Raw genomic sequence first — 57,671 nt, 5'->3', positions numbered from 1 at the left:
AGCAAGGAATAATAAGATTTATAACAACACCTTCGGATGGAGTGGAAATTACTGCGCCAACCGAGAGACCTTTATAAGCTCATCTTTGCACCATGATTAGTATAATTGAGTCTGAAATTGCACAATTGGAATACGCAATAATAAGACTGTATTGTGCAAACTAACGGGGCTAAGGAGGTGAACGCTAATGTCATTGGATCAACGAAGTAATGCCATATTGGCCTATTTAGTCCAGGCGGATTCCAATGTGCCGATCAAAGAACTTACGGAAAAATTCAAGATTTCGCGGAGGACGGTCTACTACGATATTGAAAAAATTAATTCGTGGCTTAAAGACCAGAAGCTTCCTGAAGTGAACTATGTAAGGTCTGTCGGCTTCCATTTGGAAGAGGAAGCGAGAAGTCAAATTCCAGAACTGATTGGTACATCTGCTGGTGTCTGGCACTATGAATATTCCCCCGATGAGCGTAAGGCTCTGATCGCGATTTATTTGATGGCCAGGGAGGCACCTATTTTTCTAGAGGATTTAATGGGAAAAACAAGGGTCAGCAGAAACACCACGCTGGAAGATGTTAAAGGCTTAAAGAACGAGCTATCCAGGTTTGGACTTGAGCTTAAGTCGGATCGAAAGTCCGGATACCTGATCCTTGGAGATGAAGATGATAAACGAAAGGCAATCGTGTTTTATCTTCAGCAGGTTTTATCGGATCAGAAACTGCAGACGATTATTAATCAAATTCCATTGCTTATCAACCAAAACCGTGAGGAATTGAACCTTTTTGATTTTGAAAAATTGAAAGCGGTTCACGGAATATTGGTAGAAACGGAAAAGGAACTGAATGTCGTTTTTACGGATGATTTCATGCAGAATCTTTCTTTAAGGCTCCTTTTATTCGGAAGAAGGCTCGCGCAGGGCAAGAGGATTGAAATTGATCCTGTTGAAAAAGAAGTTCTTAAGGAAGCAAGTGAGTTCGAAGCGGCAAAGGAAATAGGCGCCAAGCTTTCCAGGTTGTTTGGAGTTCATTTTCCGGAGGATGAAATATTTTATCTGACCAAGCATTTGCTAAGCTCAAGAGTCCAGTTTTCCGAAGCCAGGGATGAGAATATCTCACCTATGCTTGAACAGGTTGCTGATTCCATGGTTACAGATTTTCAAAAATATGCCTGTGTATTTTTTGAAGATATCAATGAAATCAAAAAGAATCTCCTTCTTCATATAAAACCTGCCTACTACCGGCTGAAATATGGGCTGGAGGACCAAAGTGATTCCGCTGAATTGATCAAGGACAAGTATCAGGTTATTTTTCAACTGACAAAAAAAGTTGTCCACCATCTTGAGGAGGCAGCGGGAAACTCGGCCAACGACAACGAAGTAGCACTGATTGCCACTCATTTTGGCGGCTGGATGAGAAGGGTTGACGCTAAGCCTCCAGAACGAAAAACTGCGTTGCTGGTTTGCACGAAGGGGCTAGGCACTTCCAAATTGCTGCAGCATCAGCTGGAAGGGCTGTTCTCTACTGTTGATATTTATGGAAGCGTTTCACTTCGGGAATATGAAAAAAACCTGATTGACGCCGACTTTATCATCTCGACCATTCCGCTTGAAAAAAGCGATAAGCCGGTTTTTGTCGTATCTCCGATTTTATCGGATGCTGAAAAAGAGGGACTTTTAAAAAAGGTTAATGCGTTGGTTGATGACTCGGCTCCACACCAAAAAAGGGCTTCAGCCGAGATCCTGCTTGACTTGATTGGCCAATATGCCGACATTCATAACCGAGATGCGCTTGAAAGGGAGCTGAAACGGTTTTTGTCTGCTCCCGTCCAGAAAGTGGCAACGGCAGAAAAGCCTTCTCTTGCTGACATTCTTCCTGTTGAAAACATTTTGATAAGGGAAGGGGCAAGCGATTGGAAGCACGCTATAAAGCTGGCTGCCGAGCCACTTTTGAATAAAGGATCTATCACCCGTGATTATATTAAAGCCATGATTGATTCGCTGATTAAAATGGGTCCTTATATCGTGATCGCGCCAAAATTCGCGATCCCGCATGCACGCCCGGAAGATGGAGTGAATAAGCTTGGCATGAGCCTTTTAAAACTGGACAGCAGTGTCGATTTTTCCGATAAAGGAACTCACCCGGTCAATCTTATACTCGTTCTTGCAGCTACCGATGGAGAATCCCATTTAAAGGCACTCGGTGAGCTGACGGACCTATTGGGAAATCAGGCAAATATAGAAGAAATAATAGCTTCAGAATCACCAAAAAATATTTTTGAATTACTAACAGCTCATAAGGTCTAGTTTTAAAATCAACAACTAAAATTGTAACAGAAAGGGTTTTCATCATGAAGTTTTTAGAATCCAGTCTGGTTGCCCTTGATGTGGAAGCGGCGACTCCCGATGAAGCAATCCGGGCGGCGGGAAGCCTTCTGGTGCGGGAGGGTGCCGTTGAGGAAAGATATGTCGATGCAATGATTGAATCGTACCACAATAATGGGCCATATTTTGTACTCGCTCCCAAAATTGCCCTGCCACATGCAAGGCCGGAGGATGGAGTAAGTGAAGCATCTGTTTCGTTTGTCCGCCTGAAGAATCCAGTAGTTTTCGGCAATGCAGCAAATGATCCTGTAACCTTTGTATTTGCCCTTGGTGCTTCAACAAGCGATCAGCACCTGCAAATTTTGCAAAAGCTAATGCTCCTTCTTGGAGACCAAAGCAATGTGGGAAAACTGCAACAAGCAACAAACTATAAAGATATTAAAACACTAATCGGGGGGAAAGAATAATGAAAATTTTATGTGTATGCGGACTTGGACAAGGAACGAGCCTTATTTTGCGAATGAATGTTGAAACTGTTCTGAGGGACCTTGGAATCACTGCGGACGTTGAAAATACGGATGTATCAACTGCTTCCAGCATGTCGCCGGATTATATCGTGACAAGCAATGAGCTTGCTCAGACACTTGAAGGAACTAGCTCGAAAGTGATTATCGTAAACAACTATTTCGACATGAACGAAATTAAAACGGCTTTACAGGAAAACTTGCAATAAAAAATTCTTTTAGGGGGAAAAAAGAATGGAAATAATCAAATGGGTTGCCACCAACGTCTTTGGAACACCTGCAATTCTGCTTGGTTTCATCGTCCTGCTCGGGCTTTTGCTGCAAAAGAAAAACTCAAGCCAGGTCATAAGCGGCACGTTTAAAGCTATTATTGGATTCCTGATTATCGGTGCTGGCGCAGGTGTTATTGTAAACGCTCTTATGGTTTTTGAACCAATGTGGAAAGAAGTGTTTAACCTTCAGGGAGAGTCGCTTGGCAAATTCATGGGCCAGGAAGGCTTCAATGCCAAATACGGAAGTGCGGTTACTTTAGCTATGACACTCGGCTTCCTGATCAACGTTCTTCTGGCGCGTTTTACTAAATTTAAGTTCATCTATCTTACAGGCCACATGATGTTCTGGACCACAACTATTTTTGCCGGGATTGTCGTTCATGCGGTCGGCGATGTTTCTTTTGTCAAACTGGTCATTTTCCTTGCTGTCATCATGGGTCTATACTGGACCATTCAGCCGGCCTTGACGCAGCCGTTCATGCGTAAAATTACTGGGAATGACAATATCGCACTCGGCCATACATCTGCATCTGTCGCACTTCTTGCAGCACTTGTCGGTAAAATTGCAGGCAACAAAGAAAACGATTCAGAAAAAATCAAGCTGCCAAAGGGACTTGAATTCCTTCGCGATTCAAATGTTATTACAGCATTGACAATGGGGCTGCTTTTCCTGGTTGGCGCAATCATTCTTTCAACAAAGGATACCCAGGGCGCAGCTGATCTTATGGCCAAAGCTGGGGAACAGAACTTCATCATTTACTCAATCATCCAGTCCTTCACTTTTGCCGGCGGTATTGCCATCGTGCTCCTGGGTGTAAGGATGTTCATTGGAGAAATCGTACCTGCATTTAACGGTATTGCAACAAAGCTTGTTCCTGGTGCCAAGCCAGCGCTTGATTGCCCTATCGTATTCCCATTTGCTCCAAACGCTGTTATTCTTGGCTTCCTTGGAGCCTTTGCCGGGGCTCTTATCTGGCTGCTGGTTCTTGGAAGCACTGTAAGCTACGTTTTTGTTCCAACTATGATCGTCCTCTTTTTCCACGGTGCGACTGCCGGGGTATTCGGAAACGCAACTGGCGGTGTGCGCGGCGCATTGCTTGGAGGATTCATCACTTCAACAGTTGTAGCCTGGGGACAATTCATCATGGTAAAAATGCTGATCTCAAGCACAGTGCCAGATACTGCAATGTGGGCAGCGGACTCAGACATGTTCATCCTGGGACCGATCGTCCGCTTCTTGGCTCAGCTTTTCTTTTAAAACTTGATTTAATTGAGGGTAAAGGGCATCAATAATGCCCTTTACCTATTCCATTAGGGAGGGAATCAACATGAGCTTCATACGTACGTTACGGGGGGATATTGCCCCAACCGACCTGGGCTTCACTTACTCTCACGAACACATTGTCTGCCGCCCCGCTTTTTGGCAGGAGAAGGGAGAAGGCGATCTTCTTCTTGATGATAAGGAAAAATCCAAAAAAGATGTTGAGGATTTTAAAAACCATGGCGGGAAATCAATTGTGGATGCCACGGCGATCGACTATGGCCGCGACGTTCAGGCAGTAAAGGAAATTTCCGAAGAACTCGATATCCATATCGTCGGGACCGCCGGTTTCAACAAAAGCTTTTTATGGGATGCAAAAATCAAAGACGAGCTAAAGCCAATCATCGGTGATTATAAAACTTATTATGAGTGGATTGACCGTGCCACCATCAACCAACTGACTGATGTAGTCATCAGGGAAGTTGAAGAAGGCTTGGAGGGCACTCCTTTCAAAGCGGGCCAGGTGAAATTTGGGACAGGTTATAAACGCATCACGCCGCTCGAGGAAAAAACTCTGCGTGCCGTTGCCCGTGCCCACCATGAAACAAAAGCACCCCTTCATTCTCACACAGAAGCTGGGACGATGGGTCTAGAGCAAATCGAACTTTTAAAATCGGAAGGCGTCGACTTGAATTTCATGAGTTTTGGTCATATGGACCGAAATCCTGATCCATATTACCACGAGAAGATCGCTTCAACAGGTGCCTACCTCAGTTTTGACGGCATTGCCAAAATCAAATATGCGCCCGAAAGCACACGCATCTCCTCCATCCTTGACCTTGTCAAAAAAGGCTATGAAAACCAAATCCTTGTCAGCGGTGATACAGCCCGTAAAACCTATTACAAACACTATGATTACGGTCTTGGGCTTGAATATATCATCGCAAAATGGGTACCGCGGTTCATTGACGATGCAAATCGGCAGGGGTTTGATGGAGAGGCTCTAATCCATAAGTTCTTTGTTGAGAATCCGGCTCGATGCTTTACTTTTAAAAAATAGGCTAGGTTAAACATGCGGTTGATTTCTGATTCAGGCATTTGCTTCCCTAGGGCGGTTGAGCCGCCTAATCGGCTTCTGCGGGGTCACATCTTACCCTGCTGCTTGTGCAAGAATCAAATGCCCAATCAATTGTATAACCAGTATCCTTAACACAGCTAAAAACAAAAGCCAGACAAGCGTTTTCAAAGCTATAAAGGCGGCTGGCGAACTTACAATCCAGCCGTCTTTTTATTCCAGCAGAATTGGGAGGGAACAGCATTGATTTTTCAAAACGAAAACTCCTTTGAAGTGAAAGAAAAAATCGAGAAAAGCCAGATTGTGATTTTGCCGATTGGGGCAGTGGAGGCGCATGGCCCCCACCTGCCATTGGGAACAGATAACTTTTTGGCTGAGCGGCTATCCGAAAGGGTTGCCAAAAAGACAGGGGCGTTTGTCCTGCCTACATTGCCTTATGGGCAGGTATGGAGCCTGAAGAACTTTCCCGGAAGCATCAATATCAGCAATGAATCGCTGATCAACTTTCTGTTCGATATCGGAACCAGTCTGTACGAGCAGGGTTTCAAGCTGTTCGTCATGATTAACGGCCATCTTGGCAATGCTGTCGCCATGAAGGAAGCGGCCCGCAAATTATATAGTGAATATCCGGATCTTCGTGTTTTGTATTTATTTTATCCGGGAGTGAAGCAAATCACTGAAGAAGTTCGAGATGGTAAGTCAGCCCATTCCACTTACTTTCATGCCTGCGAAATCGAAACTTCCTATATGTTGTATTTGGCACCTGAGTACGTCGATATGTCACGAGCCATCACCGATATTCCGACCATCCCGCCAAGTGCAGATATCACGCCGACACCTTGGGAGGAATTCACCAAGACAGCAGTACTTGGTGATGCGAAGGCAGCGACAGCGGAAAAAGGCGAGAAAATCATCGAAGTAGCTATCGAAAATATGATCAAGCTGATTGAGGGTGCAAAAAATGGACTTAAGTAAACTAAAAAAAATAGACGACTTTCTTTTATTTAATTTTTTGGCAAAAGACAAGGAAAATGCAGCAGAAATTGTGGAAGCTGGAGAAGGCTATGTAGTTCCTGGAATTGTGGCTTCTGATTTTGAGAAAATCGAGGACGGGATTGCAAAAGTAAATGAGCTGAAGGAAGCTGCCCCGGTTGTTTCAGTAGGGCTTGGCGACAACGGCAATCCGGCGAATTGGGATAAGGTCCTTGCGATTGCTGCTGGCTCCTGCCCAGGCCATATCAACCAGCCATTTGATAAATCCAGCTATTCAAGAGGATATTTAAAGGCTCTTGGGCAGGACCAGACCGTTAACGCCCTTGTTTCTCCAAGCGGCAAGCCCGGAACAGTCAAGCTTGCTACTGGACTTGAAATGACTGTTGAAGACTTGCTGGACCTTGCATCGGCAATGCAGATTGAATCCATCAAGTTTATGCCGTTAAAAGGAATCCAGCATCTGGATGAACTGGTTTATCTGTGTAAGGCAGCTGCAGAGAAGGGAATCACTGCAATCGAGCCTGCCGGGGGAATCACTGCCGATAATATCAAGGAAATCGTCAATGCGGTCAAGGATACGGGCATCCCGGTATTTATGCCGCATATTTTCGGGTCGACAATTGACAAAGAAACCGGCAGGACCATTCCGGAGGAAGTCATCAGGATACTAGACCGGGTAAGGGGGGAGTTTTAGTGCTTAATAATTATTTCGAAAAGATCCATTTACTGCTTGAAGAAGTTATGGAATCTGAGCAAGATGCGATGGAGAAGGCAGCAGGGAAAGTCGCCGAAGCTATTATGAACGGCGGTATCATCCAGTTGTTCGGCTGCGGGCATTCCCATATCTTGACCGAGGAAGTTTTTTACCGTGCTGGCGGTCTTGTGCCAATCAGGCCTATCCTGGTTGAACCATTGATGCTTCATGAAGGTGCGTTGAGATCATCCCGGCTTGAACGTCAAAACGGTTATGCTGAAGGATTTATGAAGGAACAGGATATTCGTCAGGAAGATGTCGTGTTTGTATTGTCCACGTCAGGCCGCAATCCGGTACCGGTTGACGTCGCACAAGGGGCGAAAGAAAATGGAGCCTTTACAATTGGCCTGACATCACTGGAATACTCCCAAAGCCAGCCATCCCGCCATACAAGCGGCAAGCACTTGTTCAATTCTGTTGATCTAGTGATCAATAACCACTCAGTGCCAGGGGACGCCATCCTTGCCCATGAGAAAGTAAAAGTACCCTTTGCCCCCACTTCAACAGTCATTGGGGCGGCGATTCTTAACGCCATCCTTGCAGAATCAATCAAAATCATGGCTGACAAAGGCTTCGAACCTCCAATCTTCCTGAGCGGAAACATCGACGGAGCTGATGCACACAACACTAGCCTGGTAGAAAAATATCAAAAAAGGATTCCATTATTATCTTAGAAAGCATAGGCGCGGTGCTCTTGTCTTATACAAGAGACAAAATAAAAAGGTGAGAAGCGTGAAGGGGATAGATTTACGCTTTTTTCCTTATTGTTTATATTAAAGGATTGAAAAAAATAAAATCGTTGTTTCATAATACAGGTAAATAGAGCGTTTTACATATAAAAACCAGTGGAGGGCCACTGGTCAAAATGGTGAAAAAATTTGGGATATCGGAACGGGTCTCAAGTACAGTTTCGGATCCTAAAATCAGTAGCTTCAGTTTTTAAAATCTCGCAAAAGAATCCAGCTTAATATGCCGCTGGATTTCTTTTGTTAAGCAGGGAGATGTGTGAAAATGAATATTGTTATTTTGAAATATTAAATTTACAAATAAAAAAACCATACACTATCACTTGTGTAAATTATTAATATATATTTCATTCTGTTAATGATTCAGTATTCCATAGTTAGAATTAATCCATCAACTGTCCACCATTTACTTCAATAGTTTCACCACATATGTAGCTGGCAAAGTCCGAGGCGAGGAACAAGGCAGTACCCACAATTTCTGCAGGCAATCCTTCTCTCCCCATTGGGATGCCTTTTAAAAAGCCTTCACGAATCTCCGCTGGAGTAAACTTATCCTGGAAAGGGGTATTGATTACACCTGGGCTTATGGCATTCACTCTGATTCCTGCAGGGAGAAATTCTTTTGCCATACCTTTAGTAAGTGTCAAAACAGCTCCTTTTGCAGAGGAATAATGAAGAGCACCGGGGCCTCCGCCATTCCTGGCCGCGATGGAGGTAATATTAATAATGCTGCCCCCGCCATTCTGCTTCATAATTGGATAAGCCTCTTTAGAGCAGAGAAAAACAGATTTTACGTTAAGGTTGTAAGTCTGATCCCAAACTTCTTCCTGAAGTTCTGCAAATGGCATCCTTTTTACCAGGGCTCCTGCGTTATTAATGAGAATGTCTATTTTCCCGAACTCCTCTATCGCAGCCTCAAAAAGGGTTTTTACATCACTGGAAGAGGTAACGTCTGCTTTAATAGCAATGGCGGTTCCCCCAACTTCTTGTATTTCTTGAACAAGATGATCAGCACTAGCTTTGCTGTTTAAATAATTTATGACTACCATCGCACCCGAGGCAGCAAAACCTTTGGCAAACTCCGCTCCTATGCCTGTACTTGCCCCAGTGATTAAAACAACTTTATTATCGTAATTGATTTCCACTGAATAATCCTCCTAATACTATTCTTGAATAATTTTATCTTCCCATCCAGCCTCCATCTACAGTGACTACCGAGCCGGTCATATAATCGGATGCCTTCGAAGCAAGGAAAATAGAAATCCCTGTAAAATCGTCCGGCTGTCCCCACCGGTTTGCCGGGATTCGACTGAGGATAGCTTGGCTCCGGTCAGAATCTTCTCTTAATGCCGATGTGTTGTCTGTTGCTATGTATCCGGGTGCTATGGCATTAACCTGAATGCCGTACTGCGCCCATTCATTCGATAGGGCTTTTACTAACTGTGTAATCGCCCCTTTGCTCGCTGCATAGGAAGGAACATTGATTCCTCCTTGAAAGCTCAGTAATGAAGCAATAAAAATAATTTTTCCGGATTCCTGCTTGACCATCATTTTGCCGATTTCACGGCTTAAGATAAACTGTGAATCCAAATTAATATCCATTACACGATCCCAATAATCATCGGGGTGGCTTAATGCAGGCTCTCTAAGAATAGTACCTGCATTATTAACAAGAATATCAATTCTATCGAATTTAGCTTTAATATCCGAGATGAAATTGTATAAGTCACTCCTCTTAGAAAAGTCACAAGAAAAAGCGTGAAATTTCCTTCCTCTTTGTACTACCTCATTTTCGACACTGCTTCCAGATGATTCTAGTGTACTGCTTACGCCAATAATGTCAGCACCTGCTTCTGCCAGGGCAATAGCGATTGCCTTTCCTATACCTCTTTTGCAGCCAGTAACAAGAGCTGTTTTTCCTTGTAAAGAAAACAAATCATGAATGCTCAACTTTTTCTCCTTTCCGGTATCCTTTAATCCATATGGTAATCTTACCCACCACTTTAAAGCTAGATTATTAAATTAGTCAAATATAAAAAATATAAATATAAAAATAAATTTTCTGCAAATTATTTCTTTCGGTAGTATTGACACCGCTTTCATCAGTTACTATACTTAAACCATATTAAGGAATGCTGTTCCGTAATACGGAACAACCTCGAGGGGGGAGGTTAGTTGATTCAGTCTGTCAGCAGGGCGTTACACATTTTAGAAATCCTGAAAGATTATCCAAAAGGATTAGGTGTAACTGAATTAGCTCAAAAACTGGATGTAGCCAAAAGTACAGTCCATAGATTGTTAATGTCGCTTGAAGAGTATGATTATGTACAAAAGTTAGGTAAAGATAGTGTTTATCGGCTTGGTTTGAAATTCATCGAAATGAATGAGGTAGTGGTCGAAAATCTAAATATTGTGGAGGTTGCACGGCCGCTAATAGAGGGATTAAGCAAAAGCACAGGTGAGATTGTGCATTTGGTTATGCTAGACAACAACGAGATTATATACATCGATAAAGTCGAAAATAATTCCGCAATCAGGATTTATTCCCAGGTTGGAAGAAGAGGACCGCTGCATTGTACGGGTGTAGGCAAGAGTATTCTTGCTTTTTTAAGTGAACAAGAGGTCGATCGTTTGTTATCGGGCTATACAATGAAAAGATTCACTGAAAATACACTGACAACCATTGAGGAGTTAAAAACCGAACTAAAGTCAATCAGGGAAAATCAATTTTCTTATGATAACGAAGAACATGAAAAAGGGATTCGCTGTGTTGCAGCCCCAATTTTTGACCACAGGCAAAGGCCACAATTTGCGATTAGTGTTACTGGTCCGCTAACTAGAATGTCAGATGAACAACTGGAAGAAATCATTCCGAAGATGAAAGAAACAGCAGCAGAAATTTCCCGTCGGATGGGATATGTCCACTCATAAAATAGGGGGTAAATAATAATGAAAAAGTTTAAGTTTAGTTTTGTCCTTTTATCAATCATGCTCATATTGGCTGCTTGTGGTAACAACAAGGAAACTGGGGGAGATGGCAAGGAGGAAGCAGCGGATTTCCCTAAAAAAGCAGTTGAAATCATTGTCCCATATGCAGCAGGTGGAGGAACTGATACAGTGGCCCGTTCGTTTGCAGATATGGCGAAAAAGGAACTTGGAGAATCTGTAGCAGTTGTTAACAAAGAAGGTGGCGGCGGTGCAGTCGGCATGCAAAATGGTATCAATGCCAAGGCTGATGGGCATACAGTAACAATGGTTACTGTGGAGTTGCTGACATTGCCGCATTCCGGACTGGCTCAATTCTCATATAAAGATATTAAACCAGTAGCTTTATTGAATGAAGACCCTGCTGCAATCACAGTTCCTGCTGATGCACCTTACAATACGATCGAAGAATTCATTGAAGCAGCTAAAAAGGAAAAACTAAAAGTTGGGAACTCAGGAACAGGTGCAATCTGGCATCTGGCAGCTGCGGCTTTTGAAAAGGAAACTGGGGTTGAATTTAATCACGTACCATTTGAAGGTGCAGCTCCTGCGATCACAGCATTACTTGGCGGGCATGTGGATGCAGTTTCTGTCAGCCCGGCTGAGGTAAGCTCGCAAGTGAAGTCTGGCAAACTTAAGGTACTGGCCGTAATGGCAGAAGAAAAGGTTGCTTCGCTTCCAGAGGTCCCAACTTTAAAAGAGAAAGGAATCGACCTTTCCATTGGTACTTGGCGCGGTCTTGCTGTTCCAAAAGATACACCTGCGGAAGTTGTAAAGGTTCTTGAAGAAGCTTTTGGAAAAACAGCACAAAGCGACGAGTTTAAAGCTCAGCTTGAAAAAATGAATCTTGGATACCGTTATGAAAACAGTGAGGGTTTTTCGAAAATGCTTGAAGAAAAAGATCAATTATTTGGTGATTTAATCCCTTCATTGAAACTAAACTAAAAGCTTAATAACTACTAAACTCAAAAGGCTAGCATTGTCTAGCCTTTTGTAACATTGAGTGGAGGTATTACAATGATTGTGGCGAATCGTGTGATTGGCATAGGCCTCTTGTTATTGTCCGTTTATGCTTGGCTTGCTGCAAATACTTTTCCTGCGTCAATGGGACAGGGACCAGGTCCTGACTTTTTCCCGAAAATGTCGGCAGTCATACTGGGTATTTTAGCAATTATGCTTGTCTTTAAAAAAGAGGAGACCGAAGGGAAAGTCTATGCGTTTCATGGTAGATCTTCCGTTCGATCTTTTATATTAGCTTTCATCGCAATCATCTTATATGTAATTCTGATTGAATTTATCGGATTCGGGGTTTCAACTGTTTTAGTATCCCTGGCCTGGATGTGGCTAATGGGCGTTCGTAAGTGGACTACTCTGATTGGGGCGTCGTTAATTATTAGTGCAGGAATCAGTATCATTTTTGAATACCTGCTCGGTGTGCCGATACCTCATGGCATTCTTTATTAAAGGGGGCATGGAAAATGGATTTGCTCTTTCAGGGTATGGTAAATGTCTTTCAGCCTGAAGTTATTGCGCTTGTGATAGCAGGAGTTATAGTTGGGATCATTATAGGGGCACTGCCCGGTCTGACAGCAACAATGGGTGTAGCTTTGTTTTTGCCATTCACATTTGGTATGGAACCAACAACAGGAGTTCTTTTGCTGATAGGTGTTTATTTCGGATCTATTTATGGCGGTTCAATCTCTGCGATTCTATTGAATACTCCTGGGACCCCTGCTTCCGCTGCAACGGCAATTGATGGTTTTCAATTGACTAAGCAAGGAAAAGCGGGGAAGGCACTTGGAATTTCTGCCATTGCTTCAGGTGTAGGAGGATTAATAAGTGTGCTTATGCTTGTGTTAATTGCACCGCAGCTAGCAGAAGTGGCTCTCAATTTCAGCGCCCCTGAAATGTTTGGCCTTGCACTGTTTGGTTTGAGTATCATCTCCAGTATTTCAGGTGGTTCGGTGTTAAAGGGTCTAATCGCTGGAGTTTTCGGTCTTTTAATATCAACTATTGGAATGGACCCAATGACAAGTTTTCCTCGCTTTACATATGACCAGCTTTCTCTTTTGAATGGATTATCTTTTATTCCTGTCATGATTGGATTATTTGCTGTTTCGGAAGCACTTGTCATTATGGAAGAACAGCTTGCTGGTGAGAAGGGAATCGGAAAAGTTATTGCCAGTTATGTTCTCCCTAAATGGAATGAACTTAAAACATTATGGGTTTCCATATTCCGTTCAGGGCTGATTGGAACATTTATCGGAATTATCCCGGGAGCAGGCGCAGATATTGCTGCCTTCGTTTCCTATAATGAAGCTAAACGATTTGCGAAAAAAGAAGAAAAAGAAACTTTTGGAAAAGGGAATAAAAAAGCCATTGCTTCAGCTGAAGCAGCAAATAACGGAGTTACAGGCGGAGCGATGGTTCCATTGTTAACATTGGGAATTCCCGGTGATGCAGTAACAGCCATTCTCCTCGGTGCACTTGTGGTTCAAGGAGTACAGCCAGGACCGCAGCTGTTTGAAACAAGCGGTGAACTGGTATACACGCTGTTTGCAGGCATGATTGTGGCCAATATTCTTATGGTTGCTTTTGGACTAAGCGGGATTCGACTTTTTACAAAGATTTTGATGGTGCCAAAGAATATTCTTGGGCCAATCATTTTGGTTCTTTCTACAGTAGGAGCTTATGCGATAAGTAATAACTTTTTTGATGTTTATACGATGTTAGGTGCAGGAATCATCGGATATTTTATGAAGAAATACGGTTTCCCGGCTTCTCCTATCGTTTTAGCGCTTATTCTTGGTCCGATGGCCGAAAGTGAATTAAGAAGGTCGTTGGTTATGTCAGAAGGAAGTTACAGTATCTTCTTTGAACGTCCGATTGCGCTGGTTTTCATTATCATCTCAATCCTTTCCTTAGTCTTGCCGTTAGTATGGAGCAGATTAAAGAAAAATAAAACAGCTGCTCAATAGTCGGGAAATTCAGCAGGTTGGAGGTTAATCATTATGTTTCCTGAACTTGTAACAATAGGAGAAACGATGGCAATATTTGAAGCCAATTTGGACGGACCGCTTCGATATGTCCAGAATTTCAGCAAAAGATTCGGCGGAGCTGAATCGAATGTTGCCATAGGAGTAGCCAGACTAGGACATTCTGCAGGGTGGATCAGCCAGGTGGGGAACGACGAACTTGGCAAGTATCTTGTTTCATCAATCCGCGGTGAAGGAGTGGATACATCTCGGGTTGTCACCACTACCAAGGCAGCAACAGGTCTATATATAAAAGAAAGAATCCGTGAAGGATCTACCCAGGTATATTATTATCGAAGCGGATCCGCAGCCAGTCTTCTCACAGCTGAAGATATTGACTGGGATTATGTGAAAAACGCTAGAATTCTTCATCTGACCGGAATCACACCATTTTTAAGCAATAACTGTATGGAACTGGTTTTTGAAGCAATTCGGGTCGCGAAAAATAATAATGTGATGGTTTCCTTTGACCCAAACCTCAGATTCAAGTTGATGGAAGGGAAACCGAATGCTAGAGAAATCGTAATGGACATAGCCAGGGAATCAGATATTTTTATGCCTGGATTGGATGAAGCCGAGTTTTTAATGGGAACAAGGGATTATGACAAGATAGCTCAGCATCTTCAAAATACAGGCGTTTCTCAAATTGCAATTAAAAATGGAGAAATAGGGACGTATTATGTTTCAAAGTCTGAGGGATCTGGTTTTTCTCCGAGTATAAAAGTAGACAGAGTGATTGATCCAATTGGAGCCGGGGACGGGTTTGCGGCAGGCTTGCTTTCGGGAATCCTTGAAGGAAAGTCCCTTAAGGAATCAGTAGAACTGGGTGCAACAATAGGTGCAATGGTTGTTACTGTAAGAGGAGATATCGAAGGACTTCCAGACCGTGAAGCAATCGCTGGATTCAGGAAGAATAATAGGGACGTTTTACGTTAGGAGGTAAACCATGAAACAGGAACTGCTAAATAGAATACTAGAATCGGGTATTGTTGCGGTTGTCAGGCGTGTACCCGAAGATAAAGTCATGCATGCCATTTCAGCTCTGGTAGAAGGCGGAGTTACAGGCATCGAGATGACAATGGACTCTCCAAATGTTCTTGAAGTGATTAAAATGGCAAAGAAAGAATTCAATGGCCGGGCAGTAATAGGAGCAGGAACTGTTTTGGACGCGCAGTCTGCCCTCATGGCTATCCACGCAGGAGCCGAATTTCTGTTTGCTCCAACATTGAATGAAGAGACAATAAAAGTAGCGAACCGATATGGGAAAATTGCTATTCCAGGAGTTTTTACCCCGACTGAAATGCTTCAGGCTTATGAATGGGGAGCGGATATTGTGAAGATCTTTCCGGCCAGCACGCTTGGACCATCATTTATTAAAGACGTAAGAGGACCACTTGGGCATATAATGATGATGCCGACAGGTGGAATCGACCTGAACAATATTTCTGATTATATTAAAGCAGGAGCCGTTGCTGCAGGGGTAGGAGGCTCTTTGTTGAAAAAGGAATATATCGAAAAAGAACAATGGAATGAACTCACCCAACATGCTGGCAAGTTTGTTGAAATTGTAAAAGCTACAAGAAATGGATAGGTATTAGGAAGCATGGGGACGGTTCTCATGCTTCCTTTTTTATTTTGAAGCATGGGGACGGTTCTCATGCTTCTGGGGACATCGGTTTTACTTCTTCTTAGAAATGTGGTCACCATTTTAAAAAGGAAGCTGCCCTGCCGTCCCCCTCCGCTTAAATTAAAGAGAGGGAGCAGAAGAACCGTCCCTCTGCTCCTACCTCTGCTCCTAAACATTACAATGAATAGTCCGATATGACTAGTGTGCTGAAAATTATGTAAATAAAGGAGGATATTGGGTTGTTTAGAAAAATTGCATTTGGATTTTTGTTAACTGCTTTCATATTAGCAGGTACGATTACACAAGAGGTTTGGGCAGAAGGTGTCAAGTTGGACTCTGATGATGTAAGTTTGAAAATGAACGAATATGAGTTTGGCAAATACACTACTGGTACCGTCCAAGGCGTTTGGGAACCAGGTGAAACGGTTGACCGCTTCATCTTTAATGCTGGAGAAAATGGTCTTTATGGGGGTTTAAGTTTTGACTTAAAACGTTCATGGGCAAGGACATTGGATGATGTTAGACTTGAGAACACCCTTTTTGCAGAACTAAAAAGTGGCTCATATATTAAAATCTTTTTTGATCCAGGCGATGATGAAAATACAACAGTAAGTGGCGGACCAATACTATCCAGGAATGATGAAGTTCGAAAGCATGGCGGAGTAGGGCAGTTAACGGGAAAATTCATATTCGAGACCAAAAGAATAACTAATTTAGAAAAGGAATATACTTACGAACTTACATTCACTTTTTCAGAGCGTGCCAATGTGATCAGGTACGGAGGGAAGGATCGTTATGAAGTAGAGAAAAATTTAAATTCAGAACTATCTAATCAGAGCTTAGATACTATACTAATTTCAAGTGGCCTTAAATACTCTGATACTCTAGTAGGAGCTACCTTGAATAAGAAGAAAAATGCCACCATTCTTCTAGTGAACGACAATGATACTATTCTTGGGGCGAAAATAGAAGAGGCAAAGCGTTTGTTGAAGCCATCCGGCAAGGTATACATACTAGGTGGGCCAGCTACCGTATCCACAAAGATTGAATCAGCGTTTAAAAAGCATTTTTCAGTAGAACGTATTGGAGGAAAGGATCGTCTCGAAGTGGCTTTGAATGTAGCAGAGATGGCAAATCCGCAGCCTACTGAACTATTTTTGGTGTATGGTTTAGTATTCAGTGATGCCTTAAGTGTTTCACCTGTTGCAACCGAACGGCAGGCTCCAATTTTGCCTCAATGGGGTGACAAACTGAAATCAGAAATTAAAGATTATGTAAAAAAGCACTCCAGCATTAAAAAGGTATACATCGTAAGTGGGACAGGGGTAGTCCCAGTTTCAATCGAGAGTGAATTAAAATCGATAGGTATTAGTGAAGTAGAAAGAATTGCTGGGAAAGACCGATTTGATACTTCTTTGGCTATTGCACAAAAGTTTTATCCCAACCCTTTAAGTGTATCAATTGCAAATGGACTGGTCTTTGCTGACGCCTTATCCGGTTCAAGAAATTCATGGGAAAATAATAGTCCCATGGTGCTAGTTAAGAGAGAGGGTGTCCCTTTCAATACACTTCAATATATTTTAAATCTAAGAAGACTTTGGTTTTTAGGCGGGCCAGCCACACTATCAGATGATATTAAAGTACTCCTGACTGGTGAAGATAGATTGGAGACTATTAAGTTTTAGTAAGCAAGGGGACGGTTCTCATGCTTCCGGAGAAATGTGGTCAGCATTTTTAAAAAAGAAGCTGCCCCGCCGTCCCTCCACTTAAAATTAAGAGAGGGAGCAGAAGAACCGTCCCTCTGCTCCTACTCTTAAAATAGTGAAACTTCTAATAAAATGGGATATGATTAATATAACTTCTAAATCACCTGTTACCTGCTTATCACCTCAATATTTCCTTCTTGCCTTTATACCATCCAAGCTAAATTACCAAGATAAAAGAGTACCCCCACTTTGACTAAAATGTAGAAAATCCGCTCATCTAATCAATCCAATCGTTATCCAACTACTTTTTGAAGCAAGGGGACGGTTCTCTTGCTTCTTGGTGCACCAGTTTTATCTCTTAGGGGAAATGTGGTCTGCGTTTTGTAAAAGTAAGTTGCCCAGCCGTGCCCCAATTAAAATTAGGAGAGGGAGCAGAAGAACCGTCCCTCTGCTCTCGAAGGGAGCGATAGATGGAATGCCACGGAAAGCAAGAGTGAAAAGTGTGAATGGAATTTATCATGTAATCCTCCGAGGGGCGAATCGACAGGTGATTTTCCATGATGATCAGGATAGTATGAGGTTTCTTGATATTTTAAAGAAATATAAAGGTAAGACAGGACTGAAGGTCTATGCCTGGTGTTTGATGAGCAACCATTTACATCTTCTTTTGAAAGAGGGGGACGAAAGCCTGTCTGTCTCTATGAAGCGAATAGCGGTAAGCTATGTCTCATATTACAATTGGAAGTACCAGACAACAGGTCACTTATTTCAAGATCGGTTCAAGAGTGAAAATGTTGAGACCCGTCTATACTTTCTTAACGTTCTAAGGTACATTCATCAGAATCCCGTTAAGGCAGGAATTACTCGTCGTGCCGAGGAGTGGGCTTGGAGCAGTTATGCTGGATACTATGAACAAGAGTACTATCCTGGAGGGTTGCTGGACCGTAAGAAGGTACTCGAATTGTTTAATGAAGATAAAGAAATTGCAGTTTTAAAACTCAAGGAGTTTAATGAAAAAGAAAGTGATGATTCCTGCATGGAAGATGAGAACTATAATCGAAGGAGAATTCCAGACGATGAAGCCAGAGCGAAGATCGAGCAGACGCTCGGTGGAATTGTAATTGCCCAGGTGAAAAGTATGCAAAAATCAGAAAGGGAAGAAGTACTAAGAAAGGTCAAAACAATCGAAGGCCTATCACAAAGACAGGCAGCGAGAATTTTAGGTATATCTGCTAGTTTAATTTTCAAAGCGTAAAATTAGGAGTGCAAGAAAACCTGACAGCTAATCTAAAGAATTAAATCTTTAGATTAGCTGTTTTTGTTTACAGGATAATAAAAATGAACAAAGGAATTTACCAAATGGGCAGCAGGGGTTACTGGTTATCTGCTAGTTTGTTTTTGGAAGGATTGGAAGCATTAGAACCGTCCCCATGCTTCAAATTTATTGTTATTTTAAAAAAGTTTATATTTTTAATGGAAAAACTTCAGCTATTGATGAATAACGGTGTGGCTGCTATCTAAGTAATTTGGTACAGGAGGTTATATAGAAAAGAATTTTCTTAAAAAAAATCCTTCACTGAAGATCCCAAAGATAAGTTTAGTATCTCGAAATACTGTTACTATTTTCACAAATAAAAATATTCAGAAAACCATTTGACTTTGTAAGCGTTTTAAAATAATCTTAAAAACAAGAAATCTAACATAGATTTATGTTGGATATAAGTTAGATTACGAGAGCGAGGTGTGGAAATTGGAGAGTAAGAGAGTACTGGCCAGCTATCTTATTGAGACTGCTTATCCACTTGAATATGCTGCTGAAGTCATGGCAGGGGAACAGTCAACTGGTACATTCGTTAAGGTGCCAGGTGAAACTGCGGAATTGAAGGAACGGCATGGTGCCAGAGTAGTAAGCATAACAAAGCTGGAGAAAGTAAAGAATCCCTCTCTGCCGGGATCGAGAACTCCGCAACAGAAGGAAGGGGCAGCTTCGGATTATCAAAGGGCAATCGTAGTTTTATCCTTCCCATTCGATAATTTTGGTCCCTCTATACCTAATTTAATGTCGACTGTTGCGGGCAATTTGTATGAGCTAGGGGAGTTTTCAGGACTTAAATTAATCGATATCGAACTTCCTCAGGATTTTGCTGAGAAATATCCAGGTCCTCAGTTTGGAATAGCTGGAACAAGAAAACTAACTGGTGTGGAAAAGGGACCTTTAATCGGGACCATCATTAAACCGAGTATTGGTTTGCATACTGAGGAATACAGGCCAATAGTAAGGCAGCTAGCAGAAGCTGGAATAGATTTTATTAAAGATGATGAACTGTGTGCCAATCCGTCATTTGCTCCACTTGCACAACGGGTGAAAGTGATTATGGAGGAAATTGAACGGGCTGCCGACCGAACTGGGAAAAAACTGATGTATGCCTTCAATATTACAGGAGACATCGAAGAGCTTCGAAGAAATCATGATTTAGTATTAGAGGCGGGCGGAACTTGTGTAATGGTTTGTATCAACAGCGTCGGGTTTGCTGGCACCTCTTATCTTCGCAATTACTCTCAGTTGCCTATCCACGGCCACCGTACTCAGTGGGGGGCAATGTCTAGAAGTTCGCTGCTGGGGATGAGTTTCACTGTTTTTCAGAAGCTGGCAAGATTGGCTGGGGTGGATCACTTACATACAAATGGGCTGGATAATAAGTTTTCAGAGGATAACGATACAGTAGTTCAGGCGATTAAAGACTGCTTGACTCCCTTCATGGGGGGTTACGAGGTAATGCCGGTCCTCTCTTCAGCACAGTGGGCTGCAAGCGCAATCCCAACCTATGATGCAGTGTCTACAACCGATGTTATTCATCTGGCAGGTGGCGGTATTTTGGCGCATCCTTCCGGCAGTGCAGCTGGAGTCCTCAGTATGAGGCAGGGTTGGGAGGCGGCTGTGAAAGAGATACCTTTAGATGTATACGCTATGCAGCATCCTGAATTAGAACAGGCAATAAAGAAATTCACAAAATAGATTGGGTGGAATTATGAATCAGACAGAGTTGCTTCTGGCCTTTTACGGAGACGATTTCACAGGATCAACCGATGCAATGGAATCATTATCTTCCAGTGGATATCGTACAGTGCTGTTCCTTGAACCTCCATCGCAACGAATGCTGGAGAAATTCGATGGCCTGCAATGTATAGGGGTTGCAGGAACAAGCAGGGCAAAGACACCGGAAGATATGGAGGCGGAACTTAGACCGGTCTTTGAGCGGTTTGCAGAAATAGGCGCAACAGTTACACATTATAAAACATGTTCTACTTTTGACTCAAGTCCCCAGGTGGGCAGCATTGGGAAAGCAGTTGAAGTGGCAAGGGAGTATTTTACGGATCAAAAGGTGATTCCTCTTTTAGTCGGTGCACCCCCTCTTGGCCGGTATACCTTGTTTGGCAACCATTTCGCAAGAATGCATAACGCGGTATATCGACTTGATCGACATCCGGTTATGTCGAAACATCCAGTGACCCCAATGAATGAAGCAGATTTGCGAGTCCATCTGTCCGGACAATCCGCAGAAAGAGTCGGCTTAATGAGTATCCTCGATTTGGAGGGGCCGATTGAGAAGGTCAGAGAATATTTCCAAAACAAGATGAGTGAGCCGGGGATGCTGCTATTTGATGTACTTGATGTTGACAGGCTTGGGGTAAGCGGACAGCTCATTTGGGAGAAGGCAAAGGAACATAATCTGTTCATCGTAGGATCATCGGGGGTAGGATATGCCCTTGCCACACATTGGAAAAAGGCAGGAATCCAAAATACAGCACAAAACATAAATCCTAGTGAGTTACGCTCAGGTAAACCTGTTTTAGCCGTTTCCGGAAGTGCTTCCCCAGTTACACAAAAACAAATTGTAAGCGCAATTGAAAATGGGTTTCAAGGCATCAGGGTAACTCCCCAACAGATTCTAGAAGAGGAAACAATGCCTGCAGAGCTTATTGAAAAGGCAATTCAATTTATTAACGAAGGAAAAAGCGTCATTTTTTACACCGCAATGGGACCAGATGATTCCTCCATTAAAGATACTCGTGAACTCTTCGCTAAAAAGGGGATGTCAGAATTCCAATCAGGCGAACTCATCGGCAGGCAGCTAGGCAGGTGGAGCAAGGAGATTATTCGAGCTACCGGGCTTACCAGAGCGATTGTTGCTGGCGGTGATACTTCTGGATTTGTCACTAGAGAATTAGGTGTATATGGTTTGGAAGTATTACGTCAAGTTTCACCGGGTGCTCCTTTGTGCCAAACCTTTTCTGAAGATGAAGAAATGAATGGATTTGAATTGGCGTTAAAGGGAGGCCAACTGGGCGGACCAAATTATTTCTCTGATGTTAGGGACGCCAAGTAATAAACAAATGAAACATTAGGGTGGTAAGTAAATGGAAATGAAGACGAAAAATGCTGCAGCTCCTCTCCTTAAGGATGTAGCCTATCAGAAAATAAAAGAACAGATATTAGATGAAAGTTTTGCACCGGGATCGTTTTTATCTGAACGAGAATTGATTGAAATCTTGCAAATGAGCAAAACACCAATAAAGTCAGCTCTTGTCCGATTGGAAACTGAAGGTTTTGTCACAGTCTCTTCAAAGCAAGGCATTATCATCAATCCGCTTTCAATTGACCAGATCATTGATATTTATAATCTGCGAATTGCGCTGGAGAGTTATATTCTCACCCAAATATCAGGTAAGTTGACTGAAGAACAATGCAGATTGATTGAAATGAATCTAGCAGATACTGAAACAAAATGTGATGAGCTTGATATTAAAGGATTTACGAATGAAGATCATGCTTTTCACTTGCTATTATGCGAGTTCTCCGGGAATCGGGAAATTTATCGAGTGCTGCTGAATTATCAGGACCACCTCCATAGAATCACCTTAAGGCATTTGAAAAAAGACCCTCATCGTATGCACAAGTTCCATCAGGAGCATGTAGAGATTTATAAGAGTTTGAAGAGTGGGGATGATCAAGCAGTAGATCTAATCACGAACCATTTGCAAAAGTCTAAGCAGAAATTACTTGATTAAGTCAGTTGTGGAGTAGAAGGAGGACAAAAATGAAAGCGGTTTATGTTGAGGATGCCTATAAGGTAGTAGTAAAAGAGGTGGAACTGCCTGAGGTCGAAAGCAATGAAGTGTTGATTTCAACAAAGGTAGCAGGTATTTGTGGCTCCGATATTCATACGTACAAGGGACTGCATCTTTTCAGAAAGCCGCCTGTGATTATTGGCCATGAAATTGCGGGGGAAGTAGTAAAGGTTGGAAGCGATGTACGGAATTTTAAAGCTGGTGACAGGGTAACAGTGGAGCCACAGACTGGCTGCGGAAAGTGTGACGACTGCCTGACAGGAAACGTGAATTATTGTAACAACAGAAAGGCACCTGGTATTAAAGGCTGGTATGGCGCCATGGCAGAGTATTTTGCAACGCCAGAAGAAACAGTGTTTAAATTGCCGGATGGCATGACTTATGATCAGGGAGTTTTGGTTGAACCTTTTGCTGTAGGAGTACATGCAGTGAGAAAGGCTGATGTGCAGCTTGGCGATAAAGTGGCAGTCTTGGGTGCAGGGCCGATTGGCCTTTTGACTGTTGCGGCTGCCAAAGCGGCGGGTGCGACAACAATCCTTGTTACGGATGTCATTGATTATGCGCTTGAAGCTGCCGGAAAAATGGGTGCAACACATTCTATGAATATATCAAACAAAAATGATTGGATGTCAGAAGCTAAAAAGCTTATAGATAGCGAGTTTGATAAGGTCTTAGTTGCTGTGGGCGTTCCTGGCATCATTGATCAATCCATTGCGCTTCTGAGGAAAGGGGGGAAATGTATAACTATTGCCATGTTCCATGGTACTCAAACCTTTGACATTGTCAATTTGCAACAGGGGGAAAAAGAAATTATTGGCTGCATGACTTATACAAGAGAGGATACATTGGCTGCTATCGATCTATTGGCAGCAGGGCATGTGAATGAGGAAGCTCTTATTAGTCACAAGCTTAGTTATCAAGATGCAGCAAAGGGCTTTCAGTTGGTAGATAAGAAAGAAGACTCATCTTTGAAGGTACTCGTAGAGTTTTAATCTTATTAAACAAACAAAGGGGAAGATGAAAATGAAAAAAGCATGGTTGATTATGATGACATTCATTCTAAGTATTGCTCTGTTGGGGTGCGGAGCAAAGGAATCTACTAAAAGTGCCAGTGGATCATCAGGTGAAGAAAAACAGGTTACGTTGAAGCTTGGACATATTGCGGCTGAAAATGATCCATGGCATCTTGGCGCGAAAAAATTCGCTGAGCTTGTGGAAGAAAAGACAAATGGTTCAGTTAAAATTGATTTGTATGCAAGCTCTACACTTGGGAATGACCGTGATTTGATCGAAGGAATGCAATTAGGTTCAGTTGACTTTGCCCTTGTAGCAGGTGTTCTCTCCAACTTCTATGAGCCATATGCGATTTTAGAACTTCCATACCTATTCCGTGATCGTGAGCACATGCAGAATGTATTGTACGGTGAAGTCGGTCAAAAGTTGAAAGAAGATCTGCTGGCTAATGCTCAGGTTCGAGGACTTGAGTTCTGGGAACGTACTCCGCGCCAATTAACAGCAAATGAAAAGATTACAAGCCCGTCAGAATTAGATGGAATCAAGATTCGTGTCCCTGAAATCCCGGCTTCCATCGCCGCGTGGGAAGCAATGGGCGCAACACCGACACCTATGGCGTTCAGTGAAGTATACTCTTCACTTCAGACAGGTGTAATCGATGCACAGGAAAATCCAGTTGCACTGATTGAAAGCACAAAGCTGAACGAGGTACAGAAGTACTTAATTAACACAAACCACGTATATGGTTATGTCATGCTGACTATGAGCGACATTGCTTACAAGAAACTTTCAAAGGATCAGCAAAAAGCTGTAGAAGAGGCTGCTAAAGAGGCAACTGAATATGAAAACAAAATCGTTTACGAGCAAGAAAAAGAACTGTTGGAAAAGTTAACTGGTGCAGGCATGGAAGTGGTGGATGTTGATACAGCACCTTTCATGGAGAAAGCAAAAACTGTACATGGTGAATTTGCTAAGAAATCTCCTGAAGCACAAGAACTATATGACAGTATTGTAAATACAAAATAAAAGAATAAGTGAGGCGGGTACAGGATTGTTGATCCAGTGCCCACCTCTTTTTAAAAGGATTGAAAACTTTTTCCTAAAAGGGGAGTTACCATGCAACAGGTTGTTAAAGCCATTGACACGATCAATAAGGTGGTTGGCATTCTCCTTGCTTTAATGCTCGGCGTAATGTCCGTACTGATCATCTTACAAGTTATAAGCCGTTTTGTGATTAATTTGCCGCTTACGTGGTCAGAAGAATTGTCCCGGTACTTAATGATTTATATCGTTTTCCTGGGGGCCAGCTTAGCAATGAGGCACAATAAACTAATCTCGATAGAACTCTTGCCGGAGACCTTGACGGGTAAAAAGCGCAAATCTGTCATTATTTTAGTAATGATTATTTCAATTATTTTCTTTGGAATTTTATTTATGCAAGGAATCGATATGCTACCTCTTGTCCAGATGCAATCATCACCAGGTCTCCAATTATCCATGGCAATTCCATATGCCTCAATTCCCATTGGCTCCTTTTTGCTTGCATTAAATTCACTTGCTGTCATATTGGATGAACTATCCACGAAGAAGGAGGGAGAGAGCTGATGGCTGCAATACTGATGGTTTTTATGTTGATATTTTTTGCTTTAAGTGTTCCAATTGCCGTTTCCATAGGACTTGCATCTGCCATTGCTCTTTGGTGGGATGGTGGAACACCACTTATTGTATTGGTACAGCGTTCGTTTACTTCCATTGATTCATTCCCTTTGATGGCCATCCCTTTCTTCATTTTAGCGGGAACCTTAATGGAGTTCGGCGGGATTTCAAAAAGGCTGATCAACCTGGCTAATGCTATTACAGGCCATCTGCCAGGAGGTCTTGCGATTGTCACAGTCGTAACTGCGATGTTTTTTTCTGCGATATCCGGATCGAGTGCCGCCACGACTGCTGCACTGGGTAGTATGCTGATCCCAGGCATGATCAGAAGGGGATACGATCCCAAGTTTGCTGGTGCAACGCAAGCAGTTGCTGGAGAACTAGGTGTCATTATACCCCCAAGTATTCCAATGATTTTATATGGTGTAACAGCATCTGTTTCAATCGGAGATTTATTCCTGGCAGGATTTGTACCTGGAATACTTATTGGCTTTGCTTTGATTGTGACTGTTTATGTTCTATCTAAGAAACATAACTATGTCAGGGAGCCAAGAAAATCTTTTAGGAAAATACTAGTCGCAATTAAGGAAGCATTCTTTGCGTTGTTAATGCCTGTGATTATTCTTGGCGGTATCTATGGTGGTATTTTTACACCGACAGAAGCAGCAGGTATAGCGGTTGGTTATGCATTTGTCGTAGGGGTCTTAGTCTACAAAGAAATAAAATTAAAGGAACTTGCAAAAATCTTTACTCAATCGGCTGTGACGACAGCAACAATCATGTTCATTATATCAAGTGCGGGGTTATTTGGCTGGATTATGACCAGGGCAAATGTACCTCAGCTAGTTGCAGAGTTTTTCATAAATATTTCGGAAAATCCAATCATTTTCCTGCTGCTGGTCAATCTTTTCCTTATTATTGTGGGAATGTTTATGGAGACTAACGCATCGATTATTATCCTGGCTCCATTATTGTTACCGGTTGCCACACAACTGGGAATCGATCCTGTCCACTTCGGAATCATCATGATCGTTAACCTGGCTCTTGGTATGTGTACACCACCTTTGGGTGTTAATCTCTTCATTTCATCCCAAATCGCCAAGATCCGGCTGGACCAAATATCAAGAGGGATGCTGCCGTACTATGGTGTGCTCCTGATAACATTAATGTTACTCACTTTTATTCCAGCACTATCAATTGGTTTGGTAAATCTATTTAAATAAAGGATGAGCTCCATTGGAAAACTACGAAACTAACAGACAGGATCTTATCAAGACTGGTAAATTCATGATGGAATACGGATTAGCATGGGGAAACGCCGGGAACATTAGTGCCAGAGTGAATGAGGATACTTACCTCATTACCGCCAGTGGAACATTCCTTGGTGAATTAGAAACTGAGGATTTGGTTGAATGTGCTGTACTGGGTCAATCTATGGTTCAAGAGAAAAAACCATCAAAGGAAACGCCAATGCATCAGGCAATATATCAGAACCGTCCTGAAATTAATGCTGTCCTTCATGCATCACCTTTTTACAGCACATTGGTTGCCTGCTCCAATATTGATATCCCTTCAAATTGGTTTGTCGAAACCATGTACTATTTAGAGAGAGTTGAAAGAGTTGCTTATTACCACCCGGGAAGCCAGGCACTGGGAGAGGCGGTGGCTCAAAAAGCACGTAAAGCCAATGTCCTGTTGCTTGAAAACCATGGAGTGTTGGTTTATGACACCAGTCTCAAGGAAGCAAGAATGGCATTGCAGACTTTGGAAATGGCATGTAAAATGCTTGTCACTGCTCAAGGTGCAAAAATCGTAATGAAGGGATTGCCAAAAGAGATAGAGAAAGGTTTCCTTGAAAACGCGGGATATAAACCCCGGAGAACGTGGTGAGGGACATAGGGAGGGACATAGGGACGGTTCCTATGACTCTTCTCAAATAATTTGTTTGCTAATGGTCATGTTGTTTAAATTTTGTCGATTTTAACATTGTTGCTGATTTAATCAATAATCTCCTTAAGGTAATAATAAAGGACTAGCACTCACCGATTATGTGTGCTAGTCCTTTATTATTTTTCCTGTCACCTTGTTCATGGTTGATATTTTTTGAGTTGGTACGTCCCCATGCTTCTGAATGATATAATAGTAAAATCGTTATATTCTGAGGCTGCATAAAATATTATGCAGCCTTTATAAAATACAACATGAGAAAGCAGCGTGATATTAATGGATTCCATAAGGCAGTTTATGGAGGACCATTTGCAAGATATTTTAGATGATATCAAGTTTCTGGTCGAATGTGATTCTCCATCATTGAATAAAAAACTCGTCGACCAGTGTGGAGAGAGGATTCAGGAGCTTTTGTTTCACTACTTTGGTAAACATGCAGAAGTGTTGGAAGAAGAGAAATACGGTAATCACCTGAAATTTGAGTTCGGAGAAGGAGATGAAACAATCTTAATCCTTTCCCATTTTGATACAGTATGGGAGCCTGGAGATTTAGAGTTTAAAATCGAAGGCGATCTTGCCTACGGGCCTGGGATCTTGGATATGAAGGGCGGCCTGGTACAAACGATCTGGGCAATAAAAGCCATCAAGGAATTGAATATCCCGTTCTCAAAGAAAATTGTATACCTTTTTACCAGTGATGAAGAGGTGAGCAGTCCGTCTTCGCGCTATGTTATTGAAGAGATAGCGAAAGATTGCGATTATGCTTTAGTTACGGAACCCCCCGTTGTTCAGACGGGTGCCTTAAAAACGGCAAGAAAGGGTTCAGCGCGGTATTATATTGATATTACAGGGAAGGCTGCCCACGCTGGCAACAACCATCATGAAGGAGCTAGTGCTATTCAAGAGGCTGCCAAAACCATCGATTTTTTAGAGTCCTTGACGGATTACGAGGTTGGAACCACCGTCAATGTTGGATTTATTAAAGGCGGAGGCAAGCTCAATGTCGTGGCTGATCATGCAGAGATTGGCATTGATGTACGGGCGATAACCAGTGAAGAACAGGAAAGAATTGATGAAATAATTTGTGAGCTGACACCTTTCACAGAGGGTACAAGTTTCGAGGTTACAGGAGGCGTCTCTCGCCCACCGATGGAACGAAACGAAGATACAAAAATCCTTTTCCAGACCGCAAAAGAAGCAGCAAAAGAAGAAGGCATCAAGTTAAAAGAAGCTTCTGTTGGAGGAGGAAGTGATGGAAACCTCACAGCCAACATGGGAGTCCCAACCTTAGATGGTCTCGGTATCATTGGAGACGGAATCCATGCAAGAAACGAACACATAATCATCAGCCAAATCCCTGAACGAGCAGCTTTTTTCTCCAACCTACTAATTAGTATTGGAACGAAAGAAGGGACGTAAGGACGGTTCTCCTATCCAATTCGGGAGTCGATATATTTTGGTGAAGCTGGACTTGGGCGGATCATCTCCCGTTCAACTCTATCCATTAAGCATGGTCTCAAACAGCTTAAAAGTAAATGATTCGCCTCGATTGGACGATTTGCCTATCTGAAAGGTGATAAAACACTTCTCTAGAAGCCCTTGAGAAAGCGATAAAGGAGTGATTGCGGCAGGATAATACATCGCATCGTTTGCGTACGTGAAAAAAGGCCCAATGAGCAGTTATTTACTGCTCATTGGGCCTTTTTTAAAATTTAAAGAAAGCACATGAGATTTTAAGATACATCATCATTTTTGAACAAACGTTAAGGTAGTCATCCAGCAGGTTTTGTAGTGAATTAGCCTATTGAATGTTGATAGTAAATGTCTTCTTCTTTAGGAAAGATTCAATGGAAATATCGGAATCGCTGCCTGTAAGAGTTACTCCTCTTCATTTGCAACAATCTTGATACCAATCGAAATGGGGATCGTCATTCTACTTGTTACTGCCTTCATGACGTCCTGGACGCTTTGCAGCAGAAAGTCGCACTGGATAATAAATCTCATTTTTTAGCATCCGTTTTGGAATAATTTTTTTCTTAAGAACTTTAAGGTTCATGCCATACTTGTAATTGTTTGCTTCGCTATCAAAACAAGTAAGATCAGTAAGATAATTCCACCGACCAAAGGAATGAAATTAACTAAGTACATCCAGCCGCTGTGGCCAATATCATCTAATCTGCGAACTGTGACAGAAAGGGATGGAATCAGCATAAATAAATAATAGATAGCTAGGTGTACAAACAAAAAATCCGAATTCGCTGCCTCTTCTAAAAGATAGAGCGCACCAATAATTATTAGGTTAAATAAAGTAAACATCTAGTATTCTTTACGCCTTGCTCTGCCTTAAAATTGGCGTAATTTTTTATTGCCTTTAAATACCACTGCATATAATGACCCCACCATGACGTAATTATATATTTCTCTTATTTAACTTTATCAAATTTGAACTAAAAGCCTATCACCCGAAAAAGCGTACCTCTTATTGTATTTACCGGTATAAAGACACTCATCTGAATATATGATTACAAAATTTGTTAATGGGGTGAGACAAAGATCGATTTTCCCTTTAATTTTTCTATCCGGATTTAAAAGAAAAAAAGTTTCCTTGACCAAACTAACCTATGACATTTATACTGTATGTAACCGGTTACAGAAATTAAGATTGAGAGAAACGGAGAGAAAAAGATTGGTTACGATGAGAGATGTGGCTAAAAGAGCTGGGGTCTCAGTTGCAACTGTGTCCAGGGTTTTGAATGACAGTGGATACGTCAATGAAGACACACGAAAAACTGTATTAGCCGCAATCGAGGAAATGAATTTTAAACCAAACTCCGTGGCGCGCAGTTTATTTAAAAAACAATCGAAGACGATTGGACTTATTGTCCCGGATATCAATAACCCATTTTTTCCCCAGCTGGCAAGGGCTGTTGAAGATGTGACGAGTGAGTCTGATTTCACTGTCTTCCTTTGTAATAGTGATGGCAAGATCGATAAGGAAATTCGCTATTTTGATATGCTACAGCAGAAATATGTTGATGGAGTTCTGGTTGTATCCAATACGCTTAAACCTGAGCATATTTCACATTATAATTTTCCAATTATTGCCCTTGATAGACCTTTGGATTCTACGATTCCATATGTTACCTGCAACAATTACGAAGGTGCCCGAAAGGCTACACAGCATCTAATAGAATGTGGGTGTGTGAAGGTTGCCCATATCAGCGGACCTGAAAATATTGCAAACGCTAAAGATCGATTAAAAGGGTATGAAGATGCTGTCACTGAAGCGGGATTGTACGATAAAAATCTGATTTTTCCTGCGGAGTATCAAATTGAATCGGCCAAGCAGGCAGCTTTTAAGTTGTTAACAAAATATCCTGACATCGATGGGATATTTGCGGGCAATGACGTTATGGCCATTGGTGTGATTAAGGCAGCTGAACTGCTCGGCTATAAAGTTCCGGAGCAGCTCAAGGTAGTAGGATTTGACGGGATTGAATTCGGGGATATTATTTCACCAGAATTGACAACGGTTTCACAGCCGATTTATCAGATGGGATCGACCGCAGCTTCCATGCTGCTGGATTTAATAGAAGGAAGGCCCATTCACCAGAAGGAAACCACGTTTCAAGTTGAACTATTAGTGAAACGCTCCACACAAACATAGAAAGGGGCATGTTTAATGGCAAAAAAAATCACTGTCATCGGCAGTATTAATATGGATTTAGTCACCCAGACGGATATTGTTCCAAACAGGGGAGAAACGGTCCTTGGGAATCAATTTTTCACCATTCCCGGGGGCAAAGGGGCAAATCAGGCTGTCGCCGCTGCAAAAATGGGAGCGGAAGTCAGCATGATAGGCTTAGTGGGTGATGACGCTTTTGGACATGAATATCTCGGTTATTTGCGAAAACAGCAAATTGATGTAAGTAATGTGAAACCGGTTACACATGAGAAAACTGGAATAGCTACAATCGTTTTATCCGAGGGTGATAACTCAATTATTGTTGTTCCAGGTGCTAATAACATGGTTACACCTGAACTTGTTGAAAGTTTGGAAAAGGAAATAGCAGCAAGTGACCTTTTGTTGCTGCAACTGGAAATTCCGATCGAGTCTGTTGAAATGGCCTCTCAGATTGCAAAAAAACATGGAAAACAGGTAATCCTTAACCCAGCACCCTTCCAGCGCCTCCCAGAAACATTGATTGCAAATACCGACTATATAACACCGAATGAATATGAAGCTGAGCTCCTGCTGGCATCTGTTATGGATCCCGCCTCACTGAGAGAAAAGTTGATCATAACTAAGGGCTCAAAGGGAGTAGCTTTTTACGAAGGTGAACAGGAATGCCATCAGGACAGCTTCAAAGTTGAGACGGTCGATACGACGGGAGCTGGCGATACGTTCAATGGCGCATTAGCAGTCGCAATCCTTGAGGGGAAATCTATAAGAGAAGCTTGCAAAATAGCTGCTGCTGCAGGTGCGATATCTGTTACAAAGCTTGGAGCACAATCAGGAATGCCGACAAGGGCCGAAGTAGAAGAATTTTTGAGTGACAGGAAGGGGGATTGAGCATGAAAAAGCAAGGAATCTTGAACAGTCATATAGCTGAGGTTCTCGCTAATTTGGGACATACAGATACCATTGTGATTGCGGATTGCGGACTGCCTATTCCTGACGGAGTGAAGAGAATTGACCTATCCCTTAAAATCGGGACGCCCGGGTTTATCGAAACGCTTGAAGCCATTCTTGAAGACATGGAGGTTGAACAAGCCACCATTGCCGATGAAATTCAGGAGAACAACCCTGAAATACTGTCTTTCATTCAAGAGAAGTTTAATAAAGGCCAGATTCAGTCGGTAACTCATGAAGACTTCAAGAAGAATACGGCACAAGCCAAAGCAGTGATCCGAACGGGAGAAGCAACACCATATGCAAACATCATTTTGCATGCAGGGGTGATATTCTAATGGAATTCATTAAAATGAAAGGGATTTCAAAATCGTTTGGCCCCGTTCAGGTACTGAATAAGGTCGATTTTGAGCTTGAAACTGGAGAAATTCATGCACTAATGGGAGAGAATGGTGCAGGAAAGTCCACGCTCATGAAAATCCTGACTGGAATTTATCAAAAAGATGAAGGTGCAATTGAAGTTAAAGGTAAACAAGTCAGCTTCAAATCGGCTAAAGAAGCTGAGTTATCTGGCATTACCGTCATCCACCAGGAGCTTAACATTATTCCCTATCTGACAGTTGCGGAGAATATGTTCCTCGGCAAGGAATTGACCCATGGGAAGATAGGGTTGATGAAAACGAAGGAAATGAAGCGTAAAACGAAGGAATATCTTGAAAGGCTTGGAGTACAGCTCGATCCGGACCAAGAAGCTGGGAGTCTATCTGTGGGCCAGCAGCAGATGATTGAAATTGCGAGGGCTGTTGCCACCAACTCTGAAGTGCTGATCATGGATGAGCCCACCGCGGCATTGACTGACCGTGAGATTGAAGTTCTTTTCAAGGTAATTGACAAGCTTAGAGAGCAGGGAGTAGGCATTGTCTATATCTCTCACAGGATGGAAGAAATATTCCGGATGTGTGACAGGATTACCGTCTTGCGTGATGGCCAGTCAGTCGGAACAAAGCAGATTAAAGAAACAAATTTTGAAGAAATCGTCAAAATGATGGTTGGCCGGGAACTTGGCGAACGCTTTCCTGCAAGAACCGGCAAACCTGGTGAAGAGAGAATCCGAATCGAGAATTTTACGGCAGAGAACGCTTTTAGTGATATCTCCTTTTCTGTAAAAAGTGGCGAAATCCTGGGAGTAGCGGGGCTTATGGGTGCCGGCAGGACGGAAATCATGGAAGCGATTTTCGGAAAAAGACCGATTATATCCGGAACAATTTTTCTGAATGGGAAGGAAGTCAAAATCAAACGCCCATATGATGCCATAAAGGCAGGCATCGGTTTCATAACAGAAGACCGGAAAGATGAAGGTCTGGTCCTCGGTCTGAGTGTTCGTGAGAATCTGATTTTGACCAATTTACGGAGGTTTTCCAACAAAGGCATTATGGCTGATAAAAAAGAAGCCGATTATGTCAAAGCAATGATTGAGAAGCTCAAGGTCAAGACATCTGGCGGAGAGCAGGCTGTCAAATCACTGAGCGGGGGAAACCAGCAGAAGGTCGTTATTGGCAAATGGCTGGGTATCGACCCCAAGGTCCTGATCTTGGATGAACCGACCCGCGGAGTGGATGTGGGAGCCAAAAAAGAAATTTACACAATCATGAATGAACTTACAGAAAAAGGCGTTGCCATCATCATGGTATCTTCTGAACTGCCTGAAATCCTCGGAATGAGTGACAGGATCATGGTTGTCCATGAAGGGAAATTGACAGGGATGCTCAACAGGGAAGACGCTGACCAGGAAAAAATCATGCAGGCCGCCACGGGAGGGAAAACTCATGAAAAAAATTAATGTTTTTCAAAAGCTTGGACCACTAATCGGACTTTTTCTAATAGCTATTATTCTATCAGTCATGAGCGCGGACTTTTTGACTGTAAATAATATTTTCAACGTCCTGCGCCAGGTTTCAATCAATGCATTAATTGCATTTGGTATGACATTTGTTATTTTGACTGGTGGAATTGACTTATCAGTTGGATCTATTCTCGCATTGTCGTCAGCTCTGACAGCAGGAATGCTGGCTGGCGGAACTGATCCAATTCTTGCTTTACTGATTGGCCTTATGGCGGGTGCGGCTATGGGTGCAATAAACGGCCTGATCATCACCAAAGGTAAGGTTGCCCCGTTCATTGCAACACTGGCAACGATGACGATTTACCGGGGTTTCACTCTTGTCTATACAGAAGGACGTCCGATTACCGGACTTTCTGATGCTGTATCTTTCCAAATGCTTGGAAAAGGGTACTTTTTGGGAATACCATTTCCGGTCATCACGATGCTGATTACTTATGCAATTCTATATTTCTTGCTTAAAAAGACGACATTTGGCCGGGGTGTGTACGCAATTGGAGGAAATGAAGAAGCTTCCCTTTTATCTGGTCTAAGAGTTGATCGTATTAAAATCGGTGTCTATTCCCTTACTGGATTGCTTGCGGCTCTTGCTGGTACGACACTAACCTCAAGGCTGAATTCAGCACAGCCAACTGCAGGTGTCTCTTATGAACTCGATGCAATCGCTGCGGTAGTTTTAGGTGGTACAAGCCTTTCTGGAGGCAGAGGATGGATTTTCGGAACACTAGTCGGCGCTTTGATCATTGGTGTATTGAATAACGGCTTGAACTTGCTGAATGTATCTTCTTTTTATCAGCAAGTTGTAAAGGGTGGAGTTATTCTGCTTGCAGTATTGTTAGACCGCAAAAAAGCGGCTTAATAATAATAAAAATTTAGGAGGAATTATAAATGAAAGGTCTTTTTAAAGGTTTATTACTTGCATTAATAGCTGCAGTATTCATGGCTGGCTGCTCACTTGACCAAAATGGCAATGGTTCTGATGAAGGCAGTAAAGACACAGGCTCAAAAGATGATAAGGTTAAAATTGGGCTTTCCATCTCAACACTGAACAACCCGTTCTTTGTTACGTTAAAAGAAGGCGCAGAAAAGAAAGCAAAAGAAGAAGGAATCGACATTACGACTGTAGATGCTCAAAATGACCCGGCAAAACAAGTAAGTGATGTAGAAGACTTGATTCAAAAAGGCATTGATGTTCTTTTGATCAACCCAACAGATTCAGCGGCGATTACAGCAGCAATCGAGTCTGCAAATAATGCAGGTATCCCGGTCATCACGGTTGACAGAAGTGCAGAAGGCGGCGAGGTAGTTGCGCATATCGCATCTGACAACGCAGCTGGCGGCAAGATGGCTGGAGAATACATGGCTGATGCGCTTGGCGGATCAGGAAAAGTGATTGAATTAGAAGGTATCCCAGGTTCATCCGCAGCACGTGAGCGCGGCAAAGGTTTCAACGAAGCAATTGCAGCAGCAAGCGGAATTGAAGTAGTGGCAAAGCAGCCAGCGAATTTTGACCGTTCACAAGGACTTTCTGTCATGGAAAACCTGCTTCAAAGCAACAAGGACATCCAGGCTGTATTCGCTCACAACGATGAAATGGCACTAGGTGCAGTAGAGGCATTGAAAGCTGCCGGTCTTGAAAATGTCATTGTTGTTGGATTCGATGCAACTGACGATGCAGTAAAAGCTGTCGAAGAAGGCACAATGGCCGCAACAGTTGCCCAAAAGCCAGAAATGATCGGACAACAGGCAGTTGAAACAGCCATCCAGGTGAAGAATGGTGATAAAGTAGAAGAATTTATCCCGGTCGAGCTTGAGTTAATCAAGAAATAATGTAGGATGTCCCATTGAGGAATTAAAATAATGGGGAGGAGCGTAAGGCATTTGTTTTACGCTCCTTTTTTAGGTTGTGGATAGTGGTATTACTCTTTTTAGGGTTCTCATGTCCTGTTCGGGAGTCCAAATCAAATATTTATAAATTCGGAAGTTAATCACAACCTTGGAGCGCAAGAACCATCCCCCTGCCGAAACTAAAATTAAACCCCGAAAACCCCGGGTTATTCTTCATCATATCCTATTAAAGATACTTCGTACTGGTCTTCGGTGATATTTACCAAATCGTGAATCCAGCTTCTTGTCTGGATTTTATTATAATGCGAAGGTTCTCATGTTCCATTCGGAAAATCAAATAAAGGATTTTAGAACACTAGAGTTTTCCTTTGTCCCAATAATTAAAGACAATATTTTTGATGACCCTTTAAATCCTAAATGTAACTAAGATAATTTGGGATTTTTTATTGCCAATAATTAGTCAGTGTTGTATTATTATGAATAATCAGATATTTAATTTAGACAGGTTATTGTCTAAGGGAAGAGATGAGGAGAATCCCTGTGACCAATAAAATGCATGACACTTATTTGTGGTGCAGTTTATTGTTCATGGGTTTTTTTATGAAAAAAATAGATACAAAGGGGAGGAAATGGCATGAAAGTCAGGCTTTTATCATTAATCTTTGTTTTATTGGTTGGCATTGCTGGATGCAGCAGCAATAATGCTGGAACGAAAGAAAAGACTGAGATTGATTTCTGGTTCCCGGTTGCGGTTGGCGGGGATGTAGCGAAAATCGTGGATAAAATTGTAGCAGATTTTGAGAAAGAAAACCCCGACATTAAGGTTAATGCGAAATATGGTGGCAGTTATGCTGAAACCATGACACAGGTAATGGCTTCGTCGCAGGGGGGGAATCCGCCTGAACTGGCTGTCTTGTTCTCCATCGATCTTTTCACTTTGCTTGAAAATGACTTGATCGAAGAGGTAACACCTTTGTTTGATAAGGAGTATTTAGATGATTTCTATGATGGGTTTATGGCCAACTCATCTATCGGGGATAAGGTGTACAGCTTGCCATTCCAGCGCAGTACGATTGTCCTTTACTACAACAAGGATGCATTCAAAGAGGCCGGATTGGATCCGGAAGCTCCACCGGAAAACTGGGATCAGCTGGTTGAATACGGTAAGAAGCTGACGAAAAATGGCGGCAAGGATCAATGGGGATTAGAAATTCCGAGTACTGGATACCAGTATTGGATGTTCCAGGCTTTAGCACTTCAAACGGAAGACAACATCATGTCTGAAGACGGAAAGGAAGTTTATTTCAACAAGCCTTACGCGAAAGAAGCAATGGAATACTGGCTGTCCCTTGGGAAAGAGCACAAGATCATGCCTGAGGGTGTGATTGAATGGGCGACCGTTCCTTCTGACTTCCTGAGTGGAAAAACTGCAATGATGTACCATACGACAGGCAACCTGACGAATGTGAAGAACAATGCGAACTTTGATTTCGGAGTATCTTTCTTGCCAGCGAACAATCAATATGGTTCTCCGACTGGCGGAGGAAACATTTACTTATTCAAGGATCTTCCAAAAGCCAACAAGAAAGCTGCAATCAAGTTCATGAAGTTCCTTACAGAACCTGAGCGTGTCGCACAGTGGTCAATCGATACAGGTTATGTAGCGACTAGAGAATCTGCTTATGAAACTGACTTGTTGAAGAAATATGTCGAGGAATTCCCGCCTGCACTTGTTGCACGTGAGCAACTGGAATATGCGGATAGTGAATTGGCCACCTACCAAAATGGTGAGGTGCAGAAAATCTTCAATGACCATATTCAATCAATCTTGACTGGTCAAAGCTCAGTTGACGAAGGATTGGATAAAGCGCAGGAAAAAGCGGAAGAAGTGCTGAAACCTTTTCAGTAATACAGATGCAGCAGTGGACTGAATGGAGCAGAGCTCAAGTGGACATTTCGCTGACTTGGGCTCTCTTTATTCACCAGAAAGGTGGGCTGATTTGATGGATTCGAAGCGGAAAATATTAAGTTCAAGTATGAGGCACAATCTGTTTGCCTACGGATTGCTATTTCCTTCTTTCATTTTTTTAACATTGTTTACGTTTTACCCGACACTCAAGTCTTTCCAGTTAAGCTTCTACAGTGGACCGATGACGCGGTTGCAGTTTTCCGGACTGGATCAATATAAAGAAGTTTTTAGTGATGAGATATTCAGGAAGGTAATCCTGAATAACGTCATTTTCATGATTGGTACGGTGCCGACGAGTTTGTTCCTGGCGATGTATCTTGCCATCTGGCTGAATAAAAAAATGGCTGGAAGTTCCTTGTTAAGGACGGCGTTTTTTTACCCGACGATTGTTCCGTTGATTGCCGTAGCGAATATTTGGCTCTTCATTTACACCCCTCAGTACGGGCTGCTCGGTAACTTCCTGCATTTGTTTGGTGCTGGCGATACAAACTGGTTGGGGAATCCCAATACAGTAATGATTGCGATGATTTTTATGATCATATGGAAGGATGCCGGTTTCTATATGATATTTTATTTAGCTGGTTTGCAAAATTTGCCGAGAGATGTCTATGAAGCTGCTGAGATTGAAGGAGCAAAACCACTCCAAATGTTCCGGCATATTACGTTCCCGCTGTTGATGCCAACGACGCTGTTCGTCATGATTGTGGCAATAACAAATTCATTCAAGAACGTTGACCATTTATACATTATGACTAAGGGCGGACCGGATAATGCCAGCAATCTATTACTCTATCATATTTATGAAGCGGCTTTTACGAACTGGGATCTTGGAAAAGCTGCCGTCCTGACTGTCATTTTGATTGTCATCATGCTGGGAATCACAGCTTTCAACTATCTATACCTTGACCGAAAAATCCATTATTAAGGAGGGAAAGAATACGTGAAAAAGTTGAACTATGGCATCATAATCATTTTAGGGATCATTTCGTTTATCCCGCTGCTCTGGGTTTTCATTACTTCTTTCTCTCCAGGGAATCAAGTGATCAATGGCGGTTTTCCCTTCTGGGTATCCAATCCGACGCTTGAAAACTATGTGCAAGCATGGGAGACTGCGCCATTTTTACAGTATTACTTTAATACATTCGTGATCGTCTTCGGAGTCCTGATTGTCCAGTTAATCACGATTACACTTGCGGCTTATGCTTTTGCGAGGCTGAATTTCAAGGGGAAGAATGTTCTGTTCATCCTGTTTTTGCTTCAGCTGATGATTCAGCCTGAAATCCTCCTGTTCCCAAACTACCAGGTTATTAGCCAGATGGGGCTCGTCAATACGAAGCTGGCTGTCATGATGCCGTATTGGGCATCAGCATTCGGGGTATTCCTAATGCGTCAAACCTTCAAGCAAGTTCCATTTGATCTCGATGAAGCGTCGAGAATAGACGGCTGTAAATGGTATCAGACACTCTGGCATGTCTACATTCCGTCAGCGAAGCCGACATATATTGCATTTGCACTCGTGTCCGTCAGTCACCATTGGAGCAACTTCATGTGGCCGTTGATTATCACGGATTCTGTCGAGTCCCGGCCGTTGACCGTCGGACTGGCGTTGTTTGCCCAATCTTATGAAACGGGAGCGCAGTGGGGAATGGTCGCTGCGGGTACGGTAATGGTCATCATGCCTTTAGTGGTCGCCTTCTTCATTTTCCAAAAACAGTTCGTATCAAGCTTCATGCATTCAGGAATAAAATAGGTGGTGATATGGTGGATATTCATTTTTTAGGAACGGGAAGTGCCTATCCGGGTTCAGAGCGTGACAATACTTCAATTTGCTTTTCGAATGGCGGTTATCATGTACTGATCGATGTCAGTGGCAACCCATGCCGAAAGCTGAAGCAGCTGCAAGTGGATTTAAGTGAGCTTGATGCAGTAGTATTCACTCATTTCCATATCGACCATATTTATGGACTGCCATCCTTGCTGTGGGGAATGTGGCTTGAAGACAGGAAAAAGCCATTACGGATTCTTTGCGATTACCGCAATAAGAAAAAACTTCAGGATTGGCTTTCGACAATGGAAGCAGACAAGTGGCCGATTGCATTTCCGATTGAGGTTGAAACATTTGATGGTGATCAGGAAGAGCGGCTGTTATCAGGCGGTAAGATGACATTTTCCTGCTTCAAAGCGCTTCATTCAGTGCCTACAGTCGGGCTGGAAGTGCAATGTGCTGATCGATTAGTTGTTTATTCGAGCGATACGGAAATCAACGAACGTATCCGACGTTATGACCATATTGATCTATTGATTCATGAAGCAACATCAGCCCGTAAATTAGCTGGCAACCACAGCAGTCTCGTTGAAGTTGTCGAGAAGTATGATATGGAAAAAATCGATGAGGTCGTATTAGTTCATTTGTCTGACAAAGAACCGTATGAAGAAGAGGTAGCTAGGATAGGATTATCAAAGGTTGTCATCGGCGAAGACCTGATGACGAAACGAGTATAAGTGAATAAAAACAAGGATAGAGATGAGGAGATTCCTTGGGCATGACGGCATCCAATTGATAAATTGGAGAAATCGTCATGCTCAGGGAATTTTTTATTGGATGGAGGAGACCGATGAGAGATCTGAAAGGGTATATTTTTGACTTGGATGGCACCGTATATCTGGGCAAGCAATTGATTGAAGGAGCGGATATTGTGATCAACTCCCTACTCAATCAAGGAAAGAAAGTGTTATTCCTGACAAACAAGACGATTGAGTCGCGTCAGCGTTATGTCGAAAAGCTGCGCAGTTTCAATATTAATGCAAGCCTCGAGAACATTTTGAACCCGACGGTTACCTTAATTGAATATTTGCGGGAGCACCATCCTGATGCCTCACTATATGTTATTGGCGAACAGCCAATTAAGGATGAACTGACACTGGCCGGGTTTCGAGAAGGAATGGCACCATCAGAGGTCGATGTGGTTGTGCTGTCATGGGATCGCGATTTTCACTATGATCATTTGAATTTCGCTTACCAGGCGGTGAAGCTTGGGGCAAAAATGATCGCGACTAATCCTGACAGGACGTGTCCAGTGGAAGTTGGCGATGTTCCTGATTGTGCCGGGATGATCGGCGCTGTAGAAGCGGTTTCGGGGAAAAAGATTGATGTACAGATTGGAAAGCCGTCCGTTCTGACGATTGAAGCCGCACTGAAAATACTGCAGCTTAAGCCAGAAGAATGTGTGATGATCGGCGATCGGCTTGAAACGGATATCCGGATGGGCATTGAAGCAGGAATGAAGACGGCACTTGTGCTTAGCGGTATAACGGCAGAGGATGATTTGAGGAGTTCAGCCTGGAAGCCGGACTATGTTTTGCCATCGGTGAGTGGATTGTTATCGGGTAAAAGGGCAGGGTGCTAACCATATGGTTCTATAGGCAAAAAAGGAAGCGGTTAAGGACCCGCTTCCTTTTTCGTGCTATTGAATTCCTTTATCGTCCTTCATCAATTTCTTCATATCGATTTTGAGCATCCGGTCCATCGGGTAGGTCGTCGTATAGCGGTATTTATCTGCTCCTGATTCAAACACGACATACAATTCTTTTTGTACTTCCACAATTCCTTCAGGCATCGGAATAGCTTCAATACTTTGACGAGGCTTTACAGTATGCCCATCCAGGAACCACAGTGGTACTTCTTTTCCTTCGACATTTACAAAGGAATGAGGATCTTCTTTTAACGGGTATTCGTAACGATACAGCACACTGTCGTTAGCCCTTCCGTATGATGTACTTAGCGTGATGCCATTCCGTGCTTCTTTTTGTACAATTGCGCCCTGGACCTTTCCGGTCGTAGAAAGGATGTAATCTGGTACGGCATTGTGGTCAGGTGAGCCGTTCCAATGATCTTCAGCTAGCATGTCGTTGTTTCGTTCCAAATTAAATCCAACCATCCATGCGTAGTGCATCTCTCCATCCCTGTTCTCGATATGGTGCAATGGATCAGTCGGATAGGAGCTTGCTTCATAGAATTCTCCGACCCAGAGAATGCCTTCATCATATACGGTGTAAGCAGCTTCGACCGGTATTGGAATTTGTTTTGTGAACTGGATTTCACCGTTATTTTCAGCTTCCACCAGATCGCTTAACTTGAAGCTGAACAAGTAATTTTCGGATGCTACCCAGCCATGGTCACGACTGACAGTGACGCCGCCCGCATGACCGGTGTATGGTGTGCCATCCGTATTGTAAAGGACAACAGACTTCACCAGTTTGCCTGTCGTGCGATCTGTTACAGTAATGGTTCCCGGCCGAATCCCATCATCGACGTAGCTGATTGTAAGCAGCCAGTCTTTTTTCTTATAATAGCTCAATCCTTGAGGTACGAGTCCCTGGGCAAGACCGGCGATGACCGGACCGTCCGAACTGATATCCCATAGGCCATGATAGGCAGGGTCTTTTTCATGTTCCCACCGTTCGAGCTGGGTGATGAGCTGGTGTTTTGGTGTTACCTGTACAGGCTCTGATTTTTCCGATATATTTCCTGATGTATCCTCTGCGCTTACTTGTAAGGTGTATGTTTGGCTGCCAATTAACGTATAGAGCGTAAAGGAAGTCTGCTGTGGATCAACGGAGTATTCGAGCTTACCGTTTTTGTAAACGTGATAACGGTAAAGGTCGGTTTCAGTTGAAGCATTCCATTTTAGAATAGCCTCTCCGTTACCTGCGATGGCTTCTAGAATAGACGGTGCTGCCGGTGCATCCTCATCTAACACAGGACGATCCGGAACTTGATCTTCTGCCAGCCATCCCGGTGTTGGCTGTTGATATGCCGCCAATTTTTCCATTTTCCGTGTATTGTCTTTTGGATAGGTGAACGTGACAGTTTGCTTCAAAGTTACGTCCTGACTTGAGTAATCCGCCCTGACGACTTCACTGCCTTCGGGGTCATAGACGGTCACTGTATTGCCGCCATTGACCAGCCCGCTGATATCACCAAGGATGATTGTGTTCTCCTCATTTAGATATTTACTTTTGTACGAATAGAAGTAGTTATAGTTGAATGCTTCAAGTGAAATGGGGCTGATTGATGATGCTCTGGTCCAAATCACTACTGTTTCCCAAGGCTTTAAAATATATATTCCTTTGATTTCTTCATTCCAAGTGTGGGAGGCGAAACGATATCCCTTCAGATTGATTGGATCCGGACTGTTATTATAAATCTCAAAGTACTCAAATGCGTCATACCCTGCGTAGTTATCGGTATTCGGAATCAATTCTGTGATTAGGAGCTCGGGTACCGGAACGTTTTCTGTCGGTGCTGAGACAAGTGGTGCAGTCGCTTCCGATTCATTCCCGACTTGATCAACAGCAGTTACTTTAAAAGTATACTCCCGGTTCAACTCCAGAGGGGAAACGACCATACTTGTTTTATCGGCAGCTGCTGAACCGAAAAGGGTTCCGTTAATATAGATGCGGTACCCGGAGAGATCACTCTCTGTATTAGCTGCCCATTGAAGTTTTACATGATCCTTCCCAGGTTTTGCTTTAAGCCCTGTCGGAACTGCAGGAGCTTCACTGTCTACTGCTTCCTGTGGCACGGCCAGGACTTCTTTTGTTGCCGGGGACTCGTTTCCTTCCGAGTCGACAGCTGTCACGCGGAACGCGTATACTTGACCATTTTCCAATCCGTCGATTGTCGTTGAGGTCGTATCCGATGAAGTAGTCGTTCCATCAGAATGATAGATTTTATACGAAACTGCACCTTCTGATGCTTCCCAAGAAAGTGTAATAGACTGATTCGCAGGCGTGGCAGTCAGGTTGGCTGGTGTTGCTGGACCTGCAACTTGTTCAGCCAGGATTAGTGCTGGCGTTGGTGTTTCTCCGTTGCGGAGCTTTGTCATTGCTGTTGAACTGTTTGCCTGGTAAATAACGCTTTTGTTGGTGATGCCATCGACTTCCCCGTCATTAATCAATGCAGTACTGAGAACGTTGCCATCCCGATCAGAAATTCCTACTTGACGAATGCTGGTGTCATGCAAGCCTTGACCAGAAGTAGTCAGTGTGACTTCATATATATCTTCAGCAGTGAGAAGCGTGTCATAGTTGGAGTTGAAGTCCCATAGCGGTGTATCCGGGTAGGCGAATTTTTTTAGCCATAAGACCAGTGAATCTTTTGGCTCGATGATTTTGTCCTTGATGGGCCATGAGTTGGCTGGGCTTGAGAAGTTACTTGTGAAGTATTGGAGCTGATAATCTTGCAGGTTGATTGCTTCTGAGGTGGTATTATAGATTTCTACATACTCATAGGGCTGCCCGGAGCCGGCGGATTTAGTGACGATTTCTGTAATGATTAGAGGCGGACTTGAATCTTCCGCATGGACGTTCTGGTCTGAGAAGAACATTAAACCTAACCCAAAAGTGAAAGTCAAAGCAGTAACCCAGCTAATTAATTTGTTTTTCAACCATTCTTCCTCCTTCTAAAAATGTTTTTATTTATGTAAAAAATGAAAAGAACCCCATGCCAAAAGATTGTACGATTATCGTACAAACAATTTGCACAGGGTTCTCCTCATCTCTACCCGCTATTTAAATGCCTAGTTCAATCATACAATGACGGCGCAAGAGTGGCAAGTGAATTCAGAATTATTAGAAAATAATATTGAAAAGAAATATAAATTGGGTTATGATAAGAGTAATTAAATACTATGGTTTATAGGAAGAGTAGAAGAGATCACCTATGAAGCGAACACTTATCCCTCACTTTTAGCGATGGGATTAAGCATTCGTTCATGGAGTGGTCTCTTTTTATCGTAAAGGGAGCTGGTTAGATGAGCGTTTACATTGAATACATGTCGGAATTCTTCTGGCAGCATGAAACCTATTTCCGGATTTTAGTTAGTGCTGTTTTGGGGTTTTTAATCGGATGGGATCGGACATCGAAAAATAAGCCGGCGGGATTGAAAACGTATACGTATGTGTCTGTGGCATGTACACTGATAACCATCGTCTCAATAGAGAGTGCAGAGATTTTCAGTCAACATGATAGCGGAAAAGTGATGGATCCGATGCGTCTGGCTGCACAGATTGTATCAGGACTGGGATTCCTAGGAGCCGGTGTTATCTTGAAAGATGGTTTGCGGGTAAAAGGGCTGACTTCAGCAGCGATGATTTTTTATGTTGGTGGAATTGGTATTGGTATTGGAGCGGGATTTTACGGCATTGTCATCTTCGCGACATTGGTAACATTCATCATTACGAAGATAGGAAACTTTTTTGAAGAACGGGAGATCAGGGTGCGCTTTCCATGGTTCAGGAAAAAAAGAAAGACAGACGACAAACAAAAAGAGTTTGGGGCATGAATTGGGTCGAGCTCAACTACTCTGGGTTGAGCTCTTTTTAGGGTTACAAATCAAGATTCCAAAGCTTCGGATCACCAGAGGAAATAGCGAGGGCACCGGCACTTAATCCATTCAGAATGTCTTCCTTATTGCTGATTAGCCCGCCAGCGATGATTGGGAGCGCAGTCATGGTCGTCATTTTATCAATCACAGATGGCATCAGACCTGGAAGGATTTCAATCGCATCCGGCTTGCAGTTATGTGCGATTTCAATCCCTTTGACGAGGGCATTGCGATCGATCAGAAAAAGGCGCTGGATCGTCATTAAGCCTTCTTCTTTTGCATATTTGATCAGGTTGCTTTTTGTCGTGATGATACCGGCCGGCTTCCAGATTTCAGCAATGTATTTGATTGCGCTCTTCGTGTTCGACAAACCGTCGATAAAATCAATATGTATAAAGGTGGTTTTACCAGCGGCCTTCAGTTTTTTCAAGTATCCATCCATCGTGATTAAATTCCCGGTAAGGATGAAAACAATGTTGGCGTTTGATCGAGCCGCCTTCTCCAGGTCAGCTTCTTCCTTGATTGAAGCAATCACCTGTGATTGAACAATATCATTGATATTCGGTTTCATCTACTCAACCCCTAAACGTCTGAATATTCTATCTTCATTATAGCACAAAGGGACGGTTCTCCTGTCCCATTCGTAAGACGAAAAAAGCAACCTGATACCCTGTCTCTTGTTCTGTTCTCATAAAAGGTGCTTTTTGGAAATAGGTTACTAATGCAGCGTAAAACATCGTGTTACAATTATTGGAAAGTGTTTATATGAAAATATTTTTAAATAGGTGAATATATGAAGACAATAAACTATAGGACCAGCACAATTATTGGACGTTTGTTGGTTTGTGCACTTTTTATCTTTTCTGGTGTGGCTCTGATTCTAGCGAGTATTTATCTAGAGGCCCCTGTTCTGAGGAAAGTCTTCTCTGTGGCTGCGGGTATACTTGGAATTGTCTTTTTCGGAAGAATGGCAGTGATGCTCATAATCCTTCTATTCAAGAAGAAACACATGTTTCGATATGATAATGAAAATATCACAGTCAGGGACGAAACAATTAAATTGGATGCCATTAAAAATATTGAAATTGAAAATGGTATAAGAACGGAATACTTAGGAATAAAAACGCCTGCATTCATCCTGAATATACGAGGCGGCGAATCTATTTATATACCTACATACTATGTGATTTCAAAGATGGATTTTCATGTTGTTCACAAAACATTAAAAGGAACAGTCAGTGATCGGACAATACGGTAAAGAGACAAAATAGCTTGTCCGTCTATCCTGTGAAGGGATACCCGCTTCACGAGCCCTAAAAATATTCCTAAATATGTTAAACTATTAAATAAATGGAGTTGGCATTAATTGCCTTCTTATCTAGTTTTATATCCTTGCTGAAGACCATCATCATGTAATGGGGGGAGATCATATTGAAAAAAATACTGACATTAGTGTTGGTTGTCATTGGCTTGGTTATTGCATTTGGGTACGGGACATATAAGATTTTAGGAAACGTTGAGCATTATCAGGAGAAAAGCTCTGCAAATGAATCTCGTTCAGTAGCCGCATCTGAAGAAAATGGAGATTCACCTTATGAAACAGAGAGTGAAGAATATGAAGAGCAAACCAAAAACATCGGTGGACAAATCTTCAAACTGGAATTGACGGATAGCACGACTGAAGGTGAGATTATCGAAATTATGCACAAGATGACTCATCAAAAAGTGAAAGCTGAAGATAAATGGGGAGCAATTCCAATGTCAGACGACACCGTTTCACAGGTTTTAGAATTCTTGAAGAAGTCCCAATTCGCTTCAAAAGAAAATCTTATCGACATTGCAGAGAAGTGGAAAAGCGGGAATTTTCAAACGGTCGACCATGACCACAATTATTTCTGGGAATGGCAAGGCGGTACAATCGGCAGAGCATACGGAGTAATGAGCACTGCGGAGGAAGAAGAATTTATTAAGAATAATTTCTAAAAGCACGGGAATGGTGATTTGAACCCAAAAAGTTAGGCGCAAAATATTAGGCAGCCTGCTGGGCAAGAGTTCGGTATTGTACAGGCCTCTTGCCTTTTAATTTTGCCTTAATACAATCGTGGTTGTAATAATAAATATTCTTCTACAATTCCTGAATAAAGTGCTCCATACTCTCAAATTCTTCTAAAAAAAGTAGTTCACCCTTTAATAAGCCAAAGAAGTTCTCCATGACGGCATTATGCAAAACAGTTACCCTTAGGGACATGCGCTGTGTAATTTAATTTTGTTTTAGAATGTAACAGGCTCATTATTGAGGGTGTCCCAAAAGTATAAACTTTTGGGCACCCTCTTTATTTTTTAGACTGCTTGTAAAAATAGTCCGTTGATTTCCGTTCCAGGCGCTTCGCTTTCCGCGGGGCTGGCGCTGAGCCTCCTCATCGCTTCGCTCTTGCGGGGTCTCACCTGACCAGCTGCGCCCGCAGGAGTCTACGCGCCTTCCACTCCAATCAACTCAGGTTTCTAAATTCATTTTTTACGCAAAAAAATACAAGAAAATCCCTCTTTTGTTATAATTAAGTCACCACAACAAAACAAACAGAAGGAGAGATTTTCTTGTACAAAAATTATAACACAAACCAGTTGACCCTTCCAATGGACATTCAAGTTTTAATCCCTCAAGAGCACCTTGCCCGATTGATTGATTTAGCCGTCGGCCAGATGAATCCCAATATCTTTCTCTCTCTTTATCCTGGTGGAGGCCGGCCGCCTTACCATCCTCAAATGATGCTAAAAGTCATTCTTTATGCATATGCCACCCGGATTTATTCCTCTCGAGAAATCGCCAAACAGCTAACAGAGAACATTATTTTCATGTGGCTTTCCGGCGAACAGAAGCCAGATTTCCGTACCATCAACCGTTTCCGTTCAGAACGCATGAAAGATGTCATCTATGAGACGTTCTTCTCCATAGTCGACCTCCTTCGGGAGGAAGGACTTGTGAAGCTGGAAGACTATTTCCTGGATGGGACCAAATTGGAGGCAAACGCCAACAAGTATACTTTTGTATGGAAGAAATCCACTGAAAAATACGATAGAAAACTGGACGAGAAATTCCGCCAGATTGTCTTAGGCATTGAACAAGTCACCATAGAAGACGAAGAAGCAGAAAAGGAACTGGATTTTCAGGAAAAGCTCGAAGAGTCACCCATCTCTTCTGCAAAAATCGAAGAAACCATCAAAAAGTTGGAAAAGAGACTGGAGCAGGATCCAAAAAACAAACCTTTAAAGAAGGCTAAGCGTCAACTGGAAAAAGACCTTCTGCCTCGAAAACAGAAGTATGAATTCCAGAAACAGACTTTTGGGGAGCGAAACAGCTTTTCCAAGACAGATACCGATGCGACTTTCATGCGAATGAAAGAGGACAACATGATGAACGGTCAGCTGAAGCCTGGATACAATGCCCAGATTGCCACCGAAAATCAGTTCATCACCAACTTCAGCCTGCATCAACGTGCTGGAGATCCTGGTTGTCTGATTCCACACCTGAACCTTTTAGAAAAATACAATCGGCCCAGACCAAAGGCCATTATTGCCGACTCTGGTTATGGAAGCGAAGAAAACTATGCACATTGTGAAGAACAAAAAATAGAAGCGTACATTAAGTACAATACTTTTGATAAAGAACAGACAAAGGCGTGGAAGGAACAAATTGGCCGTGTTGAAAATATGGAGTATGACGAAGAACTAGACGAATGGATTTGCGCAAACGGAAAACGCCTGATCTTCCAGTATGAGAGTCAAAGAAAGTCCGACAACGGTTACGATTCAGTGAAGCGCACCTACCGCTGTACCGATTGTATGAACTGTCCATTCCAAACAACTTGTGCCAAAGACAAAGATACAAAGACCGTACAGGTTTCAGTGAAAAACCAACAACAACGAAAAGAAGTTCGTGAACGCTTGGCTACGGAAGAAGGAAGCCAAAGATACAGGCAGCGAAAAATAGATGTAGAGCCGGTATTCGGGCAGATTAAGCATAATCGAGCGTTTAAGAGATTCGGGTTAAGTGGCCTATCCAAAAATACGACGGATTGGGGTCTTATTTGTGCTGCACACAATCTATTGAAGTGGGCAGCCAACAAGGAAAGCGAACAAAAATTAGGGTAATTAAGGGAATGAATATCCCTCTTTGTCTTATAAATCCATCAAATCCAATCCTATAAACTGGATATAAAGTAAAAGAGGCGACTCTCAGGTCGAATTTATTCAACCTTTTGAGTCAGCCTCTTTTTAGGTTTTTATATTGGAGAAAGGCGGCTTATTGCCGATATAAATGTTAGCGATTGGTAAATTTTACTGAAAAATGGGGAACAGATATGATCTACTTAGAAATGTGCATCGAAAATCTCATTTATGCTAAAGAGGAGCTAGAGAGTTCAGGGACACCCTTTTATCTGGAAGAAATGAAGCGAGTGCTAACAAGGCTCATCATATTGGAGAACGATATTGATAATTTTGCCTCAGATAATCAAAATCTGCCGGACGTATCTCTAGTATTTAGAAGCCCGCCAAAGGTGCAGAAAAAGTATGCTGATTTTGAATATGTTTTTAGGCAGATTGAAGGCGCATTGGTTGAATTGGATGTTCAAGGAGATTTTTGTGAAGACGAATGGTTTTGGTTGACTGAAGAAATGATGGAAGTCACGGACATGCTGGTAAACCTTTATGAAGACATTGTAGCAGTCAAGAAGTTAGTTGATGTATTGACTTCTTTTAATTTTACACCAAATCTCTATGACTTTTTAACATATTACCAGCCCCAATTTAAGGATATCATCCAAAAGCTAAAAAACATCCAATATCCGGTCATTAAACACGGGTATATTGCTGATCCCAGACAGAAAGAACTCCCCCGGCCGAAGAGAGGCCCGTATCGGAAAGGGAGACAGACTTTTACTACTTTCTCGACCGGATCTAATGCAATGCTGATTTTGCAAGGGACACATCTGAAGGCAGATAGGTCACATCTATCTGAAAAGAAATTACGCAAATAGTGAATATTAGAGTGTCCCCACCTTAAAGTACTATTTACATAGATTAAAAGGAGAATTTGAATGATAGAGAAAACATGCCCTCGTTGTGGGGCGAAGTTAATAGAAGAAGTTGTCGAGAGAACTCATGGGACAGATGACGGCGGGATTGTCATTGATGTGAATCCTGTCTACATATGTACAGAGCAGTGCGGCTATATTGAGCGTTATGAACACATGCCAGAAATTAGATTTCAAGAGGGTGATGATCGATTGCTGCTTGTTTACCCTGATGAACAAGGCAGGATTCTAGAGTTGAAGGATATGGTAATCTGGCCGCCGAATCATTACCTTTCCATTCTTGGCAGGGGAGACTGGCAGGAGTATCGCGGAAATCATGATGTTGAGGTTTTGCTGGAAAATGCTCGTGACAACGATGCGTATGGCAGGAAGCAGCCAAATCTGTTTGAATTCGCTACAAGCGAGTTGTCCCAGGATGCTTTTTTATGCTGGCTGCTTGCCTGGAGCGAGGATGCTTATCGATCTATCAATAAACCGCTGCATCAGGCAGCGCTGGACTTTATTTCGATGATTTTCAATGTCCATGGAGAGCCGGTGCCGTTGATTAAAAAAATCCAGATCGAAAGGCAATTCAAAGGACTTGATGTCCTGGCAGTTGTAAATGATCGATATGCGATTTTAATAGAAGACAAGACCTTCACGAAAAATCATTCGGACCAGTTAAGGCGCTATTCCGAGGCAGTGAAAATAAGGAATCCTAAATGGATCCAACTACCGATTTATTATAAGATTGCTGATCAAAGCCATTATAAGTCGGTGATAGATGCACATTATTTTCCGTTCACACGGGAGAGGATGCTTCAGGTTTTACGACGTGGTCATAAAAATGGTGTTACCCATGATGTATTCCTTGATTATTTAACCCGGCTTGAGTGGTTGGATGAGCAGTATAAAGCATTCAAGTATATGCCAGTCCAAGAATGGGATAGTTTTGCCTGGCAAGGATTTTATGTTGAATTACAAAAAGAGTTTGACGGCCATTGGGGGTATGTTTCAAACAGGAAAGGCGGTTTCTGGGGATTTTGGTGGATGCCTGAGAATTTCATCGACCGGAGCTGCTATCTCCAGCTTGAAGAGAACAGGCTTTGTGTAAAACTAACAGCAGCTGATGAAGTCGATTTACTTGAGAAAGCTCGAACTGTCTTGAGTTCAGTTCTGGCTGAAGCTGAGAAAAAAGGACTTTTAATGAGAAAGCCAAAACAGCTGCGCACAGGGAAAACCATGACCATTGCACACCGGCCAGGCATTATCCAAACCATAGAAAATGGGATTGTTGATTTGGAGAAAACAATTGGGGAATTGCGGAAGTGGGAGTGGTGAAGGAAAGCGACATGAGTATGTTTAGCAGAAGGCAAAGGGTAAATCCCTTTGCTTCTTTATTTTAAAAAAAACTATTGAAAGGGTTTGCATAACATGCTATTATTTTTACGTAAACGTTTTCGTTTTTTATTAATCTTTGGTGTAAAGCAGGTGGGATATGTCCTATACGATTAAAGACGTTGCCAAGATGGCCAATGTCTCGATAGCTACCGTTTCAAGGATTCTGAATGGCCAGGCTGGCTACTCGGAAAAGACCAAACTAAAGGTATTGAAGGTCATTGAAGAGCTTGGATACTCACCAAATGCGGTAGCCAGAGGATTAATCAATAAAAGAACCCATACGATCGGCGTCCTTTTTCCGAAGCTTTCCAGCTCGCTGGTTACAGACTTGCTGGATGGGATCGAGAAGGCGGCAAATGAAAACGGCTCCAGTGTCATTGTTTGCCATACTGAATCAAATGGCGAAAAAACAATGAACTATCTTCAGCTATTGATCGAAAAAAGGGTTGATGGAATCATTTTTGCAAGTGAAATACTGAAGGATGAATATTATCAGTATGTCACGAAATCAAAAATGCCCATCGTTCTCCTATCAACAGAATCCTATGCATTCCCGGTTCCTTATGTGAAGGTCAATGACTTCCATGCTTCCTATGCAGCTGCGAAGTATTTAATTGATAAAGGACATAATGAAATCGGCATGATCAGCGGGAATAAAGAAGATATCGTTGCCGGGAAACCGAGGATCGATGGTTTCCAAAAAGCTCTGGCAGACCATGAGATTGCCTGCGGTGAGAGAAATATCGTTAACAGCAAGGGCTTTGGCTTTCATGATGGCTTGGATGGTTTGAGGAAAATGAAAGAACAATTTCCTGAGGTAACAGCGATTTTTGCGGCCAGTGATGAAATTGCCATGGGTGTGTTATCAGCGGCTTATCAGCAGGGAATAAAAGTGCCTGAAGAGCTGTCAGTGATGGGTTTCGATAATCTGAATCTTGCGGAAATGACGATTCCGCCGCTTACTACAATCGGCCAGCCGCTGGCTAAAATGGGTGAAGCATCAGCACAAATGTTATTTAAAATACTCGAAACAGGTGAAATCCCGGAAAGCCGGATTATGCCTCATAAAGTAGTTGAAAGATTAAGTGTAAAAAAGAGAGCTTAATGACTCTCTTTTTCTCAGGACATTTAAGTAAACGTTTACGTAAAAAAAGCGTGAAAACTTAGGAGGAATAGACATGTTCAAGAAAGTGACAGCAGGTGTAATGGCAGTAGCCCTGGGAGCTTCCTTATTAGCAGGATGCTCATCAGACAAAGCGGATGATGGAAAAGTAACATTAGAGCTGTTTTCAAATAAATCCGAAAGTATCCAGACTTATAAGGGATTAATTAAAGAATTCGAAAAACAAAATCCAGACATCAAAATCAAACTGGATGCACCGCCTGAAGCGGAAACTGTTTTAAAGACACGTCTTACTAAAAATGACCTTCCTGATATTATGTCCATCGCTGGTAATGCTACATATGGTGAATTAGGCCGTGCAGGTGTATTGGAAGACTTCTCAGGTTCAGAGTTGGAAAAGAAAGTCCAGCCATCATATGTTGATATGATTAACCGCCTGGTTGGACCTGAAGAAAAGGGTACGTTTGGTCTTCCATATGCTACGAATGCAAATGCTGTTATTTATAATAAGGCAAAGTTTGAAGAACATGGACTTACAGTTCCAACTACCTGGGATGAATTTATCGCTAGCCTTGAAAAAGTGAAGGCTGCGGGAGACACTCCGATTTACTTTACATTAAAGGACGCATGGACTGGCATGATTGCCTGGAACTCACTAGGTGCTAATGTCGCAGGTGAAGATTTCGCTGAAAAGAAGAATGCCGGAGAAACATCCTTCGTAAAAAGCTATGATGAAGTAGCTGATAAGATGGCAACTTTGGTGAAATATGGCCACAAGGATAATATGGGTGTTGCGTATGGCGATGGAAATAATGCTTTTGCCAACGGAAAGTCTGTATTCTATCTTCAAGGTAACTGGGCGATTCCAGAAATCCTGAAAGCAAATCCGGACATGGAATTGGGTGTATTCCCAATGCCAGTTACTAATGACCCTGCAAAAAATAAATTAGTATCAGGTGTTGACGTACTTCTGACTGTAAACAAAGATACTGAGCATAAAGAAGAAGCAATGAAATTTGTTGAATTCATGATGAATCAGGAAACGGCCAAAAAGTATATTGACGAGCAAAAGGCGTTCTCTGCTATTGAAGGTGTTTACCAGGAAAACCCTGTATTTGAAGGAATCAAAGGCAACTTTGAAACTGGTGCCATCACTAGCTTCCCAGATCACTATTATCCAGCAGGAATGGGAGCTGAAAACCTGGTACAGGAATTCTTGATCAAGAAAGACAAGGAAAAATTCTTGAAAAAAATGGACAGCGAGTGGGAGAAAGTACAAAATCGTTAATCCGCAAAGAAGCCAGGGTGTCTAAGGATCCCTGGCTTTCCTAAAAAGGAGTTGTCATCATGAAAAAGAAAAATAATGTTTTCCTGGTCATTGCCATACCTGCCTTCATCCTTTTTTTCATTTTTCATAGCTATCCTGCATTGCAGGGGATTTTTTACAGCTTCACAGACTGGAAGGGCTATGGGGACTGGAACTTTGTAGGATTAAAAAATTACTTGAATGTCTTCAAAGACGGCCGTGCCGGTGATGCATACCTGTTCACATTTAAATTTGCTATTGTTTCTACCATTCTCGTAAATATCATAAGCCTTGCTGTTGCGATTGGGCTTAACTCTAAAATTAAATTCCACAAGACTCTTAGGGCAATCTACTTCTTGCCTTATATTCTTAGCATATTGATTGTTGGTTTTATTTTTAACTTCATTTTCGCCCATGTTCTGCCTAGAGTCGGCGAGGCAATGGGCTGGGAATTCCTTAGCAGGAATATCCTTGGTAATCCGGACCTTGCGTGGATAGGGATTGTCATTGTCGCGGTATGGCAGGCTGTATCCTTCAATACGATTTTATACCTTGCGGGACTGGTGACGATTTCCGAGGATTTATATGAAGCTGCGAGCATTGACGGAGCTGGTATTTGGACGAAGTTCTGGCGGATTACTTTTCCGTTAATCGCGCCTTTCTTTACGATTAATATGGTTTTGTCCCTGAAAAACTTCTTGATGGTGTTTGACCAGATCGTCGCATTGACAGGCGGCGGACCAGGAAAATCGACCGAATCAATTTCGTTGCTGATTTACCGCGGCGGTTTTGAAGGCGGGCAATTTGCCTATCAATCTGCGAATGCGGTCATTTACTTTATCGTCATCATCATCTTTTCTGTCATTCAATTAAAATTCTTAAATAAAAGAGAGGTGGAAAACTGATGAATCGCAAAAAACATAGCTGGGTCATTACCACTCTCTTGATTTTAGGTTCATTATTAATTCTATTTCCACTATATTTAACTGTTACCATCGCTTTTAAAACACCGCCAGAAATGGCCGGCAATTTATTGGCGCTTCCGAAATCATGGTCTTTTGATAATTTTGCCAATGCGATTGAAATGACAAATTTCTTTAATGCCTTCAAAAACAGTGCGTTTGTGACGGTTTTTGTGGTCATATTTACGGTAATGACCAATTCACTTGTCTCTTATGCAATCGCCAGGAACATGCATAAGAAGTTTTATAAGTTTTTATACTTCTATTTTTTAAGTGCGATGTTCATTCCTTTTCCGATTATCATGCTGCCGCTTGTAAAACAGACAAGCGCATGGGGAATGGATAATCTGGTGGGTCTGATCATCCTGTATATCGTGTTCAATCTATCTTTCAACGTATTCATTTACATTGGATATATCAAGTCCATCCCTGTAGAACTGGAAGAGGCGGCGATCATGGATGGAGCAAGTACCTGGGGTGTTTTCTGGAAGGTCATCTTCCCGCTGCTTGCACCAATGAACGCGACAGTCGCCATCATTACCAGTCTTGGAGCATGGAACGACTTCATGCTGCCGCTCGTCTTGCTGAGTGACAGGGAAATGGCGACACTGCCGCTTGTTCAGTATATTTTCCAATCACAATTCAGCACAGATTATAATCTGGCATTTGCCTCTTACTTGATGGCTCTTGCACCGATGATTATCGTGTACATTTTTGCCCAAAAATGGATTATTAGCGGTGTGATGAAAGGTTCGATAAAATAACTTTAGCAGTATAATAGATTTTTAAATTGATCGGAGTGTATTGATGTGAACAAGACCTGGTGGAAAGAAAGTGTTATTTATCAAATTTATCCGAGGAGCTTCAATGATTCAAATGGAGACGGAATCGGCGACATCAATGGAATAACGGAAAAAATTCCTTATTTAAGCGAGCTTGGCGTTGATGTGATCTGGTTATCTCCGGTTTATCAATCACCTAATGATGATAATGGCTATGATATTTCTGATTATCGGAATATCATGGATGAGTTCGGCACCATGCAGGACTTTGATAATATGCTGGCAGAAGCTCACCGTCATGGAATCAAAATCATGATGGACCTGGTTGTCAACCACTCTAGCGATGAGCATGCATGGTTCCAGGGATCCCGGAAGTCAAAGGACAATCCATACAGAGACTATTATATCTGGAAAAAGCCGGAGAATGGCGGGCCGCCGACGAATTGGGGCGCTGCCTTTGGCGGGAGTGTCTGGGAATACGATGAGCAGACAGGCGAGTACTATCTCCACCTTTTCAGCAAAAAGCAGCCGGACCTGAACTGGGAAAACCCTGTATTGAGAAAAGAAGTTTATGAAATGATGCGTTTTTGGCTGGATAAAGGCATAGACGGATTCAGGATGGATGTCATCAATTTCATCTCTAAAGATACAAGCTATCCTCAGGGAGAAGTCCGGGAAGGGCATAAATATGGAGATGGCAGCAAGTATTATATGAACGGCCCGAAAATCCATGAATTTCTCCAGGAAATGAACAAAGAGGCGCTAAGCAGTTATGACACCATTACTGTCGGAGAGATGCCAGGAGTTACGGTGGAAGAGGGTAAGCTCTATACAGGTACAGATCGCAATGAATTGAATATGGTGTTCCATTTTGAACATGTTGGCCTCGGTGACGGACAATACGGCAAATGGGATCCGCGTGAATGGAAGCTGACACAGCTGAAGGAAATCTTCACTAAATGGCAAAAGGGTCTCGAAAAAGACGGCTGGAACAGTCTTTACTGGAGCAACCATGACCAGCCGCGGGCTATTTCACGCTGGGGCAATGACTCTGATGAATACAGGGTTGTATCTGGCAAGATGGTTGCTACCTGCCTCCACATGATGCAGGGTACGCCATATATTTATCAAGGTGAAGAAATCGGTATGACGAATGTGAAATTCGATGATATCAATGATTACCGGGATATCGAAACATTGAATACCTACCGCGATTTAACCCCTGATTCATTGACACATGAAGAAATTTTCAAGGGAATCCATGAACGCGGCCGTGATAATGCAAGGACTCCGGTTCAGTGGGACAGAAGCGCCAATGCCGGCTTTACAACTGGGACGCCATGGATCAATGTGAATCCTAATTATGAGACGATCAATGCCGAAGCAGTTTTAAAAGATGAAGACTCTATTTTCTATTACTATAAGAAGCTCATCGAACTAAGAAAGCAAAACGAAGTAGTCGTCTACGGCACATATGATGTAGTAATGGAAGAGGATGAGCAGATTTTTGCTTACACCCGGACACTTGGGGATGATCAATTATTGGTGATCTGTAACTTCAGTGACCAGAATCCTGTCTTTACCCTTCCTGAAAGTGTACGTTATTCATCAAAGGAATTACTGATTTCAAATCTCAGCGTTGATGAAAATGAATCCATCGAGGAATTAACGCTTCAGCCTTATGAAGCAAGGGTGTATCGATTTACTAAATAATGAAGAGGGCCTATGATGGGCCCTTTTTCATGGAACTGAGGTGCTGACATGAAGAAAAAATGGTGGAAAGAGGCTGTTGTTTACCAGATTTACTGGCGAAGCTTTTATGACTCCGATGGTGATGGATATGGGGATTTGAGGGGAGTAATCAAAAAGCTTGATTACATCAAAAGCCTTGGAATCGACGTGATCTGGCTTAATCCTTTCTATGAATCTCCAGACCGTGATAATGGGTACGATATCTCTGATTATTATCGTGTAATGGAAAAGGCTGGTGACATGGCTATTTTTCAGGAATTGGTCCAGGAAATCCATAACCGTGGCATGAAGGTGATCATGGACTTAGTCGTCAACCATACATCTGATCAGCATCCATGGTTTCTGGAATCCTGCTCTTCTAAGGATAACCCCAAGAGGGACTGGTATATTTGGGAGGATCCAAAAGAGGGCAAGGAGCCGAATAACTGGCGTTCCTATTTTGCACCCTCGTGCTGGGAACTTGATTCTGCAACAGGGCAATATTATTACCATT

The 57,671-nt window shown here is 42.5% G+C and carries 54 protein-coding genes and 2 pseudogenes (1 of these 56 cut by a window edge); 49 read left to right on the top strand and 7 right to left on the bottom strand.

Features of this window, described 5'->3' with window-relative positions:
• The first annotated feature begins 187 nt into the window (after window positions 1-187).
• The 8 genes from QNH36_RS22420 (at window position 188) to QNH36_RS22385 (ending at window position 7,870) form a co-directional block, all read left to right on the top strand.
• A complete protein-coding gene (locus QNH36_RS22420) occupies window positions 188-2,299 on the top strand; it encodes a BglG family transcription antiterminator (protein ID WP_283904288.1) in 2,112 nt (703 codons plus the stop codon).
• Between the two features lie 44 nt (window positions 2,300-2,343).
• Window positions 2,344-2,784, top strand: coding sequence for a PTS sugar transporter subunit IIA (locus tag QNH36_RS22415; RefSeq protein WP_144478269.1), 441 nt, complete (start codon window positions 2,344-2,346; stop codon window positions 2,782-2,784).
• Window positions 2,784-3,050, top strand: a complete 267-nt coding sequence (locus QNH36_RS22410) for a PTS sugar transporter subunit IIB (protein ID WP_283904287.1) — start codon at window positions 2,784-2,786, stop codon at window positions 3,048-3,050. Before QNH36_RS22415 ends, QNH36_RS22410 begins: the two co-directional genes overlap by 1 nt.
• Before the next feature lie 25 nt (window positions 3,051-3,075).
• Window positions 3,076-4,371 carry a PTS ascorbate transporter subunit IIC gene (locus tag QNH36_RS22405; protein WP_144478265.1) on the top strand — a complete coding sequence of 432 codons (1,296 nt, stop codon included), beginning with the start codon at window positions 3,076-3,078 and terminating at the stop codon, window positions 4,369-4,371.
• 70 nt (window positions 4,372-4,441) lie between these two features.
• A complete protein-coding gene (locus QNH36_RS22400; protein ID WP_283904286.1) occupies window positions 4,442-5,434 on the top strand; it encodes a phosphotriesterase family protein in 993 nt (330 codons plus the stop codon).
• Between the two features lie 258 nt (window positions 5,435-5,692).
• Window positions 5,693-6,424, top strand: a complete 732-nt coding sequence (locus QNH36_RS22395; RefSeq protein ID WP_283904285.1) for a creatininase family protein — start codon at window positions 5,693-5,695, stop codon at window positions 6,422-6,424.
• Entirely contained in the window at window positions 6,402-7,136 is a 735-nt protein-coding gene (locus QNH36_RS22390) for a KDGP aldolase (protein WP_481825293.1), read from the top strand. Before QNH36_RS22395 ends, QNH36_RS22390 begins: the two co-directional genes overlap by 23 nt.
• Window positions 7,136-7,870, top strand: a complete 735-nt coding sequence (locus QNH36_RS22385) for an SIS domain-containing protein (protein ID WP_283904283.1) — start codon at window positions 7,136-7,138, stop codon at window positions 7,868-7,870. Before QNH36_RS22390 ends, QNH36_RS22385 begins: the two co-directional genes overlap by 1 nt.
• A gap of 455 nt (window positions 7,871-8,325) precedes the next feature.
• Here QNH36_RS22385 and QNH36_RS22380 read toward each other — a convergent pair whose 3' ends face one another.
• Together QNH36_RS22380 and QNH36_RS22375 are read right to left on the bottom strand one after the other, a co-directional pair.
• The gene (locus tag QNH36_RS22380) at window positions 8,326-9,087 is read right to left on the bottom strand and encodes an SDR family NAD(P)-dependent oxidoreductase (protein ID WP_283904282.1); all 762 of its coding nucleotides are present in this window, start codon (window positions 9,085-9,087) and stop codon (window positions 8,326-8,328) included.
• Between the two features lie 34 nt (window positions 9,088-9,121).
• Entirely contained in the window at window positions 9,122-9,892 is a 771-nt protein-coding gene (locus QNH36_RS22375; RefSeq protein ID WP_283904281.1) for an SDR family oxidoreductase, read from the bottom strand.
• A 225-nt stretch (window positions 9,893-10,117) separates the two neighbouring features.
• Here QNH36_RS22375 and QNH36_RS22370 point away from each other — a divergent pair, with 225 nt between their 5' ends.
• The 18 genes from QNH36_RS22370 to QNH36_RS22285 all read left to right on the top strand — a co-directional run bounded on the left by QNH36_RS22370 (window position 10,118) and on the right by QNH36_RS22285 (window position 28,461).
• The gene (locus QNH36_RS22370; protein WP_144478255.1) at window positions 10,118-10,873 is read left to right on the top strand and encodes an IclR family transcriptional regulator; all 756 of its coding nucleotides are present in this window, start codon (window positions 10,118-10,120) and stop codon (window positions 10,871-10,873) included.
• Window positions 10,874-10,891: 18 nt separating this feature from the next.
• Entirely contained in the window at window positions 10,892-11,872 is a 981-nt protein-coding gene (locus QNH36_RS22365) for a tripartite tricarboxylate transporter substrate binding protein (RefSeq protein WP_144478253.1), read from the top strand.
• A 72-nt stretch (window positions 11,873-11,944) separates the two neighbouring features.
• Window positions 11,945-12,391, top strand: coding sequence for a tripartite tricarboxylate transporter TctB family protein (locus tag QNH36_RS22360; RefSeq protein WP_144478251.1), 447 nt, complete (start codon window positions 11,945-11,947; stop codon window positions 12,389-12,391).
• 14 nt (window positions 12,392-12,405) lie between these two features.
• Window positions 12,406-13,905: a tripartite tricarboxylate transporter permease gene (locus tag QNH36_RS22355; protein ID WP_144478249.1), complete on the top strand. Its 1,500-nt coding sequence runs from the start codon at window positions 12,406-12,408 to the stop codon at window positions 13,903-13,905.
• A 33-nt stretch (window positions 13,906-13,938) separates the two neighbouring features.
• Window positions 13,939-14,898 (top strand): sugar kinase, encoded by a 960-nt coding sequence (locus QNH36_RS22350; protein ID WP_144478247.1) that lies wholly within the window; start codon window positions 13,939-13,941, stop codon window positions 14,896-14,898.
• Window positions 14,899-14,908: 10 nt separating this feature from the next.
• Window positions 14,909-15,553, top strand: a complete 645-nt coding sequence (locus tag QNH36_RS22345; protein WP_144478246.1) for a bifunctional 4-hydroxy-2-oxoglutarate aldolase/2-dehydro-3-deoxy-phosphogluconate aldolase — start codon at window positions 14,909-14,911, stop codon at window positions 15,551-15,553.
• Between the two features lie 275 nt (window positions 15,554-15,828).
• Window positions 15,829-17,274: a cell wall-binding repeat-containing protein gene (locus tag QNH36_RS22340; protein ID WP_283904280.1), complete on the top strand. Its 1,446-nt coding sequence runs from the start codon at window positions 15,829-15,831 to the stop codon at window positions 17,272-17,274.
• 496 nt (window positions 17,275-17,770) lie between these two features.
• Window positions 17,771-18,550, top strand: coding sequence for a transposase (locus tag QNH36_RS22335; RefSeq protein WP_144478242.1), 780 nt, complete (start codon window positions 17,771-17,773; stop codon window positions 18,548-18,550).
• Window positions 18,551-18,633: 83 nt separating this feature from the next.
• Window positions 18,634-18,816: a hypothetical protein gene (locus QNH36_RS22330; RefSeq protein ID WP_283904279.1), complete on the top strand. Its 183-nt coding sequence runs from the start codon at window positions 18,634-18,636 to the stop codon at window positions 18,814-18,816.
• A gap of 229 nt (window positions 18,817-19,045) precedes the next feature.
• The gene (locus QNH36_RS22325; RefSeq protein ID WP_144478240.1) at window positions 19,046-20,311 is read left to right on the top strand and encodes a ribulose-bisphosphate carboxylase large subunit family protein; all 1,266 of its coding nucleotides are present in this window, start codon (window positions 19,046-19,048) and stop codon (window positions 20,309-20,311) included.
• Between the two features lie 13 nt (window positions 20,312-20,324).
• Entirely contained in the window at window positions 20,325-21,683 is a 1,359-nt protein-coding gene (locus QNH36_RS22320; protein ID WP_144478238.1) for a four-carbon acid sugar kinase family protein, read from the top strand.
• 31 nt (window positions 21,684-21,714) lie between these two features.
• Complete coding sequence (locus QNH36_RS22315; RefSeq protein WP_283904278.1) at window positions 21,715-22,365, top strand: GntR family transcriptional regulator; 651 nt, start codon at window positions 21,715-21,717, stop codon at window positions 22,363-22,365.
• 29 nt (window positions 22,366-22,394) lie between these two features.
• Window positions 22,395-23,417, top strand: a complete 1,023-nt coding sequence (locus QNH36_RS22310) for a zinc-dependent alcohol dehydrogenase (RefSeq protein WP_144478234.1) — start codon at window positions 22,395-22,397, stop codon at window positions 23,415-23,417.
• A 31-nt stretch (window positions 23,418-23,448) separates the two neighbouring features.
• Window positions 23,449-24,465 (top strand): TRAP transporter substrate-binding protein, encoded by a 1,017-nt coding sequence (locus tag QNH36_RS22305; RefSeq protein WP_283904277.1) that lies wholly within the window; start codon window positions 23,449-23,451, stop codon window positions 24,463-24,465.
• Window positions 24,466-24,555: 90 nt separating this feature from the next.
• Window positions 24,556-25,044, top strand: coding sequence for a TRAP transporter small permease (locus QNH36_RS22300; RefSeq protein ID WP_283904276.1), 489 nt, complete (start codon window positions 24,556-24,558; stop codon window positions 25,042-25,044).
• The gene (locus tag QNH36_RS22295) at window positions 25,044-26,318 is read left to right on the top strand and encodes a TRAP transporter large permease (RefSeq protein ID WP_283904275.1); all 1,275 of its coding nucleotides are present in this window, start codon (window positions 25,044-25,046) and stop codon (window positions 26,316-26,318) included. Before QNH36_RS22300 ends, QNH36_RS22295 begins: the two co-directional genes overlap by 1 nt.
• Before the next feature lie 13 nt (window positions 26,319-26,331).
• A complete protein-coding gene (locus QNH36_RS22290) occupies window positions 26,332-26,985 on the top strand; it encodes a class II aldolase/adducin family protein (protein WP_283904274.1) in 654 nt (217 codons plus the stop codon).
• Between the two features lie 366 nt (window positions 26,986-27,351).
• Window positions 27,352-28,461 (top strand): M20 family metallopeptidase, encoded by a 1,110-nt coding sequence (locus tag QNH36_RS22285; RefSeq protein ID WP_349654829.1) that lies wholly within the window; start codon window positions 27,352-27,354, stop codon window positions 28,459-28,461.
• Between the two features lie 415 nt (window positions 28,462-28,876).
• Here QNH36_RS22285 and QNH36_RS22280 read toward each other — a convergent pair.
• Both QNH36_RS22280 and QNH36_RS22275 read right to left on the bottom strand, forming a co-directional pair.
• A pseudogene (locus QNH36_RS22280) lies at window positions 28,877-29,046 on the bottom strand (DNA polymerase III subunit beta); the annotation flags it as partial.
• A 48-nt stretch (window positions 29,047-29,094) separates the two neighbouring features.
• Entirely contained in the window at window positions 29,095-29,358 is a 264-nt protein-coding gene (locus QNH36_RS22275; protein WP_260983606.1) for a DUF805 domain-containing protein, read from the bottom strand.
• 370 nt (window positions 29,359-29,728) lie between these two features.
• Between QNH36_RS22275 and QNH36_RS22270 the strand changes: the two genes are divergently transcribed.
• From QNH36_RS22270 to QNH36_RS22220, 11 genes are all read left to right on the top strand, one after another.
• Entirely contained in the window at window positions 29,729-30,709 is a 981-nt protein-coding gene (locus QNH36_RS22270; RefSeq protein ID WP_283904272.1) for a LacI family DNA-binding transcriptional regulator, read from the top strand.
• 15 nt (window positions 30,710-30,724) lie between these two features.
• On the top strand, window positions 30,725-31,615 hold the full coding sequence (gene rbsK, locus QNH36_RS22265; RefSeq protein ID WP_283904271.1) for a ribokinase: 891 nt from the start codon (window positions 30,725-30,727) through the stop codon (window positions 31,613-31,615).
• A gap of 2 nt (window positions 31,616-31,617) precedes the next feature.
• Window positions 31,618-32,013: a D-ribose pyranase gene (gene rbsD, locus QNH36_RS22260; RefSeq protein ID WP_144478220.1), complete on the top strand. Its 396-nt coding sequence runs from the start codon at window positions 31,618-31,620 to the stop codon at window positions 32,011-32,013.
• Window positions 32,013-33,515 carry a sugar ABC transporter ATP-binding protein gene (locus QNH36_RS22255; protein WP_283904270.1) on the top strand — a complete coding sequence of 501 codons (1,503 nt, stop codon included), beginning with the start codon at window positions 32,013-32,015 and terminating at the stop codon, window positions 33,513-33,515. The genes rbsD and QNH36_RS22255 overlap by 1 nt, the downstream gene beginning before the upstream one ends.
• On the top strand, window positions 33,502-34,434 hold the full coding sequence (locus tag QNH36_RS22250; RefSeq protein WP_144478216.1) for an ABC transporter permease subunit: 933 nt from the start codon (window positions 33,502-33,504) through the stop codon (window positions 34,432-34,434). The genes QNH36_RS22255 and QNH36_RS22250 overlap by 14 nt, the downstream gene beginning before the upstream one ends.
• Before the next feature lie 29 nt (window positions 34,435-34,463).
• Window positions 34,464-35,405 carry a ribose ABC transporter substrate-binding protein RbsB gene (rbsB, locus tag QNH36_RS22245; RefSeq protein ID WP_144478214.1) on the top strand — a complete coding sequence of 314 codons (942 nt, stop codon included), beginning with the start codon at window positions 34,464-34,466 and terminating at the stop codon, window positions 35,403-35,405.
• Window positions 35,406-36,057: 652 nt separating this feature from the next.
• Window positions 36,058-37,332 carry an ABC transporter substrate-binding protein gene (locus QNH36_RS22240; protein ID WP_283904269.1) on the top strand — a complete coding sequence of 425 codons (1,275 nt, stop codon included), beginning with the start codon at window positions 36,058-36,060 and terminating at the stop codon, window positions 37,330-37,332.
• A 94-nt stretch (window positions 37,333-37,426) separates the two neighbouring features.
• Complete coding sequence (locus tag QNH36_RS22235; protein ID WP_283904268.1) at window positions 37,427-38,317, top strand: carbohydrate ABC transporter permease; 891 nt, start codon at window positions 37,427-37,429, stop codon at window positions 38,315-38,317.
• Between the two features lie 15 nt (window positions 38,318-38,332).
• Entirely contained in the window at window positions 38,333-39,142 is an 810-nt protein-coding gene (locus QNH36_RS22230; protein ID WP_251542722.1) for a carbohydrate ABC transporter permease, read from the top strand.
• A gap of 8 nt (window positions 39,143-39,150) precedes the next feature.
• The gene (locus QNH36_RS22225) at window positions 39,151-39,894 is read left to right on the top strand and encodes an MBL fold metallo-hydrolase (protein ID WP_283904267.1); all 744 of its coding nucleotides are present in this window, start codon (window positions 39,151-39,153) and stop codon (window positions 39,892-39,894) included.
• Window positions 39,895-40,007: 113 nt separating this feature from the next.
• Window positions 40,008-40,799, top strand: coding sequence for an HAD-IIA family hydrolase (locus QNH36_RS22220; RefSeq protein ID WP_283904266.1), 792 nt, complete (start codon window positions 40,008-40,010; stop codon window positions 40,797-40,799).
• Window positions 40,800-40,856: 57 nt separating this feature from the next.
• On the opposite strand, the gene QNH36_RS22215 is transcribed toward QNH36_RS22220, so the two are convergent.
• The gene (locus tag QNH36_RS22215; RefSeq protein ID WP_283904265.1) at window positions 40,857-43,841 is read right to left on the bottom strand and encodes a lamin tail domain-containing protein; all 2,985 of its coding nucleotides are present in this window, start codon (window positions 43,839-43,841) and stop codon (window positions 40,857-40,859) included.
• 366 nt (window positions 43,842-44,207) lie between these two features.
• On the opposite strand from QNH36_RS22215, the gene QNH36_RS22210 reads away from it, so the two are divergent.
• Window positions 44,208-44,738: an MgtC/SapB family protein gene (locus tag QNH36_RS22210; protein ID WP_283904264.1), complete on the top strand. Its 531-nt coding sequence runs from the start codon at window positions 44,208-44,210 to the stop codon at window positions 44,736-44,738.
• Between the two features lie 43 nt (window positions 44,739-44,781).
• On the opposite strand, the gene QNH36_RS22205 is transcribed toward QNH36_RS22210, so the two are convergent.
• Window positions 44,782-45,351 carry a glycerol-3-phosphate responsive antiterminator gene (locus QNH36_RS22205; protein WP_283904263.1) on the bottom strand — a complete coding sequence of 190 codons (570 nt, stop codon included), beginning with the start codon at window positions 45,349-45,351 and terminating at the stop codon, window positions 44,782-44,784.
• A gap of 222 nt (window positions 45,352-45,573) precedes the next feature.
• On the opposite strand from QNH36_RS22205, the gene QNH36_RS22200 reads away from it, so the two are divergent.
• Together QNH36_RS22200 and QNH36_RS22195 are read left to right on the top strand one after the other, a co-directional pair.
• On the top strand, window positions 45,574-46,038 hold the full coding sequence (locus tag QNH36_RS22200; RefSeq protein ID WP_283904262.1) for a DUF5381 family protein: 465 nt from the start codon (window positions 45,574-45,576) through the stop codon (window positions 46,036-46,038).
• 173 nt (window positions 46,039-46,211) lie between these two features.
• Window positions 46,212-46,763 carry a DUF6241 domain-containing protein gene (locus tag QNH36_RS22195; protein ID WP_283904261.1) on the top strand — a complete coding sequence of 184 codons (552 nt, stop codon included), beginning with the start codon at window positions 46,212-46,214 and terminating at the stop codon, window positions 46,761-46,763.
• Between the two features lie 46 nt (window positions 46,764-46,809).
• On the opposite strand, the pseudogene QNH36_RS22190 reads toward QNH36_RS22195, so the two are convergent.
• A pseudogene (locus QNH36_RS22190) lies at window positions 46,810-47,040 on the bottom strand (IS3 family transposase); the annotation flags it as partial.
• 335 nt (window positions 47,041-47,375) lie between these two features.
• Here QNH36_RS22190 and QNH36_RS22185 point away from each other — a divergent pair.
• The 9 genes from QNH36_RS22185 to QNH36_RS22145 all read left to right on the top strand — a co-directional run.
• Complete coding sequence (locus QNH36_RS22185) at window positions 47,376-48,929, top strand: IS1182 family transposase (RefSeq protein ID WP_283904260.1); 1,554 nt, start codon at window positions 47,376-47,378, stop codon at window positions 48,927-48,929.
• 209 nt (window positions 48,930-49,138) lie between these two features.
• Entirely contained in the window at window positions 49,139-49,816 is a 678-nt protein-coding gene (locus QNH36_RS22180; RefSeq protein ID WP_283904259.1) for a hypothetical protein, read from the top strand.
• A 60-nt stretch (window positions 49,817-49,876) separates the two neighbouring features.
• Window positions 49,877-51,193, top strand: coding sequence for a PD-(D/E)XK nuclease family protein (locus QNH36_RS22175; protein ID WP_283904258.1), 1,317 nt, complete (start codon window positions 49,877-49,879; stop codon window positions 51,191-51,193).
• A gap of 157 nt (window positions 51,194-51,350) precedes the next feature.
• Complete coding sequence (locus QNH36_RS22170) at window positions 51,351-52,358, top strand: LacI family DNA-binding transcriptional regulator (RefSeq protein ID WP_283904257.1); 1,008 nt, start codon at window positions 51,351-51,353, stop codon at window positions 52,356-52,358.
• Between the two features lie 73 nt (window positions 52,359-52,431).
• Window positions 52,432-53,664, top strand: a complete 1,233-nt coding sequence (locus QNH36_RS22165) for an ABC transporter substrate-binding protein (protein ID WP_144478206.1) — start codon at window positions 52,432-52,434, stop codon at window positions 53,662-53,664.
• A 59-nt stretch (window positions 53,665-53,723) separates the two neighbouring features.
• The gene (locus QNH36_RS22160) at window positions 53,724-54,587 is read left to right on the top strand and encodes a carbohydrate ABC transporter permease (RefSeq protein ID WP_283904256.1); all 864 of its coding nucleotides are present in this window, start codon (window positions 53,724-53,726) and stop codon (window positions 54,585-54,587) included.
• Complete coding sequence (locus tag QNH36_RS22155) at window positions 54,587-55,408, top strand: carbohydrate ABC transporter permease (RefSeq protein WP_283904255.1); 822 nt, start codon at window positions 54,587-54,589, stop codon at window positions 55,406-55,408. Before QNH36_RS22160 ends, QNH36_RS22155 begins: the two co-directional genes overlap by 1 nt.
• Before the next feature lie 45 nt (window positions 55,409-55,453).
• Window positions 55,454-57,139 carry a glycoside hydrolase family 13 protein gene (locus QNH36_RS22150; RefSeq protein ID WP_283904254.1) on the top strand — a complete coding sequence of 562 codons (1,686 nt, stop codon included), beginning with the start codon at window positions 55,454-55,456 and terminating at the stop codon, window positions 57,137-57,139.
• Between the two features lie 48 nt (window positions 57,140-57,187).
• Window positions 57,188-57,671: the 5' portion of a glycoside hydrolase family 13 protein gene (locus tag QNH36_RS22145; RefSeq protein WP_283904253.1), read on the top strand. The gene runs 1,151 nt beyond the window's last position; the window shows 484 of its 1,635 coding nt (coding positions 1-484); the start codon lies at window positions 57,188-57,190; its stop codon lies off the right edge, out of view.

It is taken from the genome of Mesobacillus sp. AQ2 (genome assembly GCF_030122805.1).
Lineage (GTDB): Bacteria > Bacillota > Bacilli > Bacillales > Cytobacillaceae > Mesobacillus > Mesobacillus oceanisediminis_A.
This window is presented reverse-complemented; position numbering and strand designations above follow the sequence as displayed.

Bases quoted from the DNA above. Each gene is read 5' to 3' on its own strand.
- QNH36_RS22420 (WP_283904288.1), top strand. From the start codon at position 188: ATGTCATTGGATCAACGAAGTAATGCCATATTGGCCTATTTAGTCCAG.
- QNH36_RS22415 (WP_144478269.1), top strand. From the start codon at position 2,344: ATGAAGTTTTTAGAATCCAGTCTGGTTGCCCTTGATGTGGAAGCGGCG.
- QNH36_RS22410 (WP_283904287.1), top strand. From the start codon at position 2,784: ATGAAAATTTTATGTGTATGCGGACTTGGACAAGGAACGAGCCTTATT.
- QNH36_RS22405 (WP_144478265.1), top strand. From the start codon at position 3,076: ATGGAAATAATCAAATGGGTTGCCACCAACGTCTTTGGAACACCTGCA.
- QNH36_RS22400 (WP_283904286.1), top strand. From the start codon at position 4,442: ATGAGCTTCATACGTACGTTACGGGGGGATATTGCCCCAACCGACCTG.
- QNH36_RS22365 (WP_144478253.1), top strand. From the start codon at position 10,892: ATGAAAAAGTTTAAGTTTAGTTTTGTCCTTTTATCAATCATGCTCATA.
- QNH36_RS22360 (WP_144478251.1), top strand. From the start codon at position 11,945: ATGATTGTGGCGAATCGTGTGATTGGCATAGGCCTCTTGTTATTGTCC.
- QNH36_RS22355 (WP_144478249.1), top strand. From the start codon at position 12,406: ATGGATTTGCTCTTTCAGGGTATGGTAAATGTCTTTCAGCCTGAAGTT.
- QNH36_RS22350 (WP_144478247.1), top strand. From the start codon at position 13,939: ATGTTTCCTGAACTTGTAACAATAGGAGAAACGATGGCAATATTTGAA.
- QNH36_RS22345 (WP_144478246.1), top strand. From the start codon at position 14,909: ATGAAACAGGAACTGCTAAATAGAATACTAGAATCGGGTATTGTTGCG.
- QNH36_RS22335 (WP_144478242.1), top strand. From the start codon at position 17,771: ATGCCACGGAAAGCAAGAGTGAAAAGTGTGAATGGAATTTATCATGTA.
- QNH36_RS22330 (WP_283904279.1), top strand. From the start codon at position 18,634: ATGAACAAAGGAATTTACCAAATGGGCAGCAGGGGTTACTGGTTATCT.
- QNH36_RS22320 (WP_144478238.1), top strand. From the start codon at position 20,325: ATGAATCAGACAGAGTTGCTTCTGGCCTTTTACGGAGACGATTTCACA.
- QNH36_RS22315 (WP_283904278.1), top strand. From the start codon at position 21,715: ATGGAAATGAAGACGAAAAATGCTGCAGCTCCTCTCCTTAAGGATGTA.
- QNH36_RS22310 (WP_144478234.1), top strand. From the start codon at position 22,395: ATGAAAGCGGTTTATGTTGAGGATGCCTATAAGGTAGTAGTAAAAGAG.
- QNH36_RS22305 (WP_283904277.1), top strand. From the start codon at position 23,449: ATGAAAAAAGCATGGTTGATTATGATGACATTCATTCTAAGTATTGCT.
- QNH36_RS22300 (WP_283904276.1), top strand. From the start codon at position 24,556: ATGCAACAGGTTGTTAAAGCCATTGACACGATCAATAAGGTGGTTGGC.
- QNH36_RS22295 (WP_283904275.1), top strand. From the start codon at position 25,044: ATGGCTGCAATACTGATGGTTTTTATGTTGATATTTTTTGCTTTAAGT.
- QNH36_RS22275 (WP_260983606.1), bottom strand. From the start codon at position 29,358: ATGTTTACTTTATTTAACCTAATAATTATTGGTGCGCTCTATCTTTTA.
- rbsK (WP_283904271.1), top strand. From the start codon at position 30,725: ATGGCAAAAAAAATCACTGTCATCGGCAGTATTAATATGGATTTAGTC.
- rbsD (WP_144478220.1), top strand. From the start codon at position 31,618: ATGAAAAAGCAAGGAATCTTGAACAGTCATATAGCTGAGGTTCTCGCT.
- QNH36_RS22255 (WP_283904270.1), top strand. From the start codon at position 32,013: ATGGAATTCATTAAAATGAAAGGGATTTCAAAATCGTTTGGCCCCGTT.
- QNH36_RS22250 (WP_144478216.1), top strand. From the start codon at position 33,502: ATGAAAAAAATTAATGTTTTTCAAAAGCTTGGACCACTAATCGGACTT.
- rbsB (WP_144478214.1), top strand. From the start codon at position 34,464: ATGAAAGGTCTTTTTAAAGGTTTATTACTTGCATTAATAGCTGCAGTA.
- QNH36_RS22240 (WP_283904269.1), top strand. From the start codon at position 36,058: ATGAAAGTCAGGCTTTTATCATTAATCTTTGTTTTATTGGTTGGCATT.
- QNH36_RS22235 (WP_283904268.1), top strand. From the start codon at position 37,427: ATGGATTCGAAGCGGAAAATATTAAGTTCAAGTATGAGGCACAATCTG.
- QNH36_RS22225 (WP_283904267.1), top strand. From the start codon at position 39,151: ATGGTGGATATTCATTTTTTAGGAACGGGAAGTGCCTATCCGGGTTCA.
- QNH36_RS22220 (WP_283904266.1), top strand. From the start codon at position 40,008: ATGAGAGATCTGAAAGGGTATATTTTTGACTTGGATGGCACCGTATAT.
- QNH36_RS22210 (WP_283904264.1), top strand. From the start codon at position 44,208: ATGAGCGTTTACATTGAATACATGTCGGAATTCTTCTGGCAGCATGAA.
- QNH36_RS22205 (WP_283904263.1), bottom strand. From the start codon at position 45,351: ATGAAACCGAATATCAATGATATTGTTCAATCACAGGTGATTGCTTCA.
- QNH36_RS22200 (WP_283904262.1), top strand. From the start codon at position 45,574: ATGAAGACAATAAACTATAGGACCAGCACAATTATTGGACGTTTGTTG.
- QNH36_RS22180 (WP_283904259.1), top strand. From the start codon at position 49,139: ATGATCTACTTAGAAATGTGCATCGAAAATCTCATTTATGCTAAAGAG.
- QNH36_RS22175 (WP_283904258.1), top strand. From the start codon at position 49,877: ATGATAGAGAAAACATGCCCTCGTTGTGGGGCGAAGTTAATAGAAGAA.
- QNH36_RS22170 (WP_283904257.1), top strand. From the start codon at position 51,351: ATGTCCTATACGATTAAAGACGTTGCCAAGATGGCCAATGTCTCGATA.
- QNH36_RS22165 (WP_144478206.1), top strand. From the start codon at position 52,432: ATGTTCAAGAAAGTGACAGCAGGTGTAATGGCAGTAGCCCTGGGAGCT.
- QNH36_RS22160 (WP_283904256.1), top strand. From the start codon at position 53,724: ATGAAAAAGAAAAATAATGTTTTCCTGGTCATTGCCATACCTGCCTTC.
- QNH36_RS22155 (WP_283904255.1), top strand. From the start codon at position 54,587: ATGAATCGCAAAAAACATAGCTGGGTCATTACCACTCTCTTGATTTTA.